The organism is Cytobacillus firmus, assembly GCF_023657595.1.
Classification (GTDB): domain Bacteria; phylum Bacillota; class Bacilli; order Bacillales; family Cytobacillaceae; genus Cytobacillus; species Cytobacillus firmus_B.
Genome location: NZ_CP098323.1, coordinates 2,702,717 through 2,760,387, shown reverse-complemented (window position 1 = coordinate 2,760,387; position 57,671 = coordinate 2,702,717). Strand labels below are relative to the sequence as shown.

Here is a 57,671-nt window from a genome sequence, read left to right as displayed (position 1 = left end):
CCTGGCATCTCGGCGATTAATTCATGTGCGAGCTTACTGGGTGCACCTGTCATGCATGACTCCTGCACCATCAGTCTGAGTGACCATTTAACACCCTGGAAGGTGATCGAAAAGCGCATTGAAGCAGCCGGTATGGCGGATTTTGTCATTGCTTTATATAACCCGAAAAGCGGCCGGCGGACACGCCAGATTGTCGAGGCACAAAGGATTCTATTAAAATATCGATCTCCTGATACACCAGTGGGGCTGGTGAAAAGTGCTTACCGCGAAAATCAGAATGTCATTCTGACGACACTGGCGGAAATGCTTGATCATGATATTGGCATGCTGACAACAGTTGTGATCGGGAATTCCTCCACTTTCTTTTATGACAATAAAATCATTACACCAAGAGGCTATCAGCGCAAGTATACGCTTGGTGAAGAGAAGCAAACCTTAAAGCCGCATCAGCGTTTAAAAAAGGAAGCGGAGCCATGGGCATTAAATCAGGAAACCGGGGAAGCACAGGCCGGCTACGAGCAGATCCAGAGAAAAAGACAAGAATCCAGCTCTTTGGATATGGCATTTAAGGCATTATCGATGGTGACGAAATCGGAGATTGACCAAACACATTTGGTGCAGCAGCCAATCGAAGATATTTTTGAATTTGCGGTATCGCCTGGTGTTGCCAATAAATTTATTACAGCTGACCAAATGCGTGTACTGGCAGAAGCTGTTGGCAAGAAAGGCACCATGGAATATACACCGGATCACCGATTTTTAATCAAGATTCCAACCGGACGGCCTCAGTCGATTGTGGAAAAACTCGAACAGCATGATCTGACAGTCATGCCGGTAGGTGATGTTCTAAATGTAAAAGCCTGCGATTTTTGCTACGGGGAGAAGGCAGAATCCATTCCATATGCAGAGGAAATTGCAGCTGAACTTGGCGGCTTAAAGCTACCAAAGGAACTGCATATTGGCTTTAATGGCTGCGGTATGGCCTGTTATCGGGCGGTATTTGATGATATCGGCATTGTTTACCGCAAGAAGAAGTTTGATTTATTTATCGGGGCAAAGCCGGTTGGCCGTACAGCCCATGCTGCCCAGCCGGTGGCAGAGGGAATTGAGCCTGAACAGCTGGTGCCGTTATTAAAGGAGATTATCGAAGAATACAAAGAAAATGCGCATCCGAATGAACGGCTTTTTAAATATTTTAAGCGCGTGAAAAAAATTCAGTATTTTACCTATCAGGATATGAGCTCCAAGATCGAAGTAGAGCCGGCACCATGCGGGGATTAGGAGGATCTCATGATTTTATTTTTAGCAGGCACAAGTGATGCGAGAGCATTAGCCATTCAATTGAAAAATCAAGGTTATCCCTTATTGGCAACCGTTGTCACAGAATCGGCAGCTGACAGCTTGAAAGCTGAAGGCATTTCTTATAAAGTGGGTCGGCTGACAGAAAATGACATGATTGAACTGATTCAGATGCAAGAGGTGACCACTGTGATTGATGCCAGTCATCCCTACGCGGAAGAAGCGTCAAAAACGGCCATGGCAGCAGCTAAAGCATGCAGCATTCCTTACATACGTTACGAAAGGCCAAAGGAACAGTTTATCTCACCGCTCATCACTGAAGCTGAAAGCTATGAGGAAGCAGCAAAATTGGCTCAATCGCATAAAGGGACAATCATGCTGACAACCGGCAGCAAAACGCTCGAAATCTTTACTAACTATTTGATGCGGGATGAGATCCGGCTTGTATGCAGGATGCTTCCAAATATGGGAAACATGGAAAAATGCCAAAAGCTTGGCGTTAAACAAAAGGACATTATTGCGATCCAGGGACCTTTTTCCGAATCATTAAACAAAGCTCTATGTGAGCAGTATGAAGTGACCCTGATGATTACGAAAGAAAGCGGCAAAGTGGGATCGGTGGATGAAAAAATGGCCGCTGCCCTGGAAATGGGGATTCCTGTTATTTTGATTAAGCGGCCGCCGCTTGTATATGAAAACTTCTGCACTTCTTTCGAAGAAGTGACTCAAAAATTGGGAGGGCTTTACACATGGCAAACATGAACTTTAATACCACATTTGTACCGGTAACGGTAGATCCGGATAAAATTTATGACCACAGCTTCGCAATTATAAAAGAGGAGATGGGCGAACATCCATTTACTGACGAGCAATGGCTGGTGGTTCGGCGCGTCATCCATGCCTCGGCAGATTTTGAGCTGGGACGCAGCATGATTTTCACACCTGATGCCATTGAAGCAGGGGTTCAATCGATTTTGGCGGGCCGTCATGTCGTGGCAGATGTTCAGATGATTGAAAGCGGGTCAGGACGCAAGCGATTCCAAAAGCATGGCGGGGACCTGCATTGTTATATTGCGGATGAAGATGTTTCTAAAGAAGCAAAGGCCCAGGGAACAACACGTGCGATCATTTCCATGCAAAAAGCAACGAGTCTGCATCAAGGAGGAATCTATGCTATCGGCAATGCGCCAACAGCACTGCTGGAATTGATTCGTTTAATTAAAGAAGGCCTCGCAAAACCTGACTTGATTATTGGCATGCCAGTCGGCTTTGTATCAGCGGCAGAGTCCAAAGCCGAGCTGGCCGTGCTTGAAGGGATCCCATTTATTACGAATGCAGGGAGAAAGGGTGGCAGTACAGTGACGGTCGCTGCGCTGAATGCCATTTCGATTATGGCGGATGAACGGGCAAAAGCAGCGAAATAAAAAAGATCCATCCCAAATGCGGCACGGCTATACGACAGGTGCCTGTGCCGCAGCCATGACAAAGGCAGCGCTGCAGGCGCTTGTGACCGGAGAGGTGCCAAATGAAGTTACGATTTATCTGCCGGTTGGCCAGTATGCCACTTTTAAAGTGACGGCTTTTGATCGGTCAGATGGCCGGGTCATGTGCGAAACGATCAAAGATGCCGGGGACGACCCGGACGCCACACATCAGGCACGAATTCAAAGTACGGTCACTTATGCCATAACAGAAGGCATCCATTTAGATGGCGGGATCGGTGTAGGCCGGGTCACGAAAGCCGGGCTGCCAGTAGCGGTAGGGCAGGCAGCGATCAACCCGGTGCCGCGTAAAATGATCCATGGTGTCGTCCAGGAAGCAATGGACAAATATAAAGTAAATCGGGGCATTGAAGTAGTCATTTCGGTTCCGGACGGTGCAGAAATAGCTGAAAAAACATTGAATGGCCGATTAGGAATTATCGGAGGAATCTCGATATTAGGAACAAGGGGAACGGTGGTTCCATTTTCCAGTTCCGCCTATATGGCAAGTATCGCTCAGGCGATCAATGTGGCAAAAGAAGCAGGATGTGAGCATTTAGTCATTACAACAGGCGGACGCAGTGAGAAATTTGCCATGAAGCAGTATCCGAATTTGCCGGAAGAAGCCTTTATCGAAATGGGCGACTTTGTCGGTTTTACTTTGAAGAATATAGCAAGGAAGAAGATTCCCAAAGTCTCTCTTGTAGGGATGATGGGGAAATTCTCAAAGGTTGCACAGGGAGTCATGATGGTGCACTCGAAAAGTGCACCAGTCAGTTTCGAGTTTTTAGCAGGTATGGCCAATAAAGTGGGAGTCAGTGAGGAAATTCAGCAGGACATTTTACAGGCAAATACGGCTTCACAGGTGGGTGAAATCCTTCAGGGAAACGAAGAATTCTTTGAAGCCCTTTGCCGAAACTGCTGCTATTATGCACTGAATCATATGAACGCAAGCGTCAAAGTTTCGACAACTCTGTATGCCATGAACGGAAGCTGTCTAGGAAAGGCTGAGAATATTGACAAATTGGATGAAGATGATTGGTATCGGGGATAATGGCGCAGCAGGCTTGCTCCCCTCATACATAGACTGGATTCATGAATGTGATGTCCTGGTCGGCGGGGAACGCCATTTGCAATTTTTCCGGGAATTTACTGGAGAGAAAAAAGTAATTAAAGGCGGCTTGTCGGCCTTAACGGCTGACCTGCAGCAGGAAACACGCAATACGGTTATTTTGGTGTCGGGTGATCCGCTGTTTTACGGGCTTGGCAGTGTATTAGCAAAAAAGCTTCCATTGGAGATTTATCCTTATACAAGCTCTGTTCAGCTCGCTTTTTCAAAAATGCAGGAGAGCTGGCAGGATGCGTATATTGTCAGCCTGCACGGACGTTCTATTAAAGGCTTTGCCCAAAGAATTGACGGGCGGAAAAAGATTGCTATTTTAACAGATGAGAAGAATTCACCTCAGGCCATTGCAGCGTATTTAAAGAAGTTCGGCATGACGGAGTATGATGCTTTTGTTGCTGAAAATCTGCAGGGGGAAGATGAACGCTGCCGCTTTTTCACTTTGGATGAAATGGAGCAATCGTCTTTTTATCCCTTGAATGTGGTGATTTTAAAGCAGCGTGTGTCAGTGGAGCGTGCCTCACTGGGAATTCCGGATGATAAGTTCGTACAGAGAAAGCCGGATAAAGGCCTGATTACGAAAAAGGAGATCAGGACTCTTTGTCTGCAGGAATTAGAGCTGAAGGAAAACAGCATCGTCTGGGATATCGGTACCTGCACCGGCTCGGTTGCAATTGAAGCAGCGAAAATAGCCCGGGAAGGTGCCGTGTATGCGATTGAAAAGAATGAGGGCGATCTGGAAAACTGCCTGGAGAATCAATTAAAGCATCGGACAGATTTCACGGCCGTCCTTGGAAAGGCGCCTGAGAGGCTGGATGAATTTCCAGATCCGCATGCGATTTTTATTGGAGGCAACGGCGGGAATATGGAGCTTTTATTGAAATCATGCCTTTCACGGCTGCAGCCAAATGGACGGCTCGTTATGAATATTGCCACAATCGAAAATCTCGCAGAAGCGATGCAGCATTTGAAAAATCTGGGCTGCGAAGTATCCGTAATGCAGGCACAGATTTCTAAAAGCAAGCCAATCCTGCATTTAACGCGCTTCGAACCGTTAAATCCCATTTTTATTGTGACTGCAAAGAAAGGAAAGAACTAAATGAGAATCGGAACTTTATATGGATTAGGAGTCGGGCCGGGAGATCCGGAATTAATCACGGTAAAAGCATTCCGCAAATTACAGGAAAGCCCGGTCATTGCTTATCCAAAAAAATTAAGAGGCAGTAAATCCTACGCCCATCAAATTGTAGACATGTATATAAATCCCGAAGAAAAAGAAATGCTCGGTTTGGTTTTTCCAATGACAAAAGACGAAGAGACATTAAGGGCTGAATGGACAAAATCCGCAAAAGCTATTTATGGCTTTCTGTCTCAGGGAAAAGATGTAGCATTCGTTACGGAAGGGGATCCGATGCTATTCAGCACATTTATCCATTTAATGAAGCTGATGCAGAAGATGCATCCCGATGTTCCAATTGAAACGGTAGCTGGCATCTCGTCTTTTAATGGTTCTGTTAATCGCTTGGGAATTGCCCTGGCTGATGGCGATGACCATGTCGCGATGATTCCGGCAACCGAGAATATGGAGGAAATGCGGCGGGTGATTGAAACTCATGATGCAATTGTCTTCATTAAAGTAGCGAAAGTATTGGACGATATGCTGAATCTATTGGATGAAATGAGTTTATTGGACAAAACACATGTTGTGACAAAGGTTACATCTGACGAAGAGGTCATATGGAATGTGCAGGAGCTACGTGGTGCTGAATTAAATTACTTGTCATGTATGGTGGTGCGCAAATGAAAAAAATATGGATTATCGGAGCAGGACCTGGAGATCCAGATTTAATTACGGTAAAAGGCTTAAAGCTATTAAATAACGCTGATGTTGTCATGTACACTGACTCCCTTGTCAGCGAGACTTTAGTGGCGGAAGCCAAGGAGTCGGCGGAGATTATCCGTACAGCCGGAATGCATCTTGAAGAAATGGTGGAATGCATTGTCGAGCGTGTTCAAGAAGGCAAAACAGTAGTGCGTTTACATACAGGCGACCCTGCGATGTACGGGGCAACGATGGAGCAAGTGGCACTATTGAAACAGCACGATATAGACTGTGAAGTTGTGCCGGGGGTGAGTTCTGTTTTTGCCTCTGCAGCAGCAGTCGGGGCAGAGCTGACGATTCCGGATTTAACACAAACGCTTATTTTAACAAGGGCTGAGGGGCGGACACCAGTGCCGGAGCGTGAAAAATTACAGGCTTTGGCCAGCCATCATTGTACAATCGCGATGTTTCTGAGTGCGACCTTAACAAAGAAAATCACAAAAGAACTGCAGGCAGCCGGATGGGAAGACAATACACCAGTTGCGGTTGTGCAGCGTGCTTCTTGGCCGGATCAGAAAATTGTCCGCACCACTCTGTCTGAGCTGGACGAAGCGATGCGTGTCAACGGAATCCGCAAGCATGCGATGATTCTGGCAGGCTGGGCATTGGACCCGCATATCCATGAAAAAGAATACCGCTCGAAGCTATATGACAAAACGTTCACACATGGCTTCCGTAAAGGTGTGACGGCGAATGATTAGTTTGCGCGAAGGTGAAATGCCGGTAATTGATAAGCGCAAACCCTATGCTCTTGTTGCCATTACAAAGCATGGGGTGGCGCATGCAAGAAGCTATGCGGAAATATTCCCGTATGCAGACCTGTATTATATGAAAAAATTCGAACAGGGCGATGAAGAAGCACGGCAAATTCAGTTATTTGATGGCACGGTCCGCCTATTATTGCCCGCATTATTCCAGCAGTATAAAGGGATAATCTGCATCATTTCCCTCGGTGCTGTCGTCCGCATGATTGCCCCGCTTTTGATCGATAAAAAGACGGACCCTGGTGTGCTGGTGGTTGATGATAAAGGCCAGTATGTCATCAGCGTGTTATCCGGCCATATTGGCGGTGCCAATGCCTTAACCCATGAATTTGCCCATGCCATTGGGGCGTCGCCCGTTGTGACCACCGCATCAGATGTTCAAAAAACGATTCCTGTCGATTTATTTGGCGCCCAATTCGGGTGGATGTGGGATAGTGAAGAAAAATTAACACCTGTCAGTGCATCGGTTGTCAATGAAGATCATGTGGCAATCGTGCAGGAAACAGGGGAAAAGAATTGGTGGATGTACGACCGGGAAATGCCGGACAATCTAAAAATCTATCAATCTATAGAGGAAGCCATCAAGGCGAAGCCTCAAGCCGCATTACTTATTACAGATCGCATTCTAGTGCCGCATGAAGAGGCGCTGCTTGAGAATGGCGTCCTGTACCGTCCAAAATCAATTGTTCTTGGGATTGGCTGCAATCGAGGAACGTCAATGGCAGAGATTGAAAGAGTAATCGATGAAACATTGGCGGAGCAAGGTTTGAGCAAAAAAAGTGTCAAAGCGATTGCATCTATTAATCTGAAAAAAGACGAGGCAGCCCTGCTGGAATTAACAGCTAAATATAACTGGCCGTTTGTTACATACACACCTGAAGAGCTGAATGAGATTCCTATGCAGAATCCGTCGGACACCGTCTTTAAATATACCGGCGCTTATGGGGTCAGCGAGCCGGCGGCCATGAGGTATGCAAATGCGAAGGAATTGCTGCTGGCGAAAAAGAAGAGCGGCAATGTGACCATCAGCATTGCACGTATCAATTTTGAGGAGGGAAGAGGATGAATCGATTTGTTCTGGCCGGAACCGGAAGCGGTGTCGGAAAAACAACCTTCACGATCGGCATTATGCGTGCGCTGTTGAAGCGCGGGTTAACCGTGCAGGGCTTTAAGTGCGGCCCGGATTACATTGACCCGGCGTATCATACTGCTGTCACCAAACGCCCTTCCCGAAATATTGATAGTTTCATGATGTCCCATGATACCGTGCGTGCTATTGTCGCAAGAGCAAGCTGCGATACAGACGTATCAATTATTGAGGGAGTAATGGGATTCTATGATGGCAAATCACCATTATCCAATGAAGGATCTGCTGCCCATATTAGCGGGATTACAAAAAGTCCTGTCATATTAATTGTCAATGCGGCAAGTATGGCAAGAAGTGCGGCTGCGATTGTCAAAGGTTTTCAAATGCTTGATGAAAGCTCCCATATCGTTGGTGTCCTTGCCAATCAATTAGGAAGCAAAAGCCATTTTGACATTGTCAAATCAGCAATTGAACAAGAATGCGGAATTCCTGTCATTGGCTATCTCCCAAAAGGAGCTGTAGCCGAGATGCCAAGCCGTCATTTGGGGCTGGTGCCGGCCATTGAACGCGGTGATTTAGATTCCTATTTTGAAAGTTTGGCAGAAGCGATTGAAGAAACAGTCGATATTGATCAGCTTCTGGAACTAACGAAAGCCCATGTCCTGGAGGTTTCCTCTTCGATTTTTGATGCTCAGCCGGAAAGACAGGAAGTACATATTGCGGTTGCCAGAGATGCGGCCTTTAATTTTTACTATGAAGAAAACTTAGAATTGCTGCGAGCCCATGGTGCCACATTGCATTTCTTCTCACCGCTCGATAACGAGGAAGTCCCTGAAAGAGCACAGGGGCTTTATATTGGCGGCGGCTTCCCGGAAGAGTTTGCTGAAGCTCTGGCAAAAAATGAAGCATCAAAACTTTCCATCAAGGCGGCGCTGGAGAAGGGTCTGCCGACATTGGCAGAATGCGGCGGATTTATGTATTTAACAGAAGAAATTGTGGATCAAAAAGGCCAGGCATTCCCGATGATCGGTGTTATTCCAGGCCGGGTCAGGATGCAGGATAAATTGGCTGCACTCGGGTATCGGGAAATCACAGGTGTTCCTGGCAACTTCTTAATGTATGAAGGAGAGCAGGCAAAAGGGCATGAATTCCATTACTCGGCATATGAAGGAGAGCACTCATCACCGGCTTACTTTTGCAAGGGCCGCTTCCGGTCTCAGAAGGAAGGCTATTTAACTGATAATCTTGCAGCCGGCTATACACACTTTCATTTTGCATCGAATCCTCAGCTTGTGAAAAATTGGCTGGCAGCTTGTTTGGAGGCAGAATATGAATTATTTCCCGTTATTAATGAATCTTGATTATAAAAAGGTGGTTATTGTCGGTGGCGGCCATGTGGCACGCCAGAAGGCTGAGGCGCTGCTGCCGACAAAAGCCCAAGTAACTGTGATCAGCCCAACGGTAACTGAAAAATTGCAGCAATATATCAATAAAGGACTTCTGACATGGAAAGAAAAATCTTTCGAACCGGCTGATTTAGATGACGCGGCCCTGATATTCGCTGTCACAAACGAGGAAGAAGTAAACAATGCAGTGGAAGAAGCCGCACAGCATTGGCAGCTGCTCAGCAGGGCAGATGCAAAGGGCAGGGTGGATTTCATTAATCCCGCAGTTGTCCGCCGCGGTGAATTCGTTTTGACCGTATCTACATCTGGCGGGAGCCCGGGTCTGACCCGCAAAGTGAAGGGAGAATTAGCAGAGCAATATGGAGAGCATTACGCCCAGTATGTATCTTTTTTGAAGGAAGCCCGTCAGCGAATCTTAGAGAAGTTTACCGGGAATGAGAAAAAGCAGCTGTTGGCAGAGCTTTTGGATCCTCAAGTTTTGGAGTGGATGGAGCAAGGGGATAAGCAAAAATGTGAAGACTGGCTGCTTAAGCGTTTAGGAGAAAAGCAATGAGAGGATTTGTCTATATTGTTGGAGCTGGACCTGGTGACCCCAAACTGCTGACAATTCGCGGATTGGAGTGCATTCAGCAGGCTGATGTGATTTTATATGACCGTCTGGTGAATAGTGAGTTATTAACAAATGCAAAAGCGGATGCAGAGCTGATTTATTGCGGGAAAGAGCCGGGCAGGCATGGATTGATTCAGGATGAAATCCACCGGGTGCTGGTGGAACAGGCAAACCTGGGCAGGCAGGTGCTGCGCTTAAAGGGCGGTGACCCTTTTGTATTTGGACGAGGTGCAGAAGAAGCGGCCATTTTGCGGGAAGCGGGTATTCCCTTTGAAATTGTTCCTGGGATAACAGCCGGGATTGCTGCGCCTGCTTACGCAGGGATTCCTGTAACACACCGTGATCACGCGGCAAGCTTTGCCATTGTGACAGGCCATGGCCGCGCCGAAAAGGAGCAGGACTTTTTAAAGTGGTCTGCTCTTGCTCAAATTGACACTGTCGCTTTTTATATGAGCATTGGCAACATTGCTCACATTACGAAAAGTTTAATAGCCAATGGCAAAAGCGGAACAACCCCAGCCGCTGTTATTGAATGGGGCACAACTGCCAATCAGCGGACGATTACGGGAACGCTCGAAAATATTGCAGAGGATATCCAGGTTCATGGCATCTCGAATCCATCGATGATTTTGGTTGGAGATGTGGTTGGAATACGGGATCAAATTGCCTGGTTTATAGAAAAGGAGCATGAATTATGTTAGAAGCCTTGAAAAAACGACGTGCGATTCGAAACTTTGAACCGCGCGAAGTAGAACGGAATAAAATCGAAACATTATTGGCAGCAGCCACATATGCACCAAATGACCGCATGCGTGAGCCATGGCATTTCTATGTATTGCAGGGAGAAAGTTTAAAACGCTACGAGCAGGTTGCACTTGATTACCTGCAAAAACGCTTTCCGTCGAAGCCGCATTTAGTAAAAAGCTCCATGGAAGCCATCACGAAAACACCACTGATCATCGTCGTGACATCCGCCATTGTGGAAGGAGATGAAGGGGCAACTAAAGATAATGTCTTTGCCGTAAGCAGTGCGATCATGTCGATGTGGCTGATGGCCGAACAGCTGGGATTAGGCATGGTATGGCGTACAAGAGGCGTTGGCTTGGTGCATGATACCGCACTGCATGATTTTATCGGTGCATCCGGCCAGGAGCAATTAGTGGGGACGCTATGCATCGGCTATCCGGCAGAAGAAATTGCTGCCGAAAAAAAGCGTACCCCATTTGCTGAAAAGACAACTTGGCTGTAAGGAGGAATGGTTTATGCCACAAAAAGGAATGCTGCTGGTTTATACAGGAGATGGCAAAGGAAAAACAACCGCCTCGCTTGGTGTAACATTAAGGGCAATTGGCCGGGGCATGAAGGTGAAATACTTTCAATTTATTAAATCACCGGAGCGTACATATGGTGAACAGCTGGCCCTCAGGAAACTTGGTGTTGAAACTGTGCAGCTGGGAATCGGGTTTACATGGACGAAAACACCGGAGGAGCACCGTGAAGCACTTGCGACCGCCTGGCAGACAGTAAAAGAAGAATTAAAAAATGAAACAACAGATGTGTTAGTGCTGGACGAACTGAATAATGCTCTGGCCATTACACGTTTTCCCATTGACGATGTGCTGCCAATATCTGAGGTGCTGGAGGCCATTCAAAACCGTCCTGGATCGATGCATTTGGTGATCACAGGGCGTTCTGCACATCCAGCCATTCTCGAATTGGCCGATTTAGTTTCTACCATCGATGCCACCAAACATTATTATGCCAAACAGGAAGTTAAAGCCATGAAGGGGCTGGAGTTTTAAGCAGCTCCTCCCGAGTATTTAGGTCTGTATCTAGTTAGGTTTTGGAAACTGAGGAGAATTTCAATGATAAAAGAATCCCTTTTGCAATACGATTTTGAGAAGCTCTGGAAAGAAGGCATGCTGGATTGGCATGGCAGGATGCCGGAGCGAATGGTTGATGATGAGCTGGAGGAAGCCTTTTGGATGCAATCCATGAAGAAAAAAAGATACAAGCAAACAGATGAGTATGCCAAAAGGATCTACGAAAAAATGAAGCAGCATATCCCGGCAGACTCAAGCTGTATTGAATTCGGTCCGGGATGGGGGAACTATACCTTTCCGCTCAGCCAGGATGCCGGAAGTTTAACTCTGGTGGATGGTTCAAAGAGTGTGCTCGCATACTTAAAGCAGTACTTTGAAGAGGATGCCCGTATCCAGTTTGTCCACAGTAAATGGGAAGAAGCACAATTGGAGCCGCATGATATCGTGGTGGGGGTGAACTGCTTTTATCGAATGTATGAAATGAATGAAGCACTGAAGAAAATGAACAGGCTGGCAAAAAAACGTGCCATAATCGGCTTAACGACTGGCCCTATTCAGCCGCATTACGTCCTGTTGGAAGAGCGGTTTGGCTATGACATTAAATACCCGCGCCGGGATTATATCATGATCGTCAATATGCTGTACCAGTTAGGCATTTATGCAGATTGTGAAATGATAAAGCTTGAGCGGGAGCATCGTTATGATACATGGCAGCAGTTACTTGATGCCGGGAGCAAGAAAATCTTATCTCCCCGGTTTGAGCAGGCACATGTGGAAGCTTCCTTGGAACGATTTATTTCCAAAGAGGATGGCGGGTATGTGTACCGTTATCCTTTCCATGCGGCAATCATCAGCTGGGAGCCTGTGAAGCATATATGACAAGGGGACGGTTTTCATTACTGATGGCTGCCCTGACCGCTGGACTGCTTGCTTCCATGACTTTTGCCGTGATGGTGGGATCTGTGGACATTACCCCAAGCCTTATTTGGGAAGTGCTCTTCTCCAAGCTGGGTCTATTCATAGATACAGATGCTACTAATGCACAGAAGGTTATTATTTGGAATATACGATTCCCCCGTATTTTACTTGCTGCCATAGTAGGTGCCGCATTGGCCATTTGCGGGGCAGCCATTCAGGCATTAGTGAAAAATTCGATAGCAGATCCTTACATTCTCGGAGTATCTTCCGGAGCATCCGTTGGAGCGGCATCTGTCATTTTACTTGGTGCATTCAGCGTTTTGGGGGAGTATGCCATTTCCCTTGCCGCATTTTTAGGGGCCATTTTTGCGGTCATGATTGTGTTTTTTTTAGCACGCGTCAATGGGCGCATGTCGGTCATTCGCCTGCTATTGGCGGGGATTGCGGTTTCGATGGTGTTATCCGCCATTACCAATTTTATGCTGATGATGTCCAAGCAGCAGGGCGGCATTCAAGCGGTCATGCATTGGATGCTCGGCAGTCTGGCGGGCGCGAAATGGTCCAATCTTGGCATTCCATTTTTTTCACTGCTGCTTGTTTTTAATCTGCTGCTCGTGAATTATCGGCAGCTTAATGCTTTATTGCTTGGTGAGGAAACGGCCGCGACACTTGGCGTGAATCTGGACCGTTTTCGGATCTTTATCATTCTCTTTGTATCCCTTCTGACCGGTGTGGTCGTCGCGGTCAGCGGAAGCATTGGCTTCGTCGGGCTGATTATTCCTCACATCGTGCGGATGCTGGCGGGTTCTAATTACAAACTGGTTCTGCCGATAAGCGCTCTGATCGGTGCCATCTTCTTAGTTTGGGCGGATATGGCCGCACGTATGGTGCTGGCGCCTGAAGAAATGCCAATCGGAATTATTACCGCCATTTGCGGAAGCCCATTCTTTATCTGGATGCTCAGGCGAAAGCGTTATTCTTTTGGGGACGGTGAATAGTGATGATCCTGGTCAAAAATATGTCCTTTTCAGTGCCGGACAAGCAAATCTTAAACAATATCACTTTTTCGGTGCAACAGGGAAAATTCATTGGCATCATTGGACCGAATGGCAGCGGAAAGTCGACAATGCTCAAAATCATTTATCGTCATTTAAAACAAACGAGCGGTTTCGTGACGTTAAATGAAAAAGATATTCTCGATATCCCGCAGAAAAAGCTTGCTCAGGAGTTAGCTGTTGTAAGTCAGGAAACTCCGGTACTCTTTGATTTTACGGTAAAGGACTTGGTCATGATGGGGCGGATGCCTTACAAGAAATGGCTTTCCGCTGACAATCAGGATGACTTTGCCATTGCAGAAGAAAGCATGGTGCTTGCAAATGTGATTCACCTGGAAAACCGCATGTTTAACCAATTATCCGGCGGCGAGAAGAAACGGGTGATGCTCGCACGCGCCCTGGCACAGCAGGCAAACATATTAATTCTGGATGAACCGACCAATCATCTGGATATTGAACATCAATATCAATTAATGGATTTAGTAAAAGATCTGCCGATCACGATTGTGGCAGCGCTCCATGATTTAAACCTGGCAGCCGGGTATTGTGATGAGCTGCTGGTCATGAACGAGGGAGCTCTTTATATGTCGGGGACACCTGAGCAAGTCCTGACGGAAGAAACATTGAAGGAAGTCTTCCATATGCAGGCAGGTGTTTCGAAAAACCCATTTACCAAAAAACTTCATCTATTTTTTCACACAAACAATTAAAGTGAATTGAGGGACATATGAACATGAAAAGCAGCAGAATTTGGGTTTTCCTGGTTTTAGCGGCAGCATTATTATTAGCCGCATGCTCAGCAGAAAAAGCAAACACAGCAAAGGTGAAAAGTGAGCAAGCGGAGCAGACGGAGAAAGTGGTTATTGAAAATGAAGGCTTTGTGAATGAATACGAAGAAGCGCCGAAGCATGCAATATCATTAAATCAGCATGTGACCGAAATCATGCTGGCACTTGGTTTAGAAGATTCCATGGCTGGCACTGCATTCTTGGATAACGAGATATATGAGCCATTACAGAAGGCGTACGACAAGGTACCAGTATTGGCCGAGCAATATCCATCAAAGGAGCAAGTCATCTCTGCGGAAGCTGACTTTCTATATGGCGGCTGGGACAGTGCCTTCAATGAGAAAAACATTGCAACACGTGAAGAACTAAAGGAATTAGGCATTAACAGCTACTTACAATCTTCATCTGTTAAAGTGGCACCCACCCTGGAAGATATCTATAGTGACATCCGAAATATCGCAAAAATTTTCCGGGTCGAAGAACGAGGTGAAAAACTAATTCAACAAATGAATCAAGAAATTGACGCCATTAGTTCCCAATTGCCGGAAGTAAAAGAGCCGCTGGATGTCCTGGTTTACGACAGCGGAGAAACCGATGTATTCACCGCCACACAAAACTTCATGAATACACTTGTCACAATGGCAGGCGGGCACAATGTCTTTGGAGATGTCAAAGGCAATTGGGCCACTGTCTCAAAAGAAGATGCAGTAGAACGCCAGCCTGATGTCATTGTAGTAATAGATTATGGATCAACTACTGCAGAACAAAAAATAAAATTCCTAAAAAAGGACCCAGCCTTAAGCCAGACACCTGCTGTGAAAAACGAACACTTTGTCATCCTGCCTCTGTCAGCAGCTTCTGAAGGGGTTCGTGTTGGGGAAGCGCTTGAAGTTTTGGCCAAGGGTTTTTATCCGGAGGCTTTTTAACATTTGGGTGTTTATGAGAAACTTGTTGCTTTTGAACGGTTATTTAAAATAACTGCTGAGTTGATTGGAGCGGAGGGCACTTGACTCCAGTGGGAGCAGCGGGACAGGTGAGACCCCACAGGCGAAGCCGAGGAGGCTCACCGCACGCCCCACGGAAAGCAAGTGCCCGCAGCGGAAAGCAACGGGCTTTATACTAAGCCTAAACAAGATTTCAAGATAGAGTATCAAAATTAATAGAGGGAGGTCACCCAATGACAACCTGGAACCTAACACAAATGCAGCGCCACCTGCTAATATGCAACGGCGCAACCTGCATGAGTGCAGGCGCAGAAGAAGTCACAACGCAAATACGCGATGAAATCCGGAAAAACCGTTTAGACGAGCATATTCACACATCCCGTACACGCTGCAACGGCCGCTGCAAAGACAAATGCGTCGTCATTGATTACCCAAAGGGAACCTGGTATTCAGTCCAGCAGGAAGAAACAGCCCGCAGCATCGTTCATGAAGCAGTGAAAGAAGAGTCCATCATCTATTCAATGGAACACGGCGAACGCAAACGCAATGAAAAACGCATTAAAGGAATTGATAAATACAAAAAAGGAAAAGGGCCAATGAAAAAAGCTGTCTTATTTGTCGGCCATGGCAGCAGGATGGAGGCAGGGAATAACGAAGTCCGCCGATTCATCGATCAAATGAGAAACGACATTGACCCGGCCCTTCTGGTAGAAACCTGCTTCTTAGAATTTGCATCCCCCAATATTGAAGATGGCATTCAGCTTTGTGCTGAAAAAGGGGCAGATGAAATCCATGTCATTCCCATCATCTTATTACATGCCGGACACTCCAAACTGCACATACCGGCAGAAATTGAACATGCCAAAGAGCACTTCCCTGATATTCAGTTTACCTATGGCCAGACGATAGGAGTTCATGAGGAAGTTCTTGAAATATTAAAAACAAGACTTGCTGAAACCGGTTTTGATGTAAATCAAACGCATGAAGATACAGCTATTTTATTAATCGGACGAGGCGGAAGCGATCCCTATGCCAATGCAGATTTTTATAAGATAAGCAGATTGCTGTGGGAAAAGTTAAATGTATCATCCGTTGAATGTGCCTTCATGGGGGTCACAACCCCAACGGTCAAGGATGGGATGGACCGCTGCATTAAACTGGGCGCCAAACGAATCATCATGCTGCCTTATTTCTTATTTACCGGCATTTTAATGGAAAGAATGAACAAAATGGCCGAACAGTTTAAAGAAACTTATTCTCATATATCCATAGATATTGCAGAATACTTCGGGTATCATCCAAGGCTGAGAACCGTCCTGCTAGAGCGAATGAAACAGGCCCTTGATGGCACTTCAACAGGCATGCAGGACCTGGAAAAATTCCGTAAGTATGCGGAAGAACATGGCTATGAACATCATCACCATCATTAAAATGAATAATTTCTATATGATTATTATTCCGGCTGCCAATTGGCAGCCTTTTTTATAAGAAGTTCAGGTGCAATGCTTAGGAATAAATAAATTCAAAGTGGGTGAATTTAGTAATATCTGTAATAGGAAAGGCTGATCATATATGGAGAAAAAATTATTAAACCTGCTTCTCGGATTGTGCATTTGTTCTGTTCCATTTTTGTTTAGAGGAAAAAAAATGAGGGAGACTTTAGTTATTTTTTTCTCGAAAGGCGTTCTGGCTACTCTGATTGATGCCTATGTTGTTGGAACGAAAAGAGTAGAATATCCGGTCCGCCCTTTTTCGAGGATTTTTAAAACCAACCTGATTTATGATATTTTGTTTTTCCCGCTTTTAAGTGTGATTTGGGTTAAGATTTCATACAATGACAATTTAAGAGATATCTTTCTCAAAAGCTTGATATTCAGTGTCCCAATGAGTATCGCTCAATGGTACTTTGAGAAAAACACAAGACTGTTCAAGTGGAGGAACTGGTCCATTTTCCACACTTTTGGGAGTGTGAATTTCACTTTATTCACGATAAGAGGGTTTGTTGGGTTTATTAAAAAATTGGATCGAATAAAGGGTAATCAAACTATAAACGATATGTAAGTTAAGTTCTATCATGAGTCAGCTGGAAATAACACCATATTATTAATCAACGCTGCCAATTGGCAGCTTTTTATATGACCTTGTTCAGAAGGAATATTTCCGGCTTTGTTGAATATGGAACAAACAGAGGGAAATAAATTAGGAAGGCTGCGTGATAGAATGCAGAATGACAAGCTGGAATGGCCAATAGCAGGAACAGTCATCGCTGTTAGTTTAAGCAAGAAGCATACGTTCAGCAAAGAAAGGAAAGATATCATAAAATTGGTGGAGGGATTGGGGGTGCAAGGGGATGCTCACTCTGGCTCTACGGTAAAGCATCGATCCAGAGTCGCACAAAACCCTGATCAGCCCAACCTGAGACAGGTTCATTTAATCCAGCAAGAGCTATTTGAAGAGTTGGGAGACCGTTTTCATATTGAACCTGGACAAATGGGTGAGAATATTACAACAGCCGGAATCAATCTTCTTGAATTGCCCGTAAACTCAATCTTGTTTCTGGGTCATTCCGCTATGATCAAGATAACAGGACTGCGAAATCCCTGTGCTCAGATCGATCAATTTCAGCCTGGGCTTTTAAATGCAGTGATAGAGAAGGATGAAAATGGGAATCTCATTAGAAAGGCAGGCATAATGGGAATTGTTTTGGAGAGCGGGGAAGTGAAGCCGGGCGATGAAATCCGAGTTGAATTACCGCCAAAGCCTTTTAAAAAACTGGAACGGGTTTAATACGCGCACAAGGAGGTTGAATAATTTTGAATAACCGGCTGGTTCCAATTTTAATTGGATTGATGGCGATACTGTATATTTTCATTGTTCCTTCTGAGCCACTGGCAATCAAAGTTACCTTTAAGCTGATTCCTATGGGACTCATTATTTTTTATGCATGGCAAAAACTCCCTGCCAGCGCTGGGCCCCCATTGCGTTTAATCGTTATAGGCCTGTTTTTCTGCATGCTTGGTGATGGATTCATTGCTGTGTCGTTTGTTGCCGGACTTGGTGCTTTTCTTGTTGGGCATCTATTTTATTTGACTGGATTTTTGAAGATGTCCCGGATGACAAAGTTCCGCATATCAGCCATCATCCCGATAGGCTTGTATTCTTTGATCATTGGCAGCCAGCTGGTTGCTTCCTTGTCCGGAGCAGGAAATGTTGCATTAGTGATTCCGGTTATGGCTTATATGCTGGTCATTTCCTTAATGGCGTTATCAGCCATCCTAACCGGGAACAGGCTGGCCATTGCGGGAAGCATTTTGTTTGTAATCTCTGATTCCATCCTTTCATGGAATATGTTTGTTTCAGACATTGTTTATTCAGATGTGCTTATCATGACCACTTACTACTCTGCTCAATTCCTGATTGCGAGAAGCCTTGCTACTATTGGGGGATTGGCAGATGATACAGCAGCCATGCCGGAACCAATAGTAAAAAAGACTTTCTGATATATAAGAAAGTCTTTATTTTTTTCCTGTTTCTTTTTCCAGACCTTGAAAACTCTCCATTCTGGTTATCCAGTACCCGCAGTAATAAAGAGTGAGAAAGATGACAAAATCATATAAAGTAGACCAGTTTTTTGGATCATAAAAGTCGATGGCATTAAAGAAATTCATCCCTCCAAAAGCTCCAATGGCAGAGAAGAGTATTCCTTTTAACAAGCTATTCATTTCAGGCTTTATTTGAAGGGCAAACATGATCCCGACTGGTGCTAATGAAAAGTGATATGGCAAAAATAAAAATGGTGCCAGTGGAATAATGATCATAGGGTATGTCCATAGTCCCAAAGATAATGCAGCTAAATCGATAATAAGAGACAATATGATGACTAATAATCCAGCTAGGAGAAGACGCCCGGTGCTGTCTTTTTTTCTTTACTTAAACCATATCAGCCAGGGAATGATAAACAAAGCAAGTCCTGCCCACCATTGCCACGTAGTGATAAATTCGTCCTTCACAATCTCCGCGAATACAGAGCTTATATTCGTATATTGTTCATATGCCTGTTCAGACTCGGACAGTCCTTTTTCAAATGCCATACCTATCACCCATTCTTTCTAGTGTAGCTTCCAGTCATCCATCCATTTTTGGAAAGGCTTCTTAAGCTGGTCCTCCTGTGCTATTCAGGCTGAGAATCTGACATAAGCTATGCATTTTTTCTCATACTGTAGACAACCTATACAGTATAGGAGGTAAAATAGATGCCTAATCCTTTAGAAGCAATTTTTAATATGCTCAGAATTACGTTTGATAATACCAATGAACCTAAATCACCGCTGCATGTCGTTGAAGTTGGGGACATGTGGACGTATTTGGCATTGGTGGAGGAATTCATACGATACGAAGAAATTGGCTTAAACACGACTTCTGATGACGAAGTGAAAGAAATGCTTACCGATGTAGTAAAAATATGTGAGTCACAGGTCAAGAGATTAAGCACGTTTATGAGAAAAGAAGGAATTCCTTTACCTGACGTGACCTCAGCAAAACCCCATTCAGCTCCAAATGAGATTCCCTTAGGCGTTAAGCTGACAGATGATGAAATTACCAATGGGGTCGCATTTAAGCTAGTTACATGTTCCACTGCCTGTGCTAAAGGACAAGCAGACTCTGTCCGTAATGATGCAGGCAATATGTGGACTGAATTCTTTTTAGAATGGACAATGTTCGGAGCTACTTTAAAAACACTCATGAGGAAGCGCGGATGGCTGAAGGTGCCGCCGTATTACTACGCTCCAGGTGCTCCAAAAATGTAAAACCCAATTCATGCCGGAATTGGGTTTTTCTCTGGGCAGAGACCAAAAATTTTCCTTGCCATTCATAAGTATCTTAAGCGGAAAAAAAGCCATTAAAAAATATAACAGTTTATTTACAATCAATATCATTATCCTCTATAGTATATTGGATCCAATTTTTCTCAACAGGCTTTTAGACAAGTAATGCTATTCTTGCTGTTCATGAGGAAGAGAAGGACATATCCAGGTTTGAAAGCCTATTACTAATGCTTTAGACTAATGATATGGAAGATTTTTGTTATTTTAGGTTTAATAGTCTTATTTAAAAATAGAAAAAGTACTTTTGACCAATTGCTACTTTTTTAAACGAGGTGTACGTAATGGAGCTGAAAAAATATAAAGTTCTATTATTTGAGAAAATAAAAACGCAGATTACAGACTGGTTTGAAAATAATCTGTCTGAGAATATAAAAAAAGAAGAGGTATACAGGTTCCTGCATTCCATAAAGGGCACTGCTGGAACCCTGCAGCTCACCGGGCTCCATCAGCTGGCCGATAATCTGATCTTGGATATTGAAGATATGGATGAAAAAGAGGATTGGGATAAGGAGGCTTTGCGAAATTATCTTTTCGATTTAATTGAGATGAGCTATGAGTATGAGCATTTCGAAAGCTCTTTAAAGCAGCAGGCTCCGATAAGGGTGGAAAATGCCCCTCTTGTTCAGCTGATTGATGATGATATTTCCATGCTGATTCTTCTGAAAGATGCACTCGAAAGCAGGGGCTGGATGGTTATTGCCAGTACTGAGCTGGAGGTTGCAGCAGAGCAGTATTATGACCATCGCCCAGATTGTTTAATAGTAGATATTAATTTGGAAGGGGAAAGTGGTTTTAAGTTTTTGGAAAGTTTACAGAAACATACTCGAAATAAGTATGTTCCAAAGATTATGATCAGTGTAAGCAATGATCGGGAAACCAGATTAAACTCCTATAAAATGGGTGCAGATGATTTCATCTCCAAGCCGATTGACATAGAGGAATTTCTATTAAAGATAGACAGGCACTTAGCAAATAAGAAATTATTTGATCAATCTGCAATGCTAGATGAATTAACCCGAGTATATAATAGAAGGTTTTTTGAAGACAGTTTAGCAGTATTTATGAATGAATTGTCCAGAAATCATCGGACCTTTTCACTGGCTATACTTGATCTTGATTTTTTCAAAAATATTAATGATACATATGGCCATCCGGCAGGTGATCTAGTCCTTGCTGAATTTGCAAAATACTTAAAAGAAAATATCCGGCAAACAGATTATGTGTTCCGATATGGCGGCGAGGAATTTGTCGTTTTATTCTCTGGCGCTACAGATTCAGAGAGCAAAATAGCCCTTGAAAAGATTTTACAAGGGTTTTCGGAAAAGAGGTTTGAACAGTGCGGCAATTCATTTAGCGTTACTTTTTCTGCAGGAGTTTTTATGGTCGATCAGCCGGGGATAGAGAAAGAAACGATTGTAAGGGCTGCTGACCAGGCTTTATATGAAGCCAAACAAAAGGGAAGAGCAAGAGTGGAAATAGGTAAAGCCGATCCTATTGCAAAGCATAAGAAAAAGCTTTATGTCTCCGTTATTGACGATGACTCGATTATTAGAATGATGCTCACTAAGGTTCTCAGCAATATGGAGTTCGATCATGCAGACTTGGATATCCAGGCATTTGAAGACGGGCGAAAATTTCTGCATTCAAATCGTATAGAAGAAAAGGGGCCCCATTTTCTGGTTCTTGATGGGATAATGCCTGTAATGGATGGTCTTGAGGTTATGCAGGAAATGAAAAAGTCGAAGAGAGCCAAGGACATTCATGTTCTTATGCTGACAGGGCGAAAAAGTGAGCAGGATATAGCACGTGCACTGAAACTCGGAGCTGAAGATTACGTGACAAAGCCATTTAGTCTTACAGAACTGGAAGCTAGAATTCAGCGTTTAATTAAGAGGCTGATCTAAATGCTGAAGAATGAAATATTCTTCCTCGGTCTATTAGCTGCTGTCATTTCTGGATTACTGCTTCTCATTCTGTTGTACCTTGTCATAAGAAAATGGCTGGAAGATCGAGAGCGCAGAAAAATTAATGAATGCATTGAAACCCTTAGCCCGCTGATCTTCGAATTTATCTCAGAAGGAGAAATAAGCCGGCAACTTCATTTGGATAATGATATAAAAAAGAAGGCTGCAGAAGAGATTTTGTCTAAGTTCGCAGCCAATTTAACAGGAGAAGAGGAAACGGGAAAACTCAGGGAGTTTGCTGACAGGAATCTGAGAAATTACTTTCAGAGACAGTTGAAGAGCAGAAGGTGGAGTACTAGAATGAACGCACTCTACACTATCGAAGATCTGCATTTCATTGAGTTACAGCCTCAAGTTTTGGAATCAGCTATAAAAGAGAAAATATCACATGATGAAAGGGTACAATCCTTGAGAATACTCGCGGCATTTCAATTCGAAGGAATTCCTGATCTTCTTCTGTATAATAGTGAAAATCTATCGGACGGTGAATTAAGGAATATTATCCTCCGGCTGAATGAAAACTTGTTCAGTCGTTTAATTACAGATTTCCATAATGCTGCAAACCCATTGAAATACGCCATAATAGATTCTGCTGGAATTAGAAAAGAATTAAGATATTTACATTTCATTGAGTCAGTCTATGCCAGCTATGATGGGGAGACTCGTTTAAGAGCAGTAAAGGCACTTTCTTCACTAGGGATGGTTAAGGATATATCACCCTATCTGGACTTGCGTCATTCCGAGGATTGGAAGGAAAGGATGATGGCTGCGAAGCTCTTCGGTTCATTAAAGGAACCTGAACTCATGCCACATTTACTCGACCTTCTCCATGATCGTTCCTGGTGGGTGAGATCTCAGGCTGGGCAATGCATTATGATGTTCCCTCGCGGAAAAGAAGAATTGCAGATTGTACTGGATACCTCGGATGATTCGTATGCAAGGGACATGGCCTGGGAATGGATGAACAAAGGAGAATTTGGTTGATTATGGCTTTTATGTGGGGAAATATATTGGTCGGATTTGCTGCATTTATAGCAGTCTTTATGGTGCTGGTCATTAGTTTCTATTCAATTATTTTAGTAATCTCAGTTTTTCAGCTAAGGAAGGAATATTTGCTGAACCGAAACCAGACATTTGACGAGTATATGAATGAATCCTTCGCAAAACCGGTTTCCATCATTGTACCAGCATATAACGAAGAAGCAGGCATTGTTGCCAGTGTACGATCCCTTCTGAGTATAGATTATCCTTCTTTTGAGATTATCGTTGTCAATGACGGTTCAAAAGATGACACCATTGAAAAAATGATTACACATTATCAAATGAAGGAAATTAACCCAGCCGTCAGGAAGCAGGTTGAAACAAAGGCTGTTAAAAAAGTTTACCAGTCCGCTTCTCTTCCAAATCTATTTTTAATAGACAAAGAGAATGGAGGAAAAGCTGATGCGCTGAACGCAGGAATTAACTTTTCCCATTTTCCTTATTTCTGTTCATTGGATGGAGATTCTGTACTGGAAAGGGATGCTTTCTTAAAGGTAATGAAGCCTATATTGGATTCTGATGGGGAAGTGATTGCTTCTAGCGGAAGCATCCGCATTGCGAATGGCTGTGAAATACAGGACGGCAATATTTTAAAGGTTGGCTTAGCCAGGGAGCCTTTAGTCATCATGCAAATAATCGAATATTTAAGGGCCTTTTTAATGGGCAGGATTGGATTAAGCCGGCATAATTTACTTCTGATTGTCTCTGGAGCCTTCGGTGTTTTTTCCAAGCAATGGGTCATTGATGCGGGAGGCTATAAAACCAATACAGTTGGCGAGGATATGGAGCTGGTAGTAAGGCTCCATAGACTTATCAGAGATAAAAAGCAAAAGAAAAAAATCGTCTACGTCCCTGACCCTGTTTGCTGGACAGAAGTTCCGGAAAGCCCGACCTACCTAAGAAGGCAAAGGCGAAGGTGGCATCGCGGATTATTTGAAAGTCTGTGGACACACAGGAAGATGACCTTTAATCCAAGATACGGCCTTATAGGGTTTATTTCCTTTCCCTACTTTTGGATCGTAGAGTTTTTGGGCCCGATAGTTGAATTATTGGGATACATTTATGTGGTTATTTCCCTATTTTTGGGAGGTATCTATCTTGAGTTTGCCATCCTGATTTTTCTGCTATCGTGTTTATATGGTTCACTTTTCTCCATGGCCGCCGTTTTGCTTGAGGAATGGAGCTTAAGGAAATTTCCAAAAATCTCTGATTTAATCAAACTGTTTTTCTATTCATTGACTGAAACGTTATGGTACCGGCCTTTGACGGTTTTTTGGAGATGTGAAGGAATATGGCAGCTGGTCAAAGGCGATACAAGCTGGGGAGAAATGAAAAGAAAAGGTGTTTCCGGATGAGACAATTTACCAAAGGGCAAACAGCCGTTTTTCTGTTTGTTCTTGCCGTGCTGACCGTTGTTTCCAGTCCTTTCTGGTCATGGTGGATAAAGCAGGATCAAAAACTGAATGTGTTTATTTTGGACAAAACAGTGCCGGATGACTCTTATCGGGAGCATAAGGGACTTATATGGATTTTAAATAATGAAAAATATATCAAATCAGATGGGGATCGATACAGTATTGAGGCTGATTATAGCGGCTTTAAACCAGGAATGAAAAATGAATATACTATTAAGCCATTACCGTACAATCTTGAAAAATATCAGGTTCTTTACCTCGCAGATTCGTATGGGGTTTATGAGGAAGAATTCTATGGAAGCAATCCATTGGGAGAACGGTCTTCTAATCTATATGGCGGGCTGCAAGAGGAGGAAGTTATCGAGCTGGAGGAAACGTTAGTTTCCTCCAAAGGGAAAACACTCATTGCCGAATTCAATACGTTTGCAAGTCCTTCATCAGATGAGGCCCGGCACCGATTGACCAATTTATTGAATATCAGCTGGAGCGGGTGGATTGGGAGGTATTTCTCTGACCTATCTGGCAATGAGGTTCCTATCTGGGTAAAGGAACACTATAGAGACGGAAATTGGGGTCTTAAGGGTCCCGGTCTCGTATTTGTGAACTCGAATGATTACGTTGTGGTTGTCGAAGAGAGTGAAATGGAAGGTAAAGGGGTTGAGTTCCGCCTTACTGATAAGGGCGAGGATTTCTTCGGAATGAAGGTGGGAGCGCCCTATCGGTATTGGTTTGATGTGATCGAGGCCAGAAATGCGGATGAAGTACTGGCTGAGTATTCATTGCCTCTTACTAAGACAGGAAAAAGCAAGCTGCAGAATGCCGGAATCCCTGAAACCTTCCCAGCTGTTATTCAGCACAGCAACGCTGCCTATTCTTCCTATTATTTTGCAGGCGATTATGCAGATGAAGCAGAAGTTCCAACTATTTATCAGACGAGAGGACTTGCCAAGTGGAAAGAACATTTTAGTGCCAATGATTCTTTTTACTGGGAAGCGTACGTCCCAATGATGAAAAAGGTGCTGCAGGTAAAGCCGCAGCTGGCGAATAGCAAATTCACCACGGAAATAGATGAGACCAATGGTATACAATTCAATAGCCAAACAAGTGAAGATTATATTCAAATACTGAAAAATGGCACCTGGGAGGATCTGCTAATAAAAGGGGTCAATATGGGAATAGCCAACCCTGGCCATTTCCCGGGAGAAACAGGAATTACTGAAGCTGAGTATTTCCGCTGGTTTAAAGCAATAGGCGATATGAATGCCAATGCCATCAGGATCTATACTTTGCATCCGCCGGCATTTTATGAAGCATTTCATAAATATAATCAGATTGCTGAAAAGCCATTATTTCTGTTCCATGGTGTCTGGGTCAATGAAGAAACACTCGTTAAGGAGCAGGATGCTTTCTCAGATGCTGTAACTAAAGATTTTAAAAATGAAATGCAGAAAATGATTGATATTATTCATGGAAATGCCGTCATTGAGGAGAGGCCGGGGCATGCTTCAGGCGAATATACATTTGATATCTCACCATATGTGCTTGGCTTTATGGTTGGTATTGAGTGGGATCCTGAAGCGGTCAAAGGCACGAATGATAAACATAAGGGACTTCAGCAATTCTCCGGTGAGTATTTCCAGACAGCTGATGCCAGTCCGTTTGAAATCTGGCTTGCTGAAATGATGGACTATGCCGTAAATTATGAAACCGCGAGCTACGAATGGCAGCATTCAATGAGTTTTACCAACTGGGTAACGACCGATCTTCTGGAACATCCTTCAGAGCCGTCGGTTAAGGAAGATATGGTTTCTGTAAATCCTAATCATATAAAGAGGACAGATAGGTTTCACGCTGGCCTTTTTGCCTCTTATCATGTTTATCCATATTACCCTGATTTCCTTAACTATGAAGAGAAGTATGTCAATTACATCGATTCAAAAGGGGAAAAGAATAATTATGCAGGCTATCTTCATGATTTAATCGCTGTCCACGAGATGCCAGTAATGGTAGCGGAATTCGGAGTCCCTTCGTCCAGGGGGATGACCCATGAGAACGTTGGGGACATGAATCAGGGATTTCACTCCGAGGAGGAGCAGGGAAAAATAAACAGCCGGCTGTTTGAGTCCATTGTTTCTGAAGGTTATGCCGGCGGTCTCGTGTTTTCCTGGCAGGATGAATGGTTTAAGCGAACCTGGAATACGATGGATTATGATAATCCTGACAGGCGTCCATACTGGTCCAACAGGCAAACAAATGAACAGCATTTCGGCCTGCTGAGCTTTGAACCAGGTAAAAATGAAGCTGGAATATATGTGGATGGCATTACAGGTGATTGGATAAAGCTGAACGAGAAACCTGTCTACAGTTCTGACCGCAAGAATTCTTACTTGAAGGATATGTATGTTCGTTCTGATGAGGAACACTTATATATCCGGCTGGATTATAACCATCCTATTGACCTGGAGAATGAGACCACACGTTTACTGATCGATACCATTGCAGAGCAGGGACAGACTTCGATCCCGGTTCTGACAGGAAAGGTCAAAACGGACTTCGGAGTTGACTTTATGGCAGAAATAGACGGACAGGATAAATCCAGACTTTTAATAGATAGCTATTATGATACTTTTTATTATCATTATAGCCATATGCTGAATATGATTCCGAATGAAAGCTATGCCAATAAAAAGGATAATGGAGTCTTCCACCCTATCAGGTTAGCACTGAATAAGGAATTAACTATTCCATCCACTGGGGAAACGAAACCGTTCAAATCCTATGAGACAGGCAATTTACAGTTTGGGAATGCAAATCCTGCTCATGAAAACTTCAATTCATTAACCGATATAAGTATTAGCAGGAGTAAAAAAGTAATGGAGATCAGACTTCCGTGGGCATTGCTTAATATAAAGGATCCAAGCCAGAAAGAGATAGCTGGGGATCTATGGAGAGAAGGGCTCGCAGGCAGCCAGACAATTGAGGGGTTAAGAATTAGTGCCGTGTCGGAGGACAGAGCAGGTATCTTGGATTCTTTTCCAAAGATGCAAGATGGAGTGCTCCATGGAAAAGATTCTGCCTATTATTCCTGGGAACAGTGGGAGGAGCCAGATTACCATGAAAGGCTTAAAAAGTCCTATCATATTATGAAAAAATTATTTGACTCCGCAGAGTTGGGAGAGAAGTAAATGAAAAAGATATTGATTGCTGAGGATGAAGAAATTCTGCGCATGCTTATTGCTGACACGCTGGAAGATGGGGACTTTGAAGTCGATGAAGCTGAAGATGGAGAAGAAGCCCTGAAGCTGCTTGAAAAAAAGCAGTTTGATTTGGTCATTCTGGATTATATGATGCCTGGACTTACCGGTCTTGATGTCATCAGGAAAATCCGGGGTGAGCAGGCTCTTAACAAAGAAGTGAAAATATTAATGTTATCTGCCAAAAGCCAGCAACATGAACAGGAAGAGGTTTTAAAGGCAGGGGCCGATTATTTCATGGTTAAACCATTCAGCCCTCTTCAATTATTTGAGAAGGTTGGAAAAATAGCAGATGAAGCTTAATCATTTTATAAAAAAGAGCCTGACCAGGCAGATTGTTGCGCTTATGGGAGTATTCGTCCTTCTCTTTCTGGCGGGAACCAGTATTTTAATTTTGCTGCAAGAGCAAATAAACAGTTCATATTACAAAGAACGCGAAAAGCTTATAAAAAAAGAAGAAATTGTTCAGCAAATTGATCATAACTTCAATCTCGTCTTTTTTGATGTCAGAGGCTACTTCGCCTTTGGGAATCCTGAATTAAAAAACCAGGCTGCTGCCTTAAGGCCACAGATCAGAAAACTTATCAGTGAATACAATGGCCTTGCTTCAACCAATGAGGACAAAGCCTTTGGGAAGGAAATGGATGAATTTGCGGATTATTATTTCATTGAAAGACTTCCCGTGTCCATTGAATATTTTGAAGCAGGCCGTATGGACGAAATCATTAAAATGGCAGATTCCGGTGCTACTGCAAGGATTAATTCCTTTCAGGATGATATTCAGGTTTATCTGCAAAATTTGAATGATGAGCTGAACGGCAGGGTTCAGGATTTAATCCAAAAACAATCCTATATACAAACAGGTTTCTTTCTTTTTCTTGTTGTCATTCTGGTCATTCTGTTTCGGATGATCCGGATAATGTTCAAGCAGGTAGGACAGCCGCTTACTCAGTTTGCCAATGCTGCTGAAGAAATTGCCAGGGGAGGAAAGGCGGAACTGAATGTAGGGCAGGATCGTATGGATGAATTAGCAGTCCTGTCTGTTGCCTTTCAAAAAATGGTGGTGATCCTGCAGGAAAAGGAGCAGGATTTGCTTGCGCAAAATGAGGAGCTGCTTGCCCAGCAGGATGAGCTTCAAGCCCAGAGGGTGGAATTGGAAAATGCTCTTGGAACCATGCAATCAAATGAAAGAAAACTTGAGCGCCGGAATGAATTGATTAATGGCATCTCCAATTCACTAAAAAAACAGGAAGTACTGGAAAGTATTGTAATGAATATGTCCAATGTCATTGAAGCGGACTGCGGGATCATTGTGATGCTTGAAAATGATGAATCTGCTTCATTTGGCATTTCATCTTCTGGAGTAGAACAGTTCAAGAATCATTTTAGAAGCGGATTAATTGAGAGGCTGAAACAAACAAAAGAAGGTTTTGCTGTTAAGCGACAATTGCTTCAAGAAGAGAAGGGCTACCATGTAAGAACCATTTTTGGCTATGACCTTTATTTGCCGGTTATTTCTTCAAATCAAGAGGTTACGGCTGTCATGGTGTTCACCAGGTACGGGTTTCCTTTTGCACAGTCGCATATGGATGAATATTCGGCACTATCAAAACAGATTGGGCTGTCGCTCGATAAAATCAGTTCTTATGAAAACTCTGAAGCTAATAGAAAATTGAACCAGGATATTCTCAACACTGTAAAGGAAGGTCTTCAGTATGTTGACAGGGACGGCTGCATCCTGCAGGTCAACAAACAGCTTTGCGAAATGTTCCACTGTGAGGGAGGGTTTGAAGGGATTGTTGGACTGACTTGGGATAAATGGAGCGTACTTCTAAAACAGCAGGTAGAGGATGAAGATGGTTTTACCGAATTCATCTGGCGGGCCTTTAATGGTAAAACATCCAGCGGGGAAACGTTTGTATACAAAACGAAGGATAGAGGGCATGTCTGCCAGATGTACTGTGAAGATCTTTATCAGAATAATGAGTGTGTTGGAACTGTATTGGTCCACAGGGATATTACAAAAGAATTTAAAGTGGATGAAATGAAATCGGAGTTTGTCAGCACCGTCAGCCATGAATTGAGAACACCGCTTGCCAGCATTTTAGGTTTCTCGGAGCTGATGCTTAACAGGGAACTCAAGGCGGAAAAGCAGAAGAAATATTTGATGACAATATTAAATGAGGCGAAGAGGCTTACGTCTCTAATCAACGATTTTCTTGATGTCCAGCGGATGGAATCCGGTAAACAAACATATGAAAAAAAATATATTGAGCTTATTCCTATTATTGAGAAAGTAATGGATAATCAGCAGGTGCAGACGGATGTTCACACTATTTCATTAGAACCATTTAGTGGAAATGATGTCATTCTTGGTGATTCCTGCAAAATCGAACAGGTATTTTCCAATTTGATAAGCAATGCCATCAAGTATTCTCCATCCGGAGGTCCCGTCAATATAAGGTTATTTGAAGAAAACAGCCTGCTTCATATAGAAGTGGAAGATCATGGATTGGGAATCCCGGAAAATGCAGCTGCGGATATCTTTAACAAATTTTACAGAGTGGACAATTCAGATCGTCGCCGAATTGGCGGAACGGGGCTTGGGCTGTCCAATGTACAGGAAATAGTAAAGGCTCATGATGGAAATATAAGTGTCAATACAAAATACGGGAAAGGAAGCACCTTCATAGTGTCCATTCCAGCTGTCTATAAGCCTTCCCATGGATTGGATGAGAATATCCATCAAAGCGGCACACGCTATGAAGTGCTGGTTATTGAAGACGATCAAAGCCTGGCAGAACTGTTTATTCAGGAGCTTACGGAAAACAATTTGCATGCGAAGCATTTCAATAATGGAAGGGCTGTCCTGGAGTATTTGGAAAATCACCTGCCTGATGCGATTGTTTTGGATATCATGCTTGATGAGGGGCTTGATGGATGGAGTATCATGAAGATATTAAAACGAAATGAAGTGTTAAGTCACATTCCGATCATTATTTCAACTGCACTGGATGAAAAAGAGAAAGGCCTGTCACTGGGAGCTCATGAATACCTGATAAAGCCTTACCAGGCGGGAAGCTTGTCGATGGCCATTATGCAGACACTGCTTAAGGTTGGAAAAGCCGGTCAGATATTGATTCCTGAGAATTCACCCGGTGATTGAATATAGGCTCCTTATTAAAAAAATTTTCCATGGAAAACCTTCCGTCAAATTCGTATTTAAAACTGGGAGCAGCTGCTCCAGCTTTTAAATTCTAATTTCTGTAAAAGATTTATTATTAACAGGTACCCGGATCTTTAGTCATCAAAAAATGACTCAAGGTCCGGTGCCTTTTTTTGTATGTTTCAGCTATTTTCAGCCGGGTACAAGAAATTAAAAGCTCTTAATACTAAATATAGAATCTAGTAATTATAGGGGAACCTATAGGAGGGATTCAATGGATAAGGTAGATACCAGACACATGGAAAATGACACTGAGGACAAGAGGCAGAAGGCGACTGGCACTCATGGAATGGCTGCTTCTGCAGTCCATGAAGCAACTGAAGCCGGTGCCGCAATCTTACGGAATGGCGGCAACGCCATGGATGCCCTTGTTGCCATTCAATTTGCTCTTAGTGTAGTTGAAGTGTTTAACACTGGCATAGGAGCAAGCGGATATGTCGTGTATTATGATCAGAAAACAAAAAAGACCAAGGTGATTAATGGCCATTCACAAACACCTTCAGGGGCAGATAAAGATCAGTTCTTAAATAAACAGGGAGAGATTACTCCTTACTTTCAGCAGACCATTGATGCCAAGTCAGCAGGCATTCCCGGTATCATGAAGGCTATGGATGAGGGGCATAAAAGGTTTGGGACAAAGCCGATGGAGGACCTGATTGAGCCTGCCGTTAAATTGGCTGAAGAAGGCTTTAGGGTTAACTGGCAATGGGACGAAGTCATCGAAATTCTTCATATCAGGATGGGGAAAGAAGCAAAGCGGTTTTTTATGCCGGGAGGTGTTCCGTTAGTGCAGGGAGACTGGGTACAAAACAAAGACCTGGCAAAGACTCTTAGAATACTGCAAAAGAATGGGATACAAGCGATTTATGAAGGTGAAATTGCAGATGCCATCATCAAGACTCTTAAAGAGCAGGGCGGTATTATGACGAATGAGGATCTCCAGAACTATCGGGCTCCGATAGAAGAACCGGTGATGGGAACCTACAGAGACTATGAAATTGCCGTTCCAGGACCACCTAATGGCGGGGGAATTTCACTGCTGCAGATTTTAGGGATTTTGGAAGGGTTTGAGCTTAACAAGTATGGAGTATCTTCCTGGGAAAAGTATTATTTATTCTCAGAGGCAATGAGATTAGCATTCACTGATAAGCTGGCTTATATGGGAGATCCTCATTTTTCTGAAATTCCGGTTGAAGGTCTGCTTCAGAAAGAGTATTTAGAAGAACGGCGGGGAATGATTGACTGGAAATCGAGAAATCCGGAAATTGACTGCGGCAACCCCTGGAAGTTCCAGGGCAGCGATCGTCCCAGGGGCGAAGTAAAAGTATATCAAACAGGAAAAGATACTACGCATTTTACCGTTGCGGACAAATGGGGAAACATTGCAGCCTGCACGTCTTCGAATGAGCATATTATGGGTTCAGGCATCATGGTACCAGGTTACGGATTTTTGCTTAACAATGATTTGACCGATTTTACACCTGAACCGGATCATATTAATAGCGTGGCACCAAATAAACAGCCGGTCAGCGCAAAAGTACCTGGAATAGTATTCAAAGATGGGGTGCCTGTTTTAACGCTGGGCTCTCCTGGCGGCCCAACCATTGTTTCTTCAGTTTCGCAGGTTATCAGCCATATACTCGACTTTGAAATGGATGTAAAAGATGCAATCGAAGAACCAAGGATTTATAACAGTGTAGGACCTGATGTCTGGACCGAACAAGGCATTGGCCAAGGTGAAATTGACAAGCTCCGCAAAATGGGATTTCAGTTTGATGATACAGACAGGCCAATTGGGAATGTCCAGGCAATCCTGATGGATCCCAAAACTGGCATGCTGCATGGAGCTGCTGATTCAAGCAGGCCAGGATCAGCCATTGGAATTAACGAAGCGTAACCCTGATTATTTACAAAGGAGTGATTTCATTGAATCAATATGAAGCCTATTTAGAAGATAAAATGCCGGAAATGATGAACTTGCTCGAGGAACTCGTTAATATAGACAGCGGCTCTTATCATAAAGAAGGAGTGGACAAGGTTGGCACTGTTTTGAGAAAGGAATTTGAGGATTTGGAAATGGATGTTCTTGTTCATCGTGAATCAGAGTATGGAAACCATCTTGAGATAAAAGCCGAAAAGGATAGCGATCCTAAAATCATCATTATTGCCCATATGGATACTGTATTTCCAGAAGGAGAAGCGGAAAAGCGCCCATTCAAAATGATCGGGGATAAAGCCTATGGACCTGGAGTGAGTGATGAAAAGGCAAGCCATGTATCCGTGTTGTACGCATTGAAACTTCTTAAGGAAACAGGCTCGGACGCATATAAAAATGTACACCTGATTTTTAATAGTGATGAAGAAATCGGATCACGAAAATCAAAAGCCATTATAAAAGAGGCGTCGATAGGTAAAAAATTCTCACTTGTCGTTGAATCCGGAAGGCCAGATGACGGCATAGTCACAGAAAGAAAGGGAATTGGCAGATTTATCTTTGATGTTAAAGGAAAAAGTGCCCATGCAGGGGTTGAACCCGAAAGAGGACGAAGCGCCATTGATGAACTGGCACATAAAGTAGTGAAACTTCATGATTTAAATGATTACGAGAGAGGCTTATCGGTCAATGTGGGCTTAATTGACGGCGGCATCTCGTCTAATACCGTCGCTCCAGATGCAGAAGCGCAAGTGGATGTTCGAGTCAAGAACATGGAACAGGCAAAGGAGATTACGGCAAAAATCACAGAAATTGCAGAGGAGGAGGAAGTGCAGGGAACAGAAACCAGCTTATCAGGTAAAATTGGAAGACCGCCAATGGAAAAAGTGGCGGGAACGGACAAATTGATTGAGGAAATAAAGGCTGCAGGGGAAGAACTTGGAATGTCTATAAGGGAAGTCAGCACCGGCGGAGGTTCGGATGCAGCGTATACATCCACTGAAGGAGTCCCAACTGTGGATGGCATGGGGCCGCTCGGAGAATTTTCCCATAGTGAGACAGATGAGTATATCGATTTGAAAACGTTTCCGAAGCGAACGGCATTACTGGCAAGAACGATTGAGAGGTTAAGCAGGATGGGGAAATGATACTAAATGTATGGCCTGAAGAGTTGGACTGTGATAATAATTTCACTTTTGGCGGATGACAATACCATGCAAAAAATAATTGTAAAAATTCCTACTATAATAGCTCATTAAAAAGTTAAGTTTTACTTTATTATTAATATTTCACTAAGGGAGCTGGATGGCTCCCTTAATACAATAATTGAAATTGGCATAAATAGTTTAATAGTGTTTAAGGATAACTAAATTGGTCATGATCTTCCATATTATCTAAATTTGTAATTGAGATAGAGCCTTTTTCTGAATGAGCTTCTAACCTTAATTGGGAGGCTGCGGAGATCTTTAGCATGTTTCTCAGTTCCATAGGGATAGAGAACCTCCCGTTCCTAAAAATCACCTTATTTAAATGATCATCTTCATGGTGTCTGCTTATCACAAGCTGGCGAGCTTCGTGAAATATATATACAAATTCCCCATCCGTTACACCCAAATTTTTCTTAAGGGCTGCAGGCAGTAAGATTTGGCCATTTTTGGATAATTTTTTAATATACAAGGAATCTTCCCCCTTTCATCCCATATTAATCCAGGAACAGAAAGCCCGATCTGTTTATGAGCCGAAGATCTTCTTAACAGAGCATTTACTATTTCCAAAATCTCCCTATCATTAAAGGGTTTAGTTTTATAATCGTCTTTGCCATGCTTAAATCCATTGAGTATATCTTAAAAAGTTAAGCATCTTCATAATAAACATTATCTTTTTCATTTCAGCTGCTCCTCATCTGGTAATATCCTTAAACTTACTTTACAAAAAAAATATGAAGAAACCTTGCATTAAGAAAAAATCTTAGGTATTTATAGGAATGTCTTTCTGGCTGTGTTTTCTGCACACTATATGCATATTTTTGTTATAGTCTTTAAGAAATCTTGAAGGAGTAAGCTGAACAACTTTTCCATGCGGTTTTTTAGGTTGTATTCTTCTAAAAGGGCCTTATAATTGGTAGCAGGAGTGAAATTTATGAAGAAGATATGTTTATTTGCAGTAATTGGATTAACGTTTAGCCTTGCAGCCTGCGGACAGGCTGAAGTAAAAGATACCAAGGATACCGGACAGTCCGAAGTACAAACTGGTGAACAGGAAAATGGGGGAGAAGAAACATCCATTTCTTCAAATAGCTTTTTTGAAGTTTTCGATGGAAAAATAGATCATATTCACGGAGTTGGTTATGCTGGAAATCAAGGTAAGGTCTATTTTGCAGCTCATGACGGCTTAAAAGTTTATGATAACGGAAAGTGGTTTAAAACAAAGAAAGAAAATAACGATTATATGGGCTTCAATGCGACACAAGACGGGTTTTATTCCAGCGGACACCCTGGAAATGATTCTAAACTGCCAAACCCTTTAGGTATTCAGTATAGTCCCGATAATGGACAAACTCTTGAAAAGAAAGCCCTTGAAGGAGAAACGGATTTTCATTTAATGGGAGCAGGCTATGAAAATTCGGTTATTTTCCTAATGAACCCGCAGGAGAATTCTATTATGGATACTGGAAAGTTTTATCTCAGCGAAGATAAAGCAAAGACATGGAAGGAAGTTGCTGCAAATGGTTTGGAAGATACATTACTAAGTTTATCTGTTCATCCTAATAATGCAGATTATTTAGCAGCATCTGGACAGCAGGGAATTTACCTGTCAAAGAACAAAGGGGAAAGTTTTGAACGAATCTCGAAAAGCGTACAGGGTACATCTGTCTTTTTTACAAACGAGGGCTTAATATATGGCACTTACGATGGTACAGCCAAGTTGACAAAGCTTTCTCTTACTGATGAAACAGAGGAAGAGATAGCATTGCCTAAAATGAAAGAAGATGCTGTTATGTATTTTGCTCAAAACCCCAAAAATGAACAGGAATTGACGTTTGTTTCTTTTAATGGAGACATATATCATACTGCTGATGGCGGCAATAACTGGGATCGTATTGTTGAAGCAGGAAGTATTAGATAAATAAGGAAAAAGAATTGGAGTTTGCTTCGATCCTTTTTCCTTATTTAAAACTGTTCCATTATAAAGACATGCCATCCAAGCAGGTTGGAGCCCAGAGGTATATACGGAATAATACCATCAAACCTGTCCTAAACGGTTTACCAAAAGCGGACAAAATATTTGCCGATTTCCTTCTAGAAGGTTCTGGGCAGCAGCATGTTAAGTTGGGTTTTATTGCTAAAGGCGAGGAACAAAATGAATTAATTAATCCGGATAAGGAGTTAGTAAAAGCTGCAGATGACTTGGTATTTGAGTTAAAGATCGATGATTTGGTTTTAAAACAGCATATTATGACATTTACTGTTGCTGATAACAATGGAAGTAAAATCACGGATTTGGAGCCTTATCTTGGATCAGCCGGACATGTCGTAATTGTGAGTGGAAAAATGGAAGAGTTTCTCCATGCCCACCACAAAGATGATCCATTCAATATAAATATTCCGGATAAGTAAATAATGTTAATAGACTAATTATAGAATGGGGCACACTTATAAGGTGTGCCCCATTTTATTAAATTGTAATTATCATTTACAGCCTTCTCAGAAATGGAGGAGAAATAGTTGAAGGATGATTTAGTAGAAGCAAAACTGAAAAATATTCAATCTAATAAAGAAAGGCTAAAAGTCATAATAGTCCTGGCCATTCCTGCTGTAATCGAAAATTTTTTTCAAACCATCCTTGGTTTTGTAGACACCTATTTTGTGTCAAAGTTAGGTTTGGCGGAAGTATCCGCAGTTGGAGTTACCAACGCAGTTCTCGCCATTTATTTTGCTCTATTCATGGCAATAGGGGTAGCAGCCAATGTGAGAATTGCCAACTTTCTTGGAGCGAAGCAACCGGAAAAAGCAAGGCATATTTCCCAGCAATCTATTGTCTTGGCGATTTTCTTTGGTTTGATTACTGGTTTAGCAACTTTATTATTTGCTGAACCCTTATTAAAATTAATGGGGATTGAATCAAGTGTTCTAGAGGCAGGGTCGCTATATTTTCGAATAGTCGGCATTCCTTCGATTTTTATGTCCTTAATGTTTGTCATAAGTGCAATCCTGAGAGGAGCAGGAGATACGAAAACACCGATGAAGGTCAGTATCATTATTAATATTGTTAATGCAGCATTAGATTACGTTTTGATATTCGGTTTTTTATTTATTCCAGAACTGGGAATCGCGGGAGCTGCCCTTGCTACAGTATTCTCCCGGGTTGTTGGCAGCGCGGCACTCCTATATTACCTTAATCAATCAAAAGTTCTTGCTTTTCGCAAGGACTATTGGAAGCTGGACAAAGTACATTTAAAAGAGTTGACGACGCTTGGAGCACCAGCCGCGGGTGAAAGGTTAGTGATGCGTGCTGGACAAATCGTCTATTTCGGATTTGTAGTGGCACTTGGAACAAACGCCTTTGCCGCCCACCAAATCGCAGGAAATATTGAGGTCTTTTCTTATATGATTGGTTATGGGTTTGCAACAGCAGCCACAATACTAGTTGGACAGCAAATCGGTGCAGGAAACCTAGATGAAGCTAGACGATATGCTAAACTTACAACCTTATTAACTTTAGCATCAATGACTGCCCTGGGGGCTATGTTGTTCTTTCTTGGTGAATGGGCAGGAAGTTTCTTTACAAAGGATCAGGAAGTAATCGGTAATATTGGAACTCCTCTAAAGATATCGGGAGTTTTCCAGCCATTTCTAGCTGTCCTTATGGTATTAACAGGAGCTTTCCAAGGTGCAAACAATACAAAATTCCCTATGTACCTGACAGCTTTTGGCATGTGGGCCGTACGAACATTTCTTGTTTATGTTTTAGCTATTGCGCTGGGCTGGGGATTGGCCGGCGTTTGGATTGCGATAGGCGCTGACATTGCATTCCGGGCAATTGTGCTAGTTATCCAGTTCAAAAGAGGAAAATGGATGGCACTTGAGAAAGCACCGGAGGCAGAATCTGAGTGTCATCCGCAGACAACAAAGGAAACGATGTCGGCATGCGTAAATAATTATTAAATATATGAATTATGCCAGAGGAAGCAGTTGCTATTTTATAGGATGAGGACCCAGGAAGATTACTTTCATCCTTTCAATTGGTTTTTTTACATAGCAGGGTACCCTGAATTTATAAAAGTCATCATGGCGAACCAACCTAAAACAAGAAAGCTTTAACAGGAGCCAAACCCGGCTAAAAAAGCGACTAGCCCAAATATGACTATACCCATTAAAACCACTCCTATTTATTAACAAAAAGGTTAGATCCGATTTTTCTAAAAAAGCGACCTATTTGCCAGGCCGCTTCTTTAATTACTTAGCGGATTTGATAGTTACTCTGGTTTATTATTAGCATTCGAATCAGGAGTGAAGCTTGGTTTAAATCCATCGTATTTAACCATATTCACCATTCCCGCTGTCGCATGGTGAAGATCATGACAATGGAATAGCCAATTGCCAGGATTATCTGCTTTAAACGCAACCACATATTCATCACCAGGCTTTAAGTTAATCGTATCTTTCATGATCGGAGAACCTTCTACAGGTTTCCCATTCTTGCTGAGGACCTGGAAGAAGTGGCCGTGCAGATGCATAGGGTGGTCATCCATCATAGAATTATTAGTCAGTGTCACCTTAACGAGGTCGCCATCCTTGACATTAATGTTATCAGTTTCTGGGAAAGTATTGCCGTTAATCGTATAAGCCATTTCGCTACCATCCATCGCTGTGTTTAAATCCATTTTATAGTCAACATCATATTCCTGATCCAGCGAAAACTCACCTTTGTCAGAACCGCCATAATTCATAAATGTGAATTCTGGAAGCTCTTCGGATTGGTTGGACTTATCAGTAGAGCCAGGAGAGTTTTCATATTGTATCATTGTCTTCATTCCACGTGTGCCTTCCATGTCCCCGTGGCACTCTATAAACCATTCGCCAGGGTTGTCTGCTGTAAACTCTATATCATAACGCTCACCAGGGGCTATTGAAATCACCTTATCTTTAATTTCCTTTGGTTCATTTAGTTCTTGTCCATCAATGGCTGCCACTTTGAAATCATGGCCATGCAGATGGATTTTATGAGACATAAATCCTGCGTTGATAAGTCGAATTCTGACTTTTTCTCCTTGTTTTACCATTAAAGGCTCAATGCTGTCGCCGCTTTTGCCATTTATCGAAAAGATATCGTAAGCACTCATGTCATGGCCCATTTCCCCCATACCATTCATGCTTTCATTGCCTTCTGACTCCATGCTGCTGTGATCCATGCCGCTCATACTTGATTCTTCAGAATCAGACTCTTTATCATTATCTTCTTCTGAACCCATGTTGTTATGATCCATTCCTTCCATGGTGGATTCACCTTCTACAGGCTTGCTCATCCACTCATCAAGCATGAGGGTATAGTCACGATCATAAGTCTTCTCTTTTGGTTCTACAATAAATGAACCGTATAGACCTTTATCCATTTGCTCAACAGCATTTTGATGGGTATGGTACATGTATGTTCCAGGATCCTCGGCTGAAAATTCATATGTGAAGGTTTCACCTGGCTGGACTGCGTTTTGTGTCACACCTGGTATGCCATCCATTTCATTGGGAACTGGAATCCCATGCCAGTGAATGGACACTGGTTCATTAAGTTTATTCTTTAGGTTGATTTTTACTTTTTCTCCTTGCTTTACCCGTAATTGGGAACCTGGGACAGAGCCATTGAATGTTAGGGCCTTAACGCTTACACTCTTATTCAGCTGATGTTTGCTTTCTTGAGCAACAATGTTAATTTCATTGCCCGTAAGTGTTTCTGTAGTGTTTGTAGTCTGCAGCCCCTCGTCATTCTCTTTTACTTCAGAATTATTCTCCTCTTCCATGTCCATGTTTCCATGGTCCATTCCACTCATACCGCTATTTGAACAGGCAGCGAGGAAAATGATTGAAAAAATGAATATAGCAAGCAGTTTAATCTTCATGCCGGTAACCTCCTGTATTTATTCAAAACAAATCATAATAAAAATAAATGCAGAAATTATGGATGTGAAAAAAATTCAGGGAATTTTTAATTGATTGCAATGAGTAAAATTCGGTTTTTATTTGAGTTGAAAAATAATTATCTTACATCCCAGATATGGAGATTTTATGGCAATCATAATAACGAAAAACCAAAGTGATTCATTTCACTTTAGCAATCAAACTTTCAAAAAGTCTAACAATCTTTCGAAATACGAAAAGGAGGCATATCTTTATGTGCAAATCAAAAAGCATGGTTATGGTATTTATCTTAATGATGGGAGGGGTGCTGGCTGGCTGCAGTCATTGATATAGCAAGCTTTGAGGTGGTTAGTACAGTCGATACAGGAAAAGGGCCACATGGATTTAGAATCTCAGCAGACAGTAAGAGCGCTTATATTGCAAACATGGGTGAAGATATAGTCAGTGTTGTTAATATTGGTTCCATGAAAGAGGAAAAACGGATAAAAATAGGAGCAGCTCCTGTTACTACAGGTGTCACTTCAGATGGAGAAACACTTGTTGCTACATTCAATGGAGAAAATGCTCTTGCAGTTGTTGATTTGGCTACTGAGAAGGTTGATAAAATTCCTGTTGGTGCTGGTCCCGCACAAGTCTATATTGATGAAAATGATCAGTTTGCCTATGTTGCAAACCAAGGAACAGAAGAAGCTCCTTCCAGCATTGTTACAGTCATAGACCTTGCTGCAAGGAAAGCAACAGCTGAAATTAAAACTGGAAAAGGATCACATGGAGTCGTAACAAGTCCAGATAATAAGAAAGTCTTATTTACAAATATGTTTGAGGATACGGTCAGTATCATCGATAAAGAACAGAATAAAGTAATTGAAACGATTGAAGTAAAAGGTGTGCCGAATGGAATAAGCATTACAGAATAAGTTAAATGGAATCAATATCATTACAAAAATCCGCCTAACAATATGAATTAGGCGGATTTCTTTTTTTCTATTACTTTTCATGCAGTTAAATATTGCAAGAAAAATAGCTCTATATAACTGTTAATAGAGTTCAATTAGAATCTATTCTATTATCTATTTTTAATCATATATTAAATTACGAAGGAGAATACTAGAACGGGGGGGAACATAATGAAAGAAAGGAATCATACTTCCATGTTTTTTATACGAGTTCACTGGATTTATCTTGCCTTTTTTTTATTCATTTTCAGTACTGTATTTTTTATAAATTATCTTGATTTAAAAGAAAGATTAAATTCTTCCGTTATTACAGCTACTAGTGAAAAGGTGCATGCTAATTTTTTCCTAAGCCTAATGTCAACTGAAATAGGCCCGCTAAAGTCAACTATAAAGGAAGAAGAAACGCCATCTATCTCCCGTACGGCATTTCTCACCTTTACCAATATTTGGCCGGAAGACATTCGGACGTTTCTTGGGAGAGAAATTCCTGCTTTTTCTGCCTTTAACACCGAAATTGCCATTGCAGGACTCGGAACAGACCTCACTACTTTGCCAATGGAATCTGCTCCCCCGTTGGAGATGCTTTTGAAAGAGAAAGAACTGGCAGAGAAGGACCAAGCTAGTCCAAATACTCCACAAGACAAGGGATCCTCGCCAGTTCCAAATACTGGTAAGGATGTGGCATTTATTTATCATTCTCATAGCTGGGAAGCCTTTTTGCCATTACTGTCCGGGAAAAAATCGGCAAATGAAGCTGTAAGTTTAAATGAAAGTAAAAACATTATAGCGGTTGGCAAAAAGCTGAAAGTTGAATTAATGAAGCGAGGGATAGGAGCAAGCCATAGTACTTCGAATGTTACAGAGGAATTGAAAAAGAAACATTGGAATTATAATCATTCCTATGCTCTTTCTAGAGAAACAGTAATAGAGGCAATGGCCCAAAAATCATCAATTAGCTATCTTATTGATATTCACAGAGACTCCCAGCCAAAGAACCTTACAACGACAACAATAAATGGGGAGCCATTTGCAAGATTATTTTTTATCGTCGGAAAGGAAAATAGAAACTTTGAAAGAAATCTTGCACTAGCTAAAGAATTAAATAAAAAGCTGGAAGAAGAATTTCCGGGAATTAGCAGAGGTGTTTTTATAAAAACAAAAGATGATGGGAATGGAGTATATAATCAAGACCTTTCCAGCCAATCAATGCTGCTTGAGTTCGGAGGAGTAGAAAATAATAACACTGAATTAGATAATTCTATTGAAGCATTTGCGGAAGTTTTCAGTGAATATTACTGGGATGCTGAGGAAGTAAACGGAAATTGAAGCTGGCAATATTAACTATATAAGACTTTATTTATGCTCATTTTAAATAAACTGCCATTTTGCAAATTGTATGGATGGTTAGCAGTTGCTTTCAAAATTAAAAATGAAGATGATTTTTGAGCAGTGGAAAAATGTTCAAAAATCAGCTGTTTCTAACTGCTCTTTGAAAGTAATTGTAAATATTTTCAGCCTTCATAAAATCTTCATAATTAAATGCTATGAATGAAAAAGGAACTTTTAATAACAGTGAACCGATTATTTTCATACAGATTATTTGAAGGAATACAAGGTAGGGGAATTAAAAATGTATGAATTTTTCAGTACAATAAGCAACTTCCTTAGTCAGCCTCTAATTAATATAGTTTTGAACACCAAGGATATTCCCATAATTTTTGCTTTTATTTTGGGCCTTGTCGGTGCATTGGCCCCCTGTCAATTTACTGGGAATTTGGGCGCAATTACACTGTATGGAAATAAATCTTTCCAAATGAATGTTGCCTGGAAAGAAGTCGTGTTCTTTACACTAGGGAAAATAGCTGTCTTTTCATCTTTTGGTTTATTAGTGTGGATCTTCGGAAGTGAAGTAAAGACTACTATGACGGTTTATTTTCCTTGGATTAGAAGAATTATTGGTCCCATGTTTATATTGATAGGATTATTTTTCCTTGGATTCATCAAATTCAGTAAAACAATTTCCCTTGGGGGAATTATTATAGGGTTTCAAAAGGAAGGCAGCTTGGGAGCATTCTTAATGGGAGTGAGTTTTAGCCTTGGTTTTTGTCCGACCATGTTTGTATTATTCTTCATCACACTGATGCCAATGGCTATCTCAGTAAATTATGGGATGATAATGCCTCCTATCTTTGCAATAGGGACTTCTTTGCCTTTAATTATTGCTGTATTTCTTATATGGTACCTGGAACTGGGAGGAAGATTAATGAAAAAGGGGCGAAGAATGGGGGCTATTGTGCAAAAAGTAACTGGTATCATAATGCTGATAATTGGAGTACTTGATACTATTACATACTGGAGTTTTTAGTTAACGACAATTCGAAAATATGAGTAATATCATTATCATCATCATCGATATCAGGTCACCTTATGATAATATTTTGTTAAAAAAACCATCCCTGCAAAATAATGAGGGATTGGACTTCTTCAATCGACTGTAATAGTGCCTATCATGCCATTTTCTTTATATCCAGGTATAGAACAGTAAAAATCATATACACCGGATGTAAAAGTTAGCGCCGCTTCACTTTTTCCAGATGCATGAAGGTGGAAGTCAGCCTGGGCAGTGCCATGATTAGCGGTGATTGTTTTTAGATTTCGTGACCGCTATATGTTTTATTTCAATGTCATGGTCCACATTGTCAAGATTTTAAAGCGTATGAGGAAACAATAAACAGCAGAAAAAAGAAACAAGGAGTACTCCACTCCTTGTTTAGTCAATTAAAGCAAAAACTTTATTAAAGACCAGCCCAATAAAACAAACACGCCCGCTGAAGCTATAAAAACAATAGTTAACTTTCTTCTTTCTTTAGACTGAAGACGAACATATTCTTTATAAGTAATAAGGCCTTTAGCAAACTGAAGCCCTGCTTCATCTGTTTTAACCGAAAAACACCGTCCATCAGAATCTTCAAGCATGACCTTTGCAATCAAAGGTAAGGAGGCACCGGGGTTTAAATTTAGATTGTCTTGTATAGAGCTCCCTCCTTTAACAATAATGCATTCACCACCAGCAGTTATACCTGTTAGTTTATAAATAGATTGTTCCCTAATCTCCTCACATAGTTTTAGGGCTTCCATTTCTAGTAGATTATGAGAAAAGCACAATTTCTTCACCCCTTTTTAATATAACAGGAAAGGAAAATGGGAATTGTATGGATAGATCTTTCTAAAAGGATACTATACTTTAAGTCTAAAGCAAATAAATTGAAAAGCCAGCGAGAGATAAAATTTAATCAGCGGGGAATACATTTAAAGCATGAATTTGGTTAAAGTGCATACATCATAATTTCTGCACATTTTATAGGTATGATAATATAAATTGCTTTAGGAGGAGATATGTGCATGTTCAAAAAAGATTTAAGGAAATCAATCTTATTTGTATTGCTTACAGCTCTTTTATTACTATTAGGAGCCTGTTCAAATGCAAATGAAGAAAATACGGAAAATAATGAAAGCAACGAGACTGAGAACACGGAAGAGACCCAAGGTAATATGGAAGGCATGGATCATAGCAATATGGATATGTCAGGATCGGGTGAAGTTCCTGAAGGTTTGGAAGAAGCTGCTTCACCAACTCATGAAGTTGGAAGCAAAGCAATTATTGAATCTGATCATATGCCGGGTATGAAGGGCGCTGAAGCAACTATTGCAGGTGCATATAATACTACTGTTTATACGATCTCATATACCCCAACAACCGGGGGAGAAAGAGTGGAAGACCATAAATGGGTGATACATGAGGAGTTAGAAGGAGCTGGAGATGAACCGCTTGAACCTGGAGAAGAAGTTACTGTAAATGCAGACCATATGGAAGGCATGGATGGTGCAGCGGCAGAGATTGACTCAGCTGAACAAACAACTGTTTACATGGTTGACTTTACTACGACAACCGACGGCAAAGAAGTGAAAAATCATAAATGGGTAACAGAAAGTGAGCTGTCCTCAACAAAATAGATAAAAAAACAGCATAAAAAATGCAAACCAAAAAAAGTCGATTCCATTGGCAAGAATTCGACTTTTTATTTTGGTTGTCTAGATTCTATCTATTCCTTTCCTGTCCATTTATATCCAACGCCCCAAACGGTTAACAAATAATCGTCAGCGGGAAATCCTGCTTTTCTCAGTTTTTCTCGTATGTTTCTAACATGAGAGTCTATCGTACGGTCTTCAATCGAGACACCATATCCCCAAACCGATTCAATTAGGTGATCTCTAGAGAAAACCTTATTTCTGTTACTTATGAATAACTGTACCATTGCAAATTCTTTGGGTGTCAGTAATACCTCTTTATCTTTAAAATAAAGCTCATAGGAATCTGGTTTAAGTATAAGCCCCTTAAATGAAATGAACTCTTCGTCTGTTGCAGTTCTTCTAAGTACTGCTTCAATCCTTGCTACAAGTTCTTCTTCATCAAAAGGCTTTAAAATATAATCATCAGCTCCTAATTTTAACCCTTTAACAATATCAGGTTTCTCACTTCTCGCGGTAAGCATGATAATCGGGATATCTCTGACTTTTTTTAATTCTTTGCATGCTGTCCAGCCATCCATTTCAGGCATCATCACATCTAATAGTACTAAATCTGCGGGCTGAGTTTCTATAAACCTGATTGCTTCTATTGCAGATGACTTTTTGACGCATTTAAAACCTATTGGGGTTAAATACAGGGCAAGTAAATCCATCATTCTAGATTCATCATCAACTAATAGTATCGTTTTCAATATTATCTGCTCCTTTAAAGACAAGCTCAAATTCAGTTCCTATTCCTTCCTTGCTTTTTACTGCAATTGTACCCCCATGGGCTAGAACAAGCTCCTTTACAATTGCGAGCCCCAAACCTGTTCCTCCTAAAGATCTAGTTCTGGACTTATCTACACGATAAAAGCGGTTTAGAATATATGGCAGGTCTTCTTCGGGAATCCCTTTTCCAGTATCTCGAACGTTAATATAGACATCCTTCTTTTTATTGTTTACAGATAGAAATGTTTTGGCCCCGGGTGAAGAGTGTTTAATAGCGTTATCCAGTAAATTAAAAATGATTTGCTCAAGCCTGGCAGGGTCAGCGATAATAACTGCTCCCTCTGGACAAATTACTTCAAATTCCAGTTCTTTTTCTTGGAAAGCCGGAGAAAATTTTTGCTCTATTTTCAGAAAAAAGTCAGTTAAGTCTATAGGCCTTTTCTGTATAACGAATGAATTTTTATCCATTTTTGCAAGATCAAAAAGATCCTTAATTAAATCAGAAAGACGATTTACTTCCTCATGAATAATAATTAAATATTTATCACGGTCCTCAATTGATAAATTACGTTTAAGTACGATATCTGCATAGCCCTTTATATATGTGAGGGGAGTCCTGAGTTCATGTGAGATGCTCGCCAAAAAGTCGTTCCGCTCTTGTGTTAAATAATTTAAGTCACTGGCAAGCTGAGAAATAGAATTTGCTAAATCGCCAAGTTCGTCATTTCTGTTTTTTGGGAGAGAAATAGTAAAATCTCCTTTGCTGATTTTAGAAGTTGCTTCCTTCATTCTTATTAAAGGTTTAGCAAGGCCTTTAGAAAGAAATATAATAACGATTAAGGTTAAAAAAACAGCTATTAGTCCTGTTAATATAAAGTGTCTATTAAGTCTTTCGATTAAAGAGTGTATAGAAGCTGTTTCCTGAAACATAAAAACCTTGCCAGACGTTTCGCCATTAATATCTATAGGACTTACCGTTGAGATAAACTTTCCCTCTTTCCAGTTGTCGTCAACAACCTCTCCGTCACGCGGGATATCGGAGTCTGAACGGTTAATATGGTCTTGAATATCGATGCTTTTTACTGATGAACCAAGTAATTGACCATTCATATCGGTGATCACAACATCGGTATTTGCCTCGGATTCCATTAAGGTTACATGAGAGATAGTATCTGGTTCAAAATGCTTTTCGAGAATGTCCCTATGGGCGTTGCCTCTGGCTTGCAAAGAAAAAAACTCCTCTTCTATTCTTGAATCTACCAGTGCCGCGTGCAAAAAGAAAAACATAAAAATCTCCAGGCTAAAGATAATCAGAAAAAATACGATTCCAAGCTTTATTGAAAGTTTCTTCATTTATATCACCCGATTCTTTTGGAACATCTATTTTCAATTATATTTCTTAAATTTGAAGAATTCATGCAGAATGATCAAAATTAGTACACTTAGAATTTTATATATTTATAAAAGAATTCATTAAACGTCTGGCAAGATGGCATAGAATCGTATTTTATGCGTTTATTTAACAGTAAAACATCATAAGATGCAATAAATAAATATTAAATTACACAAAATATTTATTGAAAAACGATAAAAATTAGAATACAATCAAATTGAAAATAAGAAGTGAGGTGCTTTTTATGGAAAAGGTAACAACGCTGTTTTTAAAAATAGCCGTTATTCTATTAGGAGTCCCAATTTTAGTTTTGTGCATTTTTTTAGTGCCTGAGCTGGGAAAGGTCGCAGGTGAATTGCTGCCGAAGTTTGCTTTTTTTAAGTATTGGGTTTACATCGTATTTTATGGGTCTACGATACCGTTTTACTTTGCACTGTATCAGGCTTTCAAACTTTTGCGCTATATTGACAAAAATAAAGCGTTCTCGGATTTATCTGTCATCGCATTAAAGAAAATTAAATACTGTGCCATCACCATTGCCTGTTTGCATGTGCTGGTCCTGCCGCTATTCTATGTTTTTGCAGAGATTGACGATGCCCCAGGTGTCATCTTCGTCGGAATGGTAGTTCCTTTTGCTTCGATGGTTATCGCAGTGTTTGCGGCTGTTCTCCAAAAGCTGCTGCAAGAGGCAATTGATATCAAATCAGAAAATGATTTAACGGTCTGAGGTGAGAACATGACAATTATAATCAATGTTGATGTGATGCTCGCAAAACGGAAAATGAGTGTAACGGAACTTTCAGAGAGGGTAGGAATCACAATGGCCAATCTCTCTATTTTAAAAAATGGAAAAGCAAAAGCGATCCGGTTTTCAACTTTGGAGGCCATCTGCAAAGCACTGGACTGTCAGCCTGGAGATATCCTGGAGTACCGCAGTGATGAATAAGGGGACAGATTCATCGTCCCATGAAAGGGGAATTTCGGATGCAATTGACTATTCGCAAATTGGAAGCTCTGCCCATGAGATCATTGAAGCAGCTGTTTCGTTTCGGCTGGGAGCAGGCCTTGTCCTGTTTGTTTCCTGTTGTCATTTTTGCTTCTTTAGCTTTAACTAAATTCCTGCCGATGCCTTTTCTCCCGCGGTATGACTGGCTGCTGATCATCTGTCTTCTGATGCAGTGGGCGATGCTGAAATCAGGGCTTGAAACGAAGGATGAGTTGAAGGTTATCACGCTGTTCCACATCATTGGCCTTGCACTCGAACTTTTTAAGGTACATATGGGCTCGTGGGCATATCCGGAGGAGGGGTATTCCAAAGTTTTTGGGGTTCCTTTGTACAGCGGCTTCATGTATGCCAGTGTAGCAAGTTATCTCTGCCAGGCGTGGAGAAGGCTGAAGGTTAACCTGATCAAGTGGCCGCCATTCCTGGCAGTAGTGCCACTTGCCGCTGCAATTTATTTAAATTTTTTCACGCACCATTTTTGGATTGATATCCGCTGGTGGCTGTCGGGTTTGGTGATCATTGTATTTTGGAAATCCTGGGTCCGTTATGAGGTTGGCGGAAAGGGTTACCGAATGCCTATTGCGCTTTCTTTTGTTCTGATCGGGTTCTTTATATGGGTAGCTGAGAATATTGCGACATTCTTTGGGGCCTGGGAGTATCCGAATCAGGCAGAGGCGTGGAGCCTTGTTCATTTGGGGAAAGTGAGTTCCTGGCTTTTGCTGGTGATTGTCAGCTTCCTGATCGTTGCCACCCTAAAGCAGGTTAAGGGGAAGACTGCAGGGCAATAACCATCTAATTTACTTGGCAGGATCAATCAGCATGGTCTCTATAGATAATCAAACAAGAACAAATAAAGGGCAGCAATCGGAACGGAAAGAAATAGTGCCCGGAGTTTATGGATATAGTGTAAACGGATCATCGGAAACATGATGGCCACAAATTGAAAAGACCACCAGATATTCCACCCATTATGATAGGATATGAAATGAAAGTGGGATGCCAGCCATTCAGCCGCCCAAAACAAAAACATCCATCGCGCATAATATAAAATTTTATGTTCAAGACAGCTGGGATAATTAGAAAAAAACACAAAGCCAATTAAAGGATTAATAATAATGTTATGCAATAAGTGTACGCCCATCAGATTCAAAAACCCTTTTTCAAGTTCCCATAAGTGAAAATGGCTATGAGAAATAAATTCATAAATAAAAGATGCCACGGAAATATACAGCATGGTGGGATAATATCTTTCCCAGTTTTTCCAGTCGCCTTTTATGTAAGAAAGAATGCTGACCAATAATACAAGGATGCAGTGCATAGGTTCACCTCATTTTACTGGTAGCTAGTATGGACGATATTTATCAGTAAATACCATAAAATGTTAAAAATGGGTAATTAATCCTTGTAATTGGATGGGAACCGATTAATTAACAGATGCATATTAATTTCTTAAGCAATTCAGCGGAAGTTCCTCTTTTCACCAAATACAGTGCGGTAAACCAAGAAGTAACAGGAATCACCATTGTTACTCCATTAAGGTCAGAAGTTCCTTTTTTTGCCGCATTCTTCTATGTTATATTAGGAGATAGGTCTCAACATGAGGGAGAGGATTACCCTGATCAATCACACAAAGGTTGATTATAAGAAGAAAATTTCTGAGAACATTCTCAGAAGAAAGCATGAATTAATCAAGCAAAAAAAAGATTTAGAATCCAACCAGATTTCAGAATCAATGGGTACCAGATTACAGCAATGGCGAGAAAATATAATCGAGATCTATGCACATTCAATTGCAAGTGATAAAGAAACAACTTATAAAATTCTTAATGAATGGGGAGAGGAAGCTGTAGACACATTAGTGAATTATAGTCTCCCAATTGATATAGCACTAAAGGAAGTCAGGGATTATAGAAACCTCATTGGCCGTATTATCAGGGACGACGCATCCCAGCGGGAACTGACAATAGCACAATTCTATGAAATCATTTCAGACTTTGATTCTGTGGTGGATCGGGCTGTTCATTGGCTGAGTATTTCATATTCTAAGAAATTCTACACACGTATTAATTTAGCAGAAGCGGCAGCATTGGAATTATCGATTCCAGTTATTAAAATCACTGATAAAATCGGAATCCTGCCTTTGATAGGAGATATTGATACTCAAAGAGCCCAGGAATTAATGGAGAAGGCTCTTACAAAAAGCAATGAGTATTTTTTGGAGCATATCATTATCGACTTATCAGGCGTTCCTGTTGTGGATACGATGGTTGCAAACCGAATAATTAGAGTTGTAGAATCATTGATGCTTTTAGGTGTTAAAGCTACATTAACAGGAATCAGACCTGAAATTGCTCAAACAATGATTCACCTGGGGATCAATATTTCTCACATTGAAGTGGCCACAAGTCTTCAAAAAGCATTACAAAGCTTATTGAAGATTAAACTTTAAAATTACAAACCTTTTAATAATATAGATCGCATAATAATTGGCTTGTTCATATGATTAATATAAATTTAGTTTTACAGGGATTGCAGAAGCAGTCCTTTTTTTATTGGCATTGCAGGTGGGATAAGGCGACGGGTTCTATTTCCCAGATGGACGAAGAACTTTTCCTATTCGCAAATTGGAAGCTCAGCCGATGAGATTCCTAAAGCAGGTTAATGGCGGGCTGCCGGTCAGATGTTTATTTCGTTATATAAAAAAATAACTCCCCGCGAACGGGATATTGAAATCTGCAGATTTCTTTTTCTGCATCCAGTTTTAATCTATTGCTCACTAAATTTCTCAGAAGTATTCTTCTCTATTATTTTCCCGTCCATTATTAATTCAATCGGGACATCCTTACGGGGTGTCATTTTCAATAAATAAAATAATTGACCATGTACATTTATTTCTTAAGCTATTCAGCCGAATTTCCTCTTTTCACCAAATAGAGTGCGGTAATCCAGGAAGTAATAGGAATCACCATTGTTACTCCAATTCCTGCACAGAAGATTGTAATCATCTCGCCGCTGAAAATCTTTGAATTGATAATTTCACCTGGTGAATAGGATAGGTCTTTAAACCATATCAGCAGTGCTAAATACCCGCCGAAGAAGGCGAAAAATAATGTGTTGGTGCTTGTTCCGAGAATATCCTTGCCGATGCTGATGCCGGATTGGAATAATTCTTTTCTGCTAATGTCCGGGTGATGATAATGAATTTCACGCATTGGAGAAGAAATGGCCATGGCAGCGTCCGTTATGGCGCCTATTGTACTCATGATGATGACGGACGCAGCCACTTTAACGAAATCAACCCCAATATAAAGGGAAAATATGCTTAACTCTTCTATTTCTTCTTCACCAAATCCCTGAATCATCGCCTTTTCCGCAATGATGACAATGAACACAATGAGAACGATCGTAGTAATGATTGAAGCCAGAAAGGCCGTTATCGTCTTAATGTTCACTTCATTTATAAAAAACAGGTTGATACAGCCAATAAAGGCACAGGCAATTAATGTAACGAAAATGGGATTGATGTTTGGATCGTTCATAAAGAAAAGGATGAAAATAATCACTCCGAAGTTGAGGAAGATCGCAAAAAATGATCTGGCTCCTTTTCTTCCGCCTATAAGGGTCATCAGAATAAATAATATGGCTGCCAGCACTAGTATTGCATTCATTTTCGTGCCCTCTTTCTATTAATGAAATATATGGCAGTATACAGGCCAATCGGAATGGTGATCACGATTCCGATTCCTCCGGCAAGTGCCCGGGCTAATTCCAGTGAAAGGTTCATGGATAGGCTGAATCCGAGCGGTGAGTCATTTTTTATATACAAAATAAGCATCGGAATGGAGCCGCTGATATAGGCGAAAAACAAGATATTCGTCATGGTGCCCATAATGTCTTTGCCCACTTCCATTCCAGAGCGCTTTAGAGCCTGCACGGGAATGCTGTTATTCTTTTCATATAAGCTAAACAGTGAAGATGACATGGTAATGGCTACATCCATAACCGCTCCTAATGAGCCGATAAATAAACCGGCTAAGAACACCATTTGGTAGGGCCTGGTTATAAACTGGAGCTCTTCGTATCTCAGACCCTTCGCGCCAGTTAGCCAAATGACCAGATAAGTGATCAATAATGACAAAAATGTTGCCGCAAGCGTTGCGATAATGGCAGCATATGTCTTTTCGTTAAAGCCGTTTACGAGCAGAAGGGAGGTAACCGAAAATAGGATGACTGCCGCACTGCATATCAGCAGCAGGCTTATTTCCGGATTCTTTAGATAAACATCCAATGCATAGGAAAGCAGTACAGCATTTACAGCCAGGCTGATGATGGAAAAGAGGCCTTGCTTCTTACCGACAAAGAGCAGTATCAGGATAAAGATCCATCCTGTCAGCAGTATGTAATGATCTCTCTTCAAATCAAGAATATCCCCGCTTAATTCTGCAGAACCTGCTGTTTTCTCCTTCATGGATACAAATAATTTTTGGCCGTTTTGAATTTCATAGTCATAAGCTTTGGATTTTGAATACTGATTTGTTATGAGAATATGCTGTCCTTTTAACTTTCCATTTGTAATTTCGGCTATAATCCGCTGTTCATATATACGGTCTTCATTATCGGAAGTATCCGTAATTTCTTCAGATTGAACAAGTTTGACTTCCTTTACTACAGCGATTGTGCGTTCATAAAAAGAATCATTGTTTTGGACAAACAGTACGGAGGCAGCTATGCATATTGCCAATATGATATAAAAATAGACCTGTTTAATAGGGATGTTTTTCAAAATAAACCTCCAGGAGTATATAAATACAAGACCTTTGCAACGGAATAAGGATATCAGTAACTTTTTCGGATAGTCAAGTTTATCCCTGTTCTGGAGGGGAGACCTGTTACTCAAAAAAAAATCATCCAAAAGGATGAAAGAGCAGATGATTCATGTATTTACTTCTTTTGCACATTCAACATTTCTTTTTGCTGTTTCTCTTTTTTCTGATTTTCAGCATCCTTCTTGAAAGCCTCCATTGCTTTATAGAAAAGCAAAGTCAATTTGATCACCTCCTTATTAGCATGTATCCCCCCTGTATTTTCAAATAAAACTAGGAATAAAAAATTGAAAATTTTTGTCAAAATCATTGATGAAAAAATATTGACCAGCGTGGTCAATTTTGTTATTTTTAAAATGACCACATTGGTCATTATTGTGAAAGGAGTGCAATATAATTAATACTACTTTTTACAGTTTGAAACCCGAAAAACAGGAACGAATTATCAATGCAGCCATGAAAGAATTTGTAAAGAGCGGTTATGAGAAGGCTTCTACAAATGAAATAGTAAAGGATGCACAAATAAGTAAAGGCTCATTGTTCAACTATTTCAGCAATAAAAAGGATTTGTACTTCTTTTTAATTCAGAATGCAGTAAACATTATTGAACAAATCTATGTTGAAATAGACATGAATGAAAGGGACATTTTTGAAAGAATCAGTCAGGTGGGGTTCATTAAATTAAACATTCAAAAGAAATATCCCCTTGTATTTGATTTCTTGAAATCGCTGCTTGAAGAAGATGCTCAGGATGTGAAATCGGATATAAATCAGCTGCTGGCAAACATTCAAAAAGATGGCTTCAAAAGAATCTACGAAAATATCGACTGGTCAAAGCTTCGGGAGGAGATAGAACCTGAAAAAGCGATGAATATCCTGAATTGGACCATGACGGGTTTCGCAGAACTGCAAATCGCGAAAATCAAGTCATTTGAGGATATCGGTATCGAGCTTTTTAACGAATGGGACAGCTATAAAGAAATTTTAAAGCACTGTTTTTATAAAAATGGGGAGGAATGAGCATGAGCCTTTTAAAAGTAACCAGCCTGACAAAGAAATTCGGCAAATTTACGGCATTGGATGGGGTAAATCTTGAGTTGGATAAAGGTGAAGTACTGGGCTTCATCGGACCCAATGGCGCGGGCAAGTCAACCACCATCCGGGTGTTATTGGGAATTTTAAAGGCGACAAATGGGGAAGTAAAGATATTCAGCAAGGACGCATGGCAGGATGCTGTAGACATTCATAAAAGGGTGGCATATGTGCCTGGTGATGTGAATTTATGGCCGAACTTAACAGGCGGTGAGGTTATTGATTTATTTATAAAATTGAACGGAACTGCCAATAAGGCAAAACGTGAGGAGTTAATAGAGAAGTTTGATTTGGATCCGTCCAAGAAGTGCCGAACCTACTCTAAAGGGAACAGGCAAAAGGTTGCTCTGGTTGCGGCGTTTTCCTCTGATGCTGACCTGTTCATTCTGGATGAGCCGACATCAGGACTCGATCCCTTGATGGAAAAGGTTTTTCAGGAATGTGTGATGGATGTTAAAAGACAAGGAAAGAGCGTTCTTCTGTCCAGTCACATCTTATCGGAGGTAGAAAAGCTGTGCGATCGGGTAAGCATAATCCGTCAAGGTAAGATTATTGAATCGGGTACATTAAGTGAACTTCGCCACTTAACCCGGACTCAAATGCTTGTTGATACGAAGCTGCCGATTACAGGCTTGAATGAACTGAAAGGCATCCATGACATTGAAGAAAGTAAACACGGGATGACGTTTCAGGTCGATACAACAGAAATGGATGCTGTGATCAAGCATATTTCTCCATTTGGCATTATCAGGCTGGAAAGTGCCCCGCCAACATTGGAGGATTTATTTATGCGCCATTATGAAGGGGAAAAGGATGCAGGAGGTGTCCGCTGATGGCAGGCAATCATTTGGAGAAAACCGTTTTCCTTTCAAAATTTATTTTCCGGCTGGACCGATTGCGTATCCCAATATGGGTGCTGGCACTTACTTTTTTCACGATAATCGTTCCAACAGCCTTTAAGGGATTATACAATTCCCAGCAGGAAAGGGATGCGATGGCACAGACGATGGCCAACCCGGCGATGACAGCCATGACTGGTCCCGCGGATTTAAGCAATTATACCGTTGGTGTCATGACAGCCCATCAGATGCTTTTAATGACAGCTGCTGTGACCGGTTTAATGAGCATCCTGCTGGTTGCGCGGCATACCAGGGCTGATGAAGAGGATGGTCGCCTGGAATTGCTCCGTTCGCTGCCTGTAGGGCGCCTATCCTATTTAAATGCAACCCTGCTTACAGTATCGGCAGCTTGCATCGGATTGGCTTTGATTAATGGATTCGGCCTTTATGCTCTTGGAATTGAAAGCATGGATCTCGAAGGCTCATTGCTTTATGGTGCTGCATTAGGGTCGGCGGGTATTTTTTTCGCAGGTGTAACAGCCGTTTTTGCTCAAGCTTCAGATAGTTCACGGGGAACAATTGGTTATTCAATAGCCGTACTTCTTATATCTTATCTTTTTAGAGCTATCACAGACATCAGCAATGAATCATTGTCCTGGCTTTCACCGCTCGCGTGGGTTACCAAAGCAGAAGTCTATGACTCTAATAATTGGTGGCCTATTGTCTTAATGGTTGCTGCAGCCATAGTTCTTTTTTCGGTCGCGAATTATTTGAACGCTATTCGGGATCTGGATCGGGGATTCTTTCCATCCATGCCCGGAAAAAAATATGCATCCCGCTTTTTGCAGAGTCCAATCGGCCTTGCGTTAAGATTGCAGCGGACCGGCATCATTTCATGGGCAATAGGCATGTTTGTGCTGGGGGCCTCTTACGGTTCAGTATTAGGGGATCTGGAATCATTTTTCGCCGATAATGAAGCCATGAAGCAGCTCCTAAAGCCAACAGCAGGAGTATCATTAGTGGAGCAATTCATTCCGATGCTGATGATTGTAATTTCACTGATGGCAACGATTCCTCCAGTGATGGCCATGAATAAACTTCGAGGTGAAGAGAAGAAGGAACGAATTGTTCATCTATTAAGCAGAGCCGTTTCTCGGACCAAACTGTTAGGCAGCTATTTCGTTATTTCTGTCATTAATGGATTTCTCATGATTTCGCTGGCAGCCCTCGGACTATGGTCTGCGGGTACTTCTGTGGTTGAAGGCGGCTTATCTTTTGGAATGATCTTTGGGGCAGCATTGTCCTATTATCCAGCTATGCTGGTCATGATCAGCCTGGCCGTCTTTCTGATTGGATTCCTGCCAAAGTTCACAGGTTTCATTTGGCTTTATGTTTTATATTCTTTTATTGTGCTGTATTTAGGAGGTTTATTCCAATTCTCTGACTGGATCGGCAGCCTTTCTCCTTTTGGCCATGTTCCTCAGGCACCGATTGAGGAATTTTCGATTATCCCGCTGCTGTCATTATGTGGGTCTGCCGCGGTGCTGGCGTTAGCCGGGTTTATTGGGTTTAATAGACGGGATATTGAGCAGTAAGCTAATCAGAGTATTGTGCTATTCTATAACAGTCCATAATTATAAATTTTAATACAATCGTGACTATTACCTCTGCATCAAAAGTCAGTAAATAGGATGGACTATTGTTATATGAAAAATAAAGGAGCTATCCCAATCTTTTTCTTTGGAATAGCTCCTTTAATTCGTTTAATGTAAGGTATATGTGTGAAAGGGTGGCGGTGCTGCAAAAAGGCGACCTTGTTGATGTGTTTCATTCACATGAATTTTTTTCAGAAGACAGACATCCATATACAAAAATGCTTATAGTTGCAGCAGTCGAGAGCTAAGAGATGTGCAATGAATCATGGAACATATCTTTAGCTTGCTCTTCCTGTTCAGCAGGAAATATAAAAGGACGATTTCCACAAAAATGGTGATCGTCCTTTTTCAACGAAAGGTGCTCTCCTTAAATCAGGAAAAGCGTTATTCTTCCTGAAAAGAGATTCAAGGATAAGATATTTTTTGATATTTTTATTAAGCCTGACATTTTGCTATTGTAACGGGTGCTAATGTTTAAGAAGGTTCTTATTTTAGTTCGGGCGCTTTTCGATGGTTAGTTCCTTCTTGATAAGCGTAGGCTAGTTTAATCAATGTTGGCTCGTCAAATTCTTTTCCAAGCAGCTCGAGCCCTACTGGAAGGCCGTTGTCACTGAAGCCAGCAGGGACCGAGATTGCAGGGAATCCTGAATAAGGACTTAAGCGATTAGCATTCCCTGCACCCTGACTATTGCCCACCTGTGCCGGTAGAGCACTCGAAGTTGGATAGAGAAGTGCATCAAGATCATGTTCATTAAAGGTTACCATTAAGCTTTCTCTTGCCAATTTAGGACGATGGGTAATAATGTCTTGGTATTCCTCATCATTTTCTAATGATTCTCTTTCATTTCGGGATTTTAATCCACTTTCCAAGCTTGGATGGAATTTCCCGCTTTCGATAATATCTGCTAACGTTCTTACAGGTGCATCCGGCCCAAGGCTAGCCAAATAATCATTTAACTGAAATTTAAATTCAAATCCGCTTAAGCTTGGATAAGAAAGAATTGGTCGGAGACTGGGAACTGTTACCTCGAACACTTCTGCTCCAAGGGCTTCCATGTCTGCAATCACTTGATCCATC

The 57,671-nt window shown here is 41.6% G+C and carries 55 protein-coding genes and 2 pseudogenes (2 of these 57 running past the window's edge); 44 read left to right on the top strand and 13 right to left on the bottom strand.

Going from position 1 to position 57,671, the window contains the following annotated elements; all coding sequences use genetic code 11:
- The 21 genes from cobJ to NAF01_RS13885 all read left to right on the top strand — a co-directional run.
- Nucleotides 1–1,281: the 3' portion of a precorrin-3B C(17)-methyltransferase gene (gene cobJ, locus NAF01_RS13985; RefSeq protein ID WP_250800543.1), read on the top strand. The gene continues 342 nt to the left of window position 1, outside the view; 1,281 of the gene's 1,623 nt are visible here — the last part of the coding sequence; its start codon lies beyond the left edge, outside the window; the stop codon is at nucleotides 1,279–1,281.
- 9 nt (nucleotides 1,282–1,290) lie between these two features.
- Nucleotides 1,291–2,061, top strand: a complete 771-nt coding sequence (gene cobK / locus NAF01_RS13980) for a precorrin-6A reductase (RefSeq protein WP_250800542.1) — start codon at nucleotides 1,291–1,293, stop codon at nucleotides 2,059–2,061.
- Nucleotides 2,049–2,723, top strand: a complete 675-nt coding sequence (locus NAF01_RS13975; RefSeq protein ID WP_250800541.1) for a precorrin-8X methylmutase — start codon at nucleotides 2,049–2,051, stop codon at nucleotides 2,721–2,723. Before cobK ends, NAF01_RS13975 begins: the two co-directional genes overlap by 13 nt.
- Nucleotides 2,698–3,834 carry a cobalt-precorrin-5B (C(1))-methyltransferase gene (locus NAF01_RS13970; RefSeq protein WP_163139805.1) on the top strand — a complete coding sequence of 379 codons (1,137 nt, stop codon included), beginning with the start codon at nucleotides 2,698–2,700 and terminating at the stop codon, nucleotides 3,832–3,834. The genes NAF01_RS13975 and NAF01_RS13970 overlap by 26 nt, the downstream gene beginning before the upstream one ends.
- On the top strand, nucleotides 3,809–5,002 hold the full coding sequence (gene cbiE, locus NAF01_RS13965) for a precorrin-6y C5,15-methyltransferase (decarboxylating) subunit CbiE (RefSeq protein WP_250802462.1): 1,194 nt from the start codon (nucleotides 3,809–3,811) through the stop codon (nucleotides 5,000–5,002). The genes NAF01_RS13970 and cbiE overlap by 26 nt, the downstream gene beginning before the upstream one ends.
- Entirely contained in the window at nucleotides 5,003–5,707 is a 705-nt protein-coding gene (gene cobI, locus NAF01_RS13960; protein WP_048008639.1) for a precorrin-2 C(20)-methyltransferase, read from the top strand.
- A complete protein-coding gene (cobM, locus tag NAF01_RS13955; protein WP_163139674.1) occupies nucleotides 5,704–6,486 on the top strand; it encodes a precorrin-4 C(11)-methyltransferase in 783 nt (260 codons plus the stop codon). The genes cobI and cobM overlap by 4 nt, the downstream gene beginning before the upstream one ends.
- The gene (locus tag NAF01_RS13950; RefSeq protein WP_250800540.1) at nucleotides 6,479–7,615 is read left to right on the top strand and encodes a cobalt-precorrin 5A hydrolase; all 1,137 of its coding nucleotides are present in this window, start codon (nucleotides 6,479–6,481) and stop codon (nucleotides 7,613–7,615) included. The genes cobM and NAF01_RS13950 overlap by 8 nt, the downstream gene beginning before the upstream one ends.
- Nucleotides 7,612–8,997 (top strand): cobyrinic acid a,c-diamide synthase CobB, encoded by a 1,386-nt coding sequence (locus NAF01_RS13945; RefSeq protein WP_250800539.1) that lies wholly within the window; start codon nucleotides 7,612–7,614, stop codon nucleotides 8,995–8,997. Before NAF01_RS13950 ends, NAF01_RS13945 begins: the two co-directional genes overlap by 4 nt.
- Complete coding sequence (locus tag NAF01_RS13940) at nucleotides 8,966–9,595, top strand: precorrin-2 dehydrogenase/sirohydrochlorin ferrochelatase family protein (protein WP_250800538.1); 630 nt, start codon at nucleotides 8,966–8,968, stop codon at nucleotides 9,593–9,595. Before NAF01_RS13945 ends, NAF01_RS13940 begins: the two co-directional genes overlap by 32 nt.
- Nucleotides 9,592–10,353: a uroporphyrinogen-III C-methyltransferase gene (gene cobA / locus NAF01_RS13935; protein WP_250800537.1), complete on the top strand. Its 762-nt coding sequence runs from the start codon at nucleotides 9,592–9,594 to the stop codon at nucleotides 10,351–10,353. The genes NAF01_RS13940 and cobA overlap by 4 nt, the downstream gene beginning before the upstream one ends.
- A complete protein-coding gene (locus NAF01_RS13930) occupies nucleotides 10,347–10,901 on the top strand; it encodes a nitroreductase family protein (RefSeq protein WP_227887632.1) in 555 nt (184 codons plus the stop codon). Before cobA ends, NAF01_RS13930 begins: the two co-directional genes overlap by 7 nt.
- 13 nt (nucleotides 10,902–10,914) lie before the next feature.
- Nucleotides 10,915–11,454, top strand: a complete 540-nt coding sequence (locus NAF01_RS13925; protein WP_250800536.1) for a cob(I)yrinic acid a,c-diamide adenosyltransferase — start codon at nucleotides 10,915–10,917, stop codon at nucleotides 11,452–11,454.
- A 63-nt stretch (nucleotides 11,455–11,517) separates the two neighbouring features.
- The gene (locus NAF01_RS13920) at nucleotides 11,518–12,354 is read left to right on the top strand and encodes a class I SAM-dependent methyltransferase (protein ID WP_250800535.1); all 837 of its coding nucleotides are present in this window, start codon (nucleotides 11,518–11,520) and stop codon (nucleotides 12,352–12,354) included.
- Complete coding sequence (locus tag NAF01_RS13915; RefSeq protein ID WP_250800533.1) at nucleotides 12,351–13,391, top strand: FecCD family ABC transporter permease; 1,041 nt, start codon at nucleotides 12,351–12,353, stop codon at nucleotides 13,389–13,391. Before NAF01_RS13920 ends, NAF01_RS13915 begins: the two co-directional genes overlap by 4 nt.
- 2 nt (nucleotides 13,392–13,393) lie before the next feature.
- A complete protein-coding gene (locus NAF01_RS13910) occupies nucleotides 13,394–14,158 on the top strand; it encodes an ABC transporter ATP-binding protein (RefSeq protein WP_048008649.1) in 765 nt (254 codons plus the stop codon).
- Nucleotides 14,159–14,181: 23 nt separating this feature from the next.
- Nucleotides 14,182–15,162 carry an ABC transporter substrate-binding protein gene (locus NAF01_RS13905; protein ID WP_250800532.1) on the top strand — a complete coding sequence of 327 codons (981 nt, stop codon included), beginning with the start codon at nucleotides 14,182–14,184 and terminating at the stop codon, nucleotides 15,160–15,162.
- Between the two features lie 251 nt (nucleotides 15,163–15,413).
- Nucleotides 15,414–16,610, top strand: coding sequence for a CbiX/SirB N-terminal domain-containing protein (locus NAF01_RS13900; protein WP_250800530.1), 1,197 nt, complete (start codon nucleotides 15,414–15,416; stop codon nucleotides 16,608–16,610).
- A 217-nt stretch (nucleotides 16,611–16,827) separates the two neighbouring features.
- Entirely contained in the window at nucleotides 16,828–17,241 is a 414-nt protein-coding gene (locus NAF01_RS13895; protein ID WP_284709482.1) for a CBO0543 family protein, read from the top strand.
- Nucleotides 17,242–17,400: 159 nt separating this feature from the next.
- Entirely contained in the window at nucleotides 17,401–17,967 is a 567-nt protein-coding gene (locus NAF01_RS13890; protein ID WP_250800527.1) for an MOSC domain-containing protein, read from the top strand.
- 26 nt (nucleotides 17,968–17,993) lie between these two features.
- Entirely contained in the window at nucleotides 17,994–18,680 is a 687-nt protein-coding gene (locus NAF01_RS13885; protein ID WP_250800525.1) for a lysoplasmalogenase, read from the top strand.
- Between the two features lie 15 nt (nucleotides 18,681–18,695).
- Here the strand turns inward: NAF01_RS13885 and NAF01_RS13880 are convergent.
- Both NAF01_RS13880 and NAF01_RS13875 read right to left on the bottom strand, forming a co-directional pair.
- Nucleotides 18,696–19,088 (bottom strand): annotated as a pseudogene (locus tag NAF01_RS13880) (CBO0543 family protein); the annotation flags it as partial.
- 18 nt (nucleotides 19,089–19,106) lie between these two features.
- Nucleotides 19,107–19,271, bottom strand: a complete 165-nt coding sequence (locus NAF01_RS13875) for a hypothetical protein (RefSeq protein WP_250800522.1) — start codon at nucleotides 19,269–19,271, stop codon at nucleotides 19,107–19,109.
- Nucleotides 19,272–19,433: 162 nt separating this feature from the next.
- On the opposite strand from NAF01_RS13875, the gene NAF01_RS13870 reads away from it, so the two are divergent.
- From NAF01_RS13870 to NAF01_RS13830, 9 genes are all read left to right on the top strand, one after another.
- Nucleotides 19,434–19,988 (top strand): DUF3231 family protein, encoded by a 555-nt coding sequence (locus NAF01_RS13870; RefSeq protein WP_250800521.1) that lies wholly within the window; start codon nucleotides 19,434–19,436, stop codon nucleotides 19,986–19,988.
- A 359-nt stretch (nucleotides 19,989–20,347) separates the two neighbouring features.
- Complete coding sequence (locus tag NAF01_RS13865) at nucleotides 20,348–21,970, top strand: GGDEF domain-containing response regulator (protein ID WP_250800519.1); 1,623 nt, start codon at nucleotides 20,348–20,350, stop codon at nucleotides 21,968–21,970.
- Nucleotides 21,971–23,014, top strand: coding sequence for a HEAT repeat domain-containing protein (locus tag NAF01_RS13860; protein WP_250800517.1), 1,044 nt, complete (start codon nucleotides 21,971–21,973; stop codon nucleotides 23,012–23,014).
- An 11-nt stretch (nucleotides 23,015–23,025) separates the two neighbouring features.
- Entirely contained in the window at nucleotides 23,026–24,426 is a 1,401-nt protein-coding gene (locus tag NAF01_RS13855) for a glycosyltransferase family 2 protein (RefSeq protein WP_048008696.1), read from the top strand.
- Nucleotides 24,423–27,671, top strand: coding sequence for a hypothetical protein (locus NAF01_RS13850; RefSeq protein ID WP_250800515.1), 3,249 nt, complete (start codon nucleotides 24,423–24,425; stop codon nucleotides 27,669–27,671). The genes NAF01_RS13855 and NAF01_RS13850 overlap by 4 nt, the downstream gene beginning before the upstream one ends.
- Nucleotides 27,672–28,043, top strand: a complete 372-nt coding sequence (locus NAF01_RS13845) for a response regulator transcription factor (protein WP_250800514.1) — start codon at nucleotides 27,672–27,674, stop codon at nucleotides 28,041–28,043.
- Nucleotides 28,033–30,906 carry an ATP-binding protein gene (locus NAF01_RS13840; protein ID WP_250800512.1) on the top strand — a complete coding sequence of 958 codons (2,874 nt, stop codon included), beginning with the start codon at nucleotides 28,033–28,035 and terminating at the stop codon, nucleotides 30,904–30,906. Before NAF01_RS13845 ends, NAF01_RS13840 begins: the two co-directional genes overlap by 11 nt.
- Before the next feature lie 274 nt (nucleotides 30,907–31,180).
- Nucleotides 31,181–32,863: a gamma-glutamyltransferase gene (ggt, locus tag NAF01_RS13835; RefSeq protein WP_250800510.1), complete on the top strand. Its 1,683-nt coding sequence runs from the start codon at nucleotides 31,181–31,183 to the stop codon at nucleotides 32,861–32,863.
- Between the two features lie 29 nt (nucleotides 32,864–32,892).
- The gene (locus NAF01_RS13830; RefSeq protein WP_250800508.1) at nucleotides 32,893–34,047 is read left to right on the top strand and encodes a M20 family metallopeptidase; all 1,155 of its coding nucleotides are present in this window, start codon (nucleotides 32,893–32,895) and stop codon (nucleotides 34,045–34,047) included.
- A gap of 208 nt (nucleotides 34,048–34,255) precedes the next feature.
- On the opposite strand, the gene NAF01_RS13825 is transcribed toward NAF01_RS13830, so the two are convergent.
- Nucleotides 34,256–34,576: an AbrB/MazE/SpoVT family DNA-binding domain-containing protein gene (locus NAF01_RS13825; RefSeq protein WP_197215930.1), complete on the bottom strand. Its 321-nt coding sequence runs from the start codon at nucleotides 34,574–34,576 to the stop codon at nucleotides 34,256–34,258.
- Between the two features lie 462 nt (nucleotides 34,577–35,038).
- Between NAF01_RS13825 and NAF01_RS13820 the strand changes: the two genes are divergently transcribed.
- The 3 genes from NAF01_RS13820 to NAF01_RS13810 all read left to right on the top strand — a co-directional run bounded on the left by NAF01_RS13820 (nucleotide 35,039) and on the right by NAF01_RS13810 (nucleotide 38,064).
- Complete coding sequence (locus NAF01_RS13820; RefSeq protein WP_250800507.1) at nucleotides 35,039–36,025, top strand: F510_1955 family glycosylhydrolase; 987 nt, start codon at nucleotides 35,039–35,041, stop codon at nucleotides 36,023–36,025.
- A gap of 14 nt (nucleotides 36,026–36,039) precedes the next feature.
- Nucleotides 36,040–36,516, top strand: coding sequence for a hypothetical protein (locus NAF01_RS13815; RefSeq protein ID WP_250800506.1), 477 nt, complete (start codon nucleotides 36,040–36,042; stop codon nucleotides 36,514–36,516).
- A 108-nt stretch (nucleotides 36,517–36,624) separates the two neighbouring features.
- Nucleotides 36,625–38,064, top strand: coding sequence for an MATE family efflux transporter (locus tag NAF01_RS13810; RefSeq protein ID WP_250800504.1), 1,440 nt, complete (start codon nucleotides 36,625–36,627; stop codon nucleotides 38,062–38,064).
- Between the two features lie 86 nt (nucleotides 38,065–38,150).
- On the opposite strand, the pseudogene NAF01_RS25105 reads toward NAF01_RS13810, so the two are convergent.
- Nucleotides 38,151–38,213 (bottom strand): annotated as a pseudogene (locus NAF01_RS25105) (DUF2759 family protein); the annotation flags it as partial.
- Between the two features lie 162 nt (nucleotides 38,214–38,375).
- Nucleotides 38,376–40,013: a multicopper oxidase family protein gene (locus tag NAF01_RS13800; protein ID WP_250800502.1), complete on the bottom strand. Its 1,638-nt coding sequence runs from the start codon at nucleotides 40,011–40,013 to the stop codon at nucleotides 38,376–38,378.
- A 363-nt stretch (nucleotides 40,014–40,376) separates the two neighbouring features.
- On the opposite strand from NAF01_RS13800, the gene NAF01_RS13795 reads away from it, so the two are divergent.
- The 3 genes from NAF01_RS13795 (at nucleotide 40,377) to NAF01_RS13785 (ending at nucleotide 43,353) form a co-directional block, all read left to right on the top strand.
- Nucleotides 40,377–40,949: a YncE family protein gene (locus NAF01_RS13795; protein WP_250800500.1), complete on the top strand. Its 573-nt coding sequence runs from the start codon at nucleotides 40,377–40,379 to the stop codon at nucleotides 40,947–40,949.
- 210 nt (nucleotides 40,950–41,159) lie between these two features.
- A complete protein-coding gene (gene spoIIP / locus NAF01_RS13790; protein ID WP_350457417.1) occupies nucleotides 41,160–42,314 on the top strand; it encodes a stage II sporulation protein P in 1,155 nt (384 codons plus the stop codon).
- Between the two features lie 304 nt (nucleotides 42,315–42,618).
- Nucleotides 42,619–43,353: an urease accessory protein UreH domain-containing protein gene (locus NAF01_RS13785; RefSeq protein ID WP_250800498.1), complete on the top strand. Its 735-nt coding sequence runs from the start codon at nucleotides 42,619–42,621 to the stop codon at nucleotides 43,351–43,353.
- A 119-nt stretch (nucleotides 43,354–43,472) separates the two neighbouring features.
- Here NAF01_RS13785 and NAF01_RS13780 read toward each other — a convergent pair whose 3' ends face one another.
- Together NAF01_RS13780 and NAF01_RS13775 are read right to left on the bottom strand one after the other, a co-directional pair.
- Nucleotides 43,473–43,631 carry a plastocyanin/azurin family copper-binding protein gene (locus NAF01_RS13780; protein WP_227888072.1) on the bottom strand — a complete coding sequence of 53 codons (159 nt, stop codon included), beginning with the start codon at nucleotides 43,629–43,631 and terminating at the stop codon, nucleotides 43,473–43,475.
- A gap of 135 nt (nucleotides 43,632–43,766) precedes the next feature.
- Nucleotides 43,767–44,153: a hypothetical protein gene (locus tag NAF01_RS13775; RefSeq protein WP_197215918.1), complete on the bottom strand. Its 387-nt coding sequence runs from the start codon at nucleotides 44,151–44,153 to the stop codon at nucleotides 43,767–43,769.
- A 237-nt stretch (nucleotides 44,154–44,390) separates the two neighbouring features.
- Here NAF01_RS13775 and NAF01_RS13770 point away from each other — a divergent pair, with 237 nt between their 5' ends.
- Entirely contained in the window at nucleotides 44,391–45,002 is a 612-nt protein-coding gene (locus NAF01_RS13770) for a YdhK family protein (protein ID WP_250800497.1), read from the top strand.
- Nucleotides 45,003–45,091: 89 nt separating this feature from the next.
- Here NAF01_RS13770 and NAF01_RS13765 read toward each other — a convergent pair whose 3' ends face one another.
- Nucleotides 45,092–45,769 (bottom strand): response regulator transcription factor, encoded by a 678-nt coding sequence (locus NAF01_RS13765; protein WP_250800495.1) that lies wholly within the window; start codon nucleotides 45,767–45,769, stop codon nucleotides 45,092–45,094.
- A complete protein-coding gene (locus tag NAF01_RS13760; RefSeq protein WP_250800493.1) occupies nucleotides 45,747–47,141 on the bottom strand; it encodes a sensor histidine kinase in 1,395 nt (464 codons plus the stop codon). Before NAF01_RS13760 ends, NAF01_RS13765 begins: the two co-directional genes overlap by 23 nt.
- 284 nt (nucleotides 47,142–47,425) lie before the next feature.
- On the opposite strand from NAF01_RS13760, the gene NAF01_RS13755 reads away from it, so the two are divergent.
- The 3 genes from NAF01_RS13755 (at nucleotide 47,426) to NAF01_RS13745 (ending at nucleotide 48,972) form a co-directional block, all read left to right on the top strand.
- Nucleotides 47,426–47,908, top strand: coding sequence for a DUF2975 domain-containing protein (locus NAF01_RS13755; protein ID WP_248347669.1), 483 nt, complete (start codon nucleotides 47,426–47,428; stop codon nucleotides 47,906–47,908).
- 9 nt (nucleotides 47,909–47,917) lie between these two features.
- The gene (locus NAF01_RS13750) at nucleotides 47,918–48,127 is read left to right on the top strand and encodes a helix-turn-helix domain-containing protein (RefSeq protein ID WP_035329715.1); all 210 of its coding nucleotides are present in this window, start codon (nucleotides 47,918–47,920) and stop codon (nucleotides 48,125–48,127) included.
- Nucleotides 48,128–48,201: 74 nt separating this feature from the next.
- Complete coding sequence (locus NAF01_RS13745) at nucleotides 48,202–48,972, top strand: DUF817 domain-containing protein (protein ID WP_250802460.1); 771 nt, start codon at nucleotides 48,202–48,204, stop codon at nucleotides 48,970–48,972.
- Between the two features lie 38 nt (nucleotides 48,973–49,010).
- Here NAF01_RS13745 and NAF01_RS13740 read toward each other — a convergent pair whose 3' ends face one another.
- Nucleotides 49,011–49,502 (bottom strand): CBO0543 family protein, encoded by a 492-nt coding sequence (locus NAF01_RS13740; protein ID WP_250800491.1) that lies wholly within the window; start codon nucleotides 49,500–49,502, stop codon nucleotides 49,011–49,013.
- 279 nt (nucleotides 49,503–49,781) lie between these two features.
- On the opposite strand from NAF01_RS13740, the gene NAF01_RS13735 reads away from it, so the two are divergent.
- Nucleotides 49,782–50,633, top strand: a complete 852-nt coding sequence (locus NAF01_RS13735; RefSeq protein WP_250800490.1) for an STAS domain-containing protein — start codon at nucleotides 49,782–49,784, stop codon at nucleotides 50,631–50,633.
- A gap of 451 nt (nucleotides 50,634–51,084) precedes the next feature.
- Here the strand turns inward: NAF01_RS13735 and NAF01_RS13730 are convergent, their stop codons facing one another.
- Together NAF01_RS13730 and NAF01_RS13725 are read right to left on the bottom strand one after the other, a co-directional pair.
- The gene (locus NAF01_RS13730; protein ID WP_250800488.1) at nucleotides 51,085–51,852 is read right to left on the bottom strand and encodes a YibE/F family protein; all 768 of its coding nucleotides are present in this window, start codon (nucleotides 51,850–51,852) and stop codon (nucleotides 51,085–51,087) included.
- A complete protein-coding gene (locus NAF01_RS13725) occupies nucleotides 51,849–52,967 on the bottom strand; it encodes a YibE/F family protein (protein WP_250800487.1) in 1,119 nt (372 codons plus the stop codon). Before NAF01_RS13725 ends, NAF01_RS13730 begins: the two co-directional genes overlap by 4 nt.
- A gap of 457 nt (nucleotides 52,968–53,424) precedes the next feature.
- On the opposite strand from NAF01_RS13725, the gene NAF01_RS13720 reads away from it, so the two are divergent.
- From NAF01_RS13720 to NAF01_RS13710, 3 genes are read left to right on the top strand one after another with little or no spacing between them, the layout of a single operon-like run.
- Entirely contained in the window at nucleotides 53,425–54,027 is a 603-nt protein-coding gene (locus tag NAF01_RS13720; RefSeq protein WP_250800485.1) for a TetR/AcrR family transcriptional regulator, read from the top strand.
- A gap of 2 nt (nucleotides 54,028–54,029) precedes the next feature.
- Nucleotides 54,030–54,932 (top strand): ABC transporter ATP-binding protein, encoded by a 903-nt coding sequence (locus NAF01_RS13715; RefSeq protein WP_250800483.1) that lies wholly within the window; start codon nucleotides 54,030–54,032, stop codon nucleotides 54,930–54,932.
- Nucleotides 54,932–56,533: an ABC transporter permease gene (locus NAF01_RS13710; RefSeq protein ID WP_250800482.1), complete on the top strand. Its 1,602-nt coding sequence runs from the start codon at nucleotides 54,932–54,934 to the stop codon at nucleotides 56,531–56,533. Before NAF01_RS13715 ends, NAF01_RS13710 begins: the two co-directional genes overlap by 1 nt.
- Nucleotides 56,534–57,079: 546 nt before the next feature.
- Here NAF01_RS13710 and NAF01_RS13705 read toward each other — a convergent pair.
- Nucleotides 57,080–57,671, bottom strand: the 3' end of a protein-coding gene (locus NAF01_RS13705) for an amidase (RefSeq protein WP_250800480.1). 965 nt of this gene lie beyond the right edge of the window; 592 of the gene's 1,557 nt are visible here — the last part of the coding sequence; its start codon lies beyond the right edge, outside the window; it ends in the stop codon at nucleotides 57,080–57,082.

Bases quoted from the DNA above. Each gene is read 5' to 3' on its own strand.
- NAF01_RS13870 (WP_250800521.1), top strand. From the start codon at position 19,434: ATGCCTAATCCTTTAGAAGCAATTTTTAATATGCTCAGAATTACGTTT.
- NAF01_RS13750 (WP_035329715.1), top strand. From the start codon at position 47,918: ATGACAATTATAATCAATGTTGATGTGATGCTCGCAAAACGGAAAATG.
- NAF01_RS13755 (WP_248347669.1), top strand. From the start codon at position 47,426: ATGGAAAAGGTAACAACGCTGTTTTTAAAAATAGCCGTTATTCTATTA.
- NAF01_RS13770 (WP_250800497.1), top strand. From the start codon at position 44,391: ATGTTCAAAAAAGATTTAAGGAAATCAATCTTATTTGTATTGCTTACA.
- NAF01_RS13730 (WP_250800488.1), bottom strand. From the start codon at position 51,852: ATGAATGCAATACTAGTGCTGGCAGCCATATTATTTATTCTGATGACC.
- NAF01_RS13860 (WP_250800517.1), top strand. From the start codon at position 21,971: ATGCTGAAGAATGAAATATTCTTCCTCGGTCTATTAGCTGCTGTCATT.
- NAF01_RS13925 (WP_250800536.1), top strand. From the start codon at position 10,915: ATGCCACAAAAAGGAATGCTGCTGGTTTATACAGGAGATGGCAAAGGA.
- NAF01_RS13920 (WP_250800535.1), top strand. From the start codon at position 11,518: ATGATAAAAGAATCCCTTTTGCAATACGATTTTGAGAAGCTCTGGAAA.
- NAF01_RS13900 (WP_250800530.1), top strand. From the start codon at position 15,414: ATGACAACCTGGAACCTAACACAAATGCAGCGCCACCTGCTAATATGC.
- NAF01_RS13710 (WP_250800482.1), top strand. From the start codon at position 54,932: ATGGCAGGCAATCATTTGGAGAAAACCGTTTTCCTTTCAAAATTTATT.
- NAF01_RS13745 (WP_250802460.1), top strand. From the start codon at position 48,202: ATGAGATCATTGAAGCAGCTGTTTCGTTTCGGCTGGGAGCAGGCCTTG.
- NAF01_RS13975 (WP_250800541.1), top strand. From the start codon at position 2,049: ATGGCAAACATGAACTTTAATACCACATTTGTACCGGTAACGGTAGAT.
- spoIIP (WP_350457417.1), top strand. From the start codon at position 41,160: ATGAAAGAAAGGAATCATACTTCCATGTTTTTTATACGAGTTCACTGG.
- cobK (WP_250800542.1), top strand. From the start codon at position 1,291: ATGATTTTATTTTTAGCAGGCACAAGTGATGCGAGAGCATTAGCCATT.
- NAF01_RS13840 (WP_250800512.1), top strand. From the start codon at position 28,033: ATGAAGCTTAATCATTTTATAAAAAAGAGCCTGACCAGGCAGATTGTT.
- NAF01_RS13760 (WP_250800493.1), bottom strand. From the start codon at position 47,141: ATGAAGAAACTTTCAATAAAGCTTGGAATCGTATTTTTTCTGATTATC.
- NAF01_RS13715 (WP_250800483.1), top strand. From the start codon at position 54,030: ATGAGCCTTTTAAAAGTAACCAGCCTGACAAAGAAATTCGGCAAATTT.
- NAF01_RS13735 (WP_250800490.1), top strand. From the start codon at position 49,782: ATGAGGGAGAGGATTACCCTGATCAATCACACAAAGGTTGATTATAAG.
- NAF01_RS13785 (WP_250800498.1), top strand. From the start codon at position 42,619: ATGTATGAATTTTTCAGTACAATAAGCAACTTCCTTAGTCAGCCTCTA.
- NAF01_RS13915 (WP_250800533.1), top strand. From the start codon at position 12,351: ATGACAAGGGGACGGTTTTCATTACTGATGGCTGCCCTGACCGCTGGA.
- NAF01_RS13945 (WP_250800539.1), top strand. From the start codon at position 7,612: ATGAATCGATTTGTTCTGGCCGGAACCGGAAGCGGTGTCGGAAAAACA.
- NAF01_RS13930 (WP_227887632.1), top strand. From the start codon at position 10,347: ATGTTAGAAGCCTTGAAAAAACGACGTGCGATTCGAAACTTTGAACCG.
- NAF01_RS13850 (WP_250800515.1), top strand. From the start codon at position 24,423: ATGAGACAATTTACCAAAGGGCAAACAGCCGTTTTTCTGTTTGTTCTT.
- cobA (WP_250800537.1), top strand. From the start codon at position 9,592: ATGAGAGGATTTGTCTATATTGTTGGAGCTGGACCTGGTGACCCCAAA.
- NAF01_RS13905 (WP_250800532.1), top strand. From the start codon at position 14,182: ATGAAAAGCAGCAGAATTTGGGTTTTCCTGGTTTTAGCGGCAGCATTA.
- NAF01_RS13845 (WP_250800514.1), top strand. From the start codon at position 27,672: ATGAAAAAGATATTGATTGCTGAGGATGAAGAAATTCTGCGCATGCTT.
- NAF01_RS13800 (WP_250800502.1), bottom strand. From the start codon at position 40,013: ATGAAGATTAAACTGCTTGCTATATTCATTTTTTCAATCATTTTCCTC.
- cbiE (WP_250802462.1), top strand. From the start codon at position 3,809: ATGAAGATGATTGGTATCGGGGATAATGGCGCAGCAGGCTTGCTCCCC.
- cobI (WP_048008639.1), top strand. From the start codon at position 5,003: ATGAGAATCGGAACTTTATATGGATTAGGAGTCGGGCCGGGAGATCCG.
- NAF01_RS13855 (WP_048008696.1), top strand. From the start codon at position 23,026: ATGTGGGGAAATATATTGGTCGGATTTGCTGCATTTATAGCAGTCTTT.
- NAF01_RS13875 (WP_250800522.1), bottom strand. From the start codon at position 19,271: ATGGCATTTGAAAAAGGACTGTCCGAGTCTGAACAGGCATATGAACAA.
- NAF01_RS13820 (WP_250800507.1), top strand. From the start codon at position 35,039: ATGAAGAAGATATGTTTATTTGCAGTAATTGGATTAACGTTTAGCCTT.
- NAF01_RS13865 (WP_250800519.1), top strand. From the start codon at position 20,348: ATGGAGCTGAAAAAATATAAAGTTCTATTATTTGAGAAAATAAAAACG.
- NAF01_RS13895 (WP_284709482.1), top strand. From the start codon at position 16,828: ATGAGGGAGACTTTAGTTATTTTTTTCTCGAAAGGCGTTCTGGCTACT.
- ggt (WP_250800510.1), top strand. From the start codon at position 31,181: ATGGATAAGGTAGATACCAGACACATGGAAAATGACACTGAGGACAAG.
- NAF01_RS13950 (WP_250800540.1), top strand. From the start codon at position 6,479: ATGATTAGTTTGCGCGAAGGTGAAATGCCGGTAATTGATAAGCGCAAA.
- NAF01_RS13910 (WP_048008649.1), top strand. From the start codon at position 13,394: ATGATCCTGGTCAAAAATATGTCCTTTTCAGTGCCGGACAAGCAAATC.
- cobM (WP_163139674.1), top strand. From the start codon at position 5,704: ATGAAAAAAATATGGATTATCGGAGCAGGACCTGGAGATCCAGATTTA.
- NAF01_RS13970 (WP_163139805.1), top strand. From the start codon at position 2,698: ATGAACGGGCAAAAGCAGCGAAATAAAAAAGATCCATCCCAAATGCGG.
- NAF01_RS13740 (WP_250800491.1), bottom strand. From the start codon at position 49,502: ATGCACTGCATCCTTGTATTATTGGTCAGCATTCTTTCTTACATAAAA.
- NAF01_RS13890 (WP_250800527.1), top strand. From the start codon at position 17,401: ATGCAGAATGACAAGCTGGAATGGCCAATAGCAGGAACAGTCATCGCT.
- NAF01_RS13940 (WP_250800538.1), top strand. From the start codon at position 8,966: ATGAATTATTTCCCGTTATTAATGAATCTTGATTATAAAAAGGTGGTT.